This is a genomic window from Sulfitobacter alexandrii (assembly GCF_001886735.1).
GTDB classification, from domain to species: Bacteria; Pseudomonadota; Alphaproteobacteria; order Rhodobacterales; family Rhodobacteraceae; genus Sulfitobacter; species Sulfitobacter alexandrii.
The window spans coordinates 3723975-3781645 of the sequence record NZ_CP018076.1; the positions used below are offsets into that span (position 1 = coordinate 3723975).

Consider the following 57671-nt stretch of genomic DNA (forward strand, 5'->3'; position numbering starts at 1 on the left):
CCGACAACCCGGCGGTTCCGATCACGGTTTCGGAACAGATCGAAAGTACGCAGGAAGCCTATGAGGCTGGTGCGACAATCGCGCACTGCCACGTGCGCAACGAGGACGAAACACCAACCAGCGACCCGGACCGTTTTGCAGCCCTGAAAGGAGGGATTGAGAAACACTGCCCCGGCATGATCGTGCAACTCTCGACCGGGGGGCGCTCAGGCGCAGGACGGGCTCGGGGCGGGATGCTGCCATTGCAGCCCGACATGGCGTCCCTGTCCGTGGGATCGAACAACTTTCCCACCCGTGTCTACGAGAACCCGCCGGACCTGGTCGACTGGTTGGCGGCCGAAATGGTCGCTCATGACGTCAAGCCGGAGATCGAAGCCTTTGACCTCAGCCACATCTTTCGTGCGGCCGAGATGCACCAAAACGGTAAGATCAAGGACAGACCTTATGTTCAGTTCGTGATGGGTGTGAAGAACGCGATGCCTGCGGACCGGGCTGTGTTCGATTTCTACGTCCACACCGTCAAGCGACTGTTCGGCGAAGATGCGCCTTGGTGCGCTGCCGGAATCGGCGCGAACCAGATCGTCCTGAACGACTGGGCCATCTCGAACGGCGGCCATGCCCGCACCGGGCTGGAAGACAATGTGCGGCTGGACAGAAACACCTTGGCCCCCTCGAACGCCGCTTTGGTCCGGCGCACGGCGCAGATCTGTGACAAGTATGAGCGACCTGTTGCGACATGGCAGGAAGCCCGCCGGATCCTCGGGTTGCGACACGTTTCGTGACCGCACGGCCGAAGCCGCTTCGCAGGAGACCAATCACCGGATCGGCACCGTCGCCCCTTTAGCGCCCTTAGGCTAGATGCCGTTGAAGAAACGTTGCATCCGGTCCATCGCCTCTTCAAGACGTTCCAGTTCGGCACAGCCGAAACAGACGCGCAGGTGCCCCTGGCCTGCCTCGCCGTAGAAACTGCCGGCTTCGACCACCACCCCGACTTCGGCCAACAGCCGGTCCGCGCACTCCTGCGCGGCCAGACCAGTGCCGATAATGTCCGGAAAGGCATAGATCGTTCCTTCGACCGCGGCACATGTCACACCGGGCATCTGGTTCAGCCTGCGCACCACGAGGTCGCGCCTTGCCCGGTCCCGGTCCACCATCCCCGCGAGAATCTTGGGATCTCCCGTTAGCGCCGCGATGGCACCATGCTGCACGAAGGTGTTCACATGGGTCACTTCGTTGGTGTGGACCTTCATCAAGGGTGCGATCAGCGATTCATCGGCAGCGATGTAGCCCAGCCGCCACCCGTCCATCGCGTAGGCCTTGGTAAAGGCGCCCATGGTGATGGTCCGCTCCTTCATCCCCGGAAGGCCGGCTATCGAAATGTGACGATGCCCGTCATAGGTGATCTCGGCATAAACCTCGTCGGACAGAACCAGAAGATCGTGTGCGACCGCGAGGTCAGCGAGACCACGCAGTTCGTCACGGGTATAGACCCGGCCTGTCGGATTGCAGGGATTTATCAGCGCGATGGCGCGGGTTCGTGCGGTGATATGCGGCTCTATCAAGGCGGGATTCAGCGAAAACCCATTCCGATTATCAAGCGGCGCGATAACCACCTTGGCGCCGGCCAGCTCGGCCTTTCCGATATGTTGAGGGTAGTAGGGTGCCAGCAGGATCACCTCGTCACCTGCATCGAGATAGGCCATGAACGCGGCAAAGGATGCCTGGGTAAGACCGTTTGTCACGATCACTTCGTCCGCATTGTAGGTGGGCCCATCATGCGCGCCCAGCCGGTCCGCGATGGCGCGGCGCAACTCCGGCAGGCCCTGCAGATCGGAATAATGTACATCACCCGCTTGCAGCGCCGCGATGGTGGCGTCCTTGATATGCTGCGGTGTATCTTCGGCCGGCATCCCCAGTTCGAGATGAATCAGATCACCTTCCATGCCCACTGCCTTGGCGAACATGCCGAAGTTCTTGGGGCTGCTGTCGGTGATCCGGCGGGCGGGTCGAACAGGCATGGCTCATCCTTGCATTGACCTGATGCGTGCGTTTACATCCACCTCTGAGTAACGCGGGACCGGCGAAAGCGCCAGTTCCGAGAGGAGGGCACATGGACAAGATTGCAGTCGTCACGGGCGCCGCGGGAGGGATGGGGCGCGCCATCGTCGCGCAATTGATGAAAGACGGGTTTCTGGTGGTGGGGCTGGATCTTGATGCCGAGAGCCTGAAGGAAATGGAGGCCGACGGATTTCAGGGGATCAAAACGGACCTTACCGACTACGGGTCGATCACGGATGCCTTTGCGGCGATAGCGGACCGGCACGGAGGTGTTGACGCGTTGGTGAACAATGCCGGCACCTGCTTCATGTCCGAGTTTCCGGACATCCCCGAAGCGGAGTTCGAAAAGCAGATGGCCCTGAATTTTTCCGGCGCCTTCCATTGCTGTCAGGCGGCGATCAAGCTGATGCAGGGCCGGCCCGGTGTGCGGAAGATCGTCAATATATCCTCCAATGGGGCCTACAATTTCGATGCTTTCGACCCTCCCCATTATCGCGCGTCCAAAGCCGCGCTCGACACGCTGACCAAGGATCTGGCGCGGCGCTATGCCACCGAGAAAATAGCGGTGAATTCCATCGCGCCCGCCATGACGGAAACGCCGCTGTTCAATGTCGTGAGCGAAGAGGTGCTGGCCAAGGCGATCGCGCAGATGCCGCATGGCCGCGCGATGCAGCCTTCGGAGATCGCGGCATGGGTCGGATTCCTCGTTTCTCCCGCCGGCGATGTTTCCAGCGGAAACGTCATCATCCTGAACCAGGGCCGGGACGTTCGTTAGACCCTACTCGAACCAGTCGGGCGCCTTGCGAAGGTCGGGCCACTGTTCCGGGCTGTGACCGTAGATCACCAGCGCGTCCCTTTCCCGCGCCAATGCCATCAGGCGGTCCCCGTGAAAGATCGCCTGATCGTCGTCCCATGAACCCGCAAACTTCTCGTCGATCTCGGACGCCCGGCTGATCGCGTCCGACGTCAGAAGAACCCAGCCTGTCTGCGGCAGATCGACCATGAAGGCCAATTGCCCCGGTGCGTGTCCGGGACAGTGCAGGACCTCGAACCCCGGTCCGAGCATCATGTCCGAATGGACGAGGCGATAATCCCTGTCCGGCCATTCCATGGCCTGTTTTCCCGACCAGTACAGCGGCCTGGGCAAGGCCCGTTCAGCGGCGGAGATCAGGATCGGCGCCTCGGGGTACCCTGCCATGTCACCGACGTGGTCGATGTGCGTATGGCTTTGGATCATCAGGGTGACATCGGATTTGGCCAGCCCCAGGGTTTGCAGCTGCGGACCCGGCATGTTTTCCGCCGTCACCGACAGGACGCGGCCGAAACTGCCAAGGTCATCCTCCGCCGTCGCGGCCTCTGCGTCGTCCGCATACTTCTGCGGGAATCCCGTATCGATGAGCACAACCTCGTCGGCGTCGGTCTGAACAACGAATCCGCAGATGCCGATCGTGCGCGGGCCTGCGTGAACTTCGAAAAGGCCGTAATCAAGAACGGCGAGGCGTTTCGGTTTGCCCTTGAGCGTGAACTGTTTATCCATGGCCGCGATTAGCCCGGGGGAGCACATGAAAGTCAAGATTCACACGTTGTTTCAATATCTGCTCGAGACCACCGATGCGGAACCGGAGGCCATCGTCGGCTTCTCGCTTTCCGGCTCGCCGGTTCTCGGCGACTATCTGGATGCGCTGGACCCCAGCCTGTCGCTGGACTGGAACAACCGGGATTTCCGTGGCCTGCCCGAACTGCGGTCGCATGTCCTGACACAGGCCGGTCTTCAGGACCGGTGCGGTCTGGAAGACGTACTGATCACCGCAGGCGCCGCAGAAGCGAACTACCTTGCCATCATGCAGTTGCTGCAGCCGGGCGACGAGATCGTCATCGAAACCCCGGGCTGGCCGCAGGCCGAGGTTCTGGCCAAGGCGATCGGTGCGAAGATCGTAAAGGTGACACGCCGGGAAAGCGAAGGATGGCATCTGCCGATGGATCGCCTGCGCGATGCCGTCACCGACAAGACCAGGATGATCTTTGTGACCAACCCGAACAACCCGACGGGCGATTTGTTGAGCGCGGCCGAAATCGAGGAAATGGTCGGCATCGCCGCGGGTGTCGGCGCGTGGCTGCTGGTGGATGAGGTCTATGCCGGGCTGGAGTGGGACGGACCCCGCGCGCCATCTGTCGCGGGTCTCTACGAGCGCGGAATCACGACCGGCTCCGTCAGCAAGGCGCTGGGCCTGCAGGGGCTCCGGACAGGCTGGATGATCTGCCGGGACGCGGATCTGCTGATGGATGCCGTGATTCTTCGGGAAAACAGTTCGGAGATCATGAACATCATGGGCGAGGTGATTGCGGAGATCGCCCTCAGGCCCGCGCGCTACGTGCCCGCCATGGAAAAGGCCCGCAGCGACGGGGCCGCGAACCTCGCCGAAATGAACGGTTGGGTCGAATCGCAGAAGGATCTCTCCTGGGTGTCGCCGCGCGCCGGGTTGATCGGATTGGCGCGGTTGCCGGACGGCATCGACAGCGATGCTTTCGCGCGCCGCCTGTTGGAAGACCCCTACCGAACCTTCCTGCTGCCTGGCAGTGCCTATGATCAGCCGAACCACATTCGGTTGGGAGTCGGCGGTGGCGCGGCCGTAAACCTGGGCAAGGGACTGGACCGCGTGAGCGCGGCGTTGAAAAATTGGTCGGATGACGGCGAATAGACTGCCGACACAAAAACTTCACGGGATTCGCTTTTGCGATCCGGGAAGTCTGGGTCTATAAGTCGCGGCTGAGGATGCCTAGCATCCATTCATTGAAGAAATTTGTCCTCGGAGACCGAATTTGAAAGTCTTGCTGATCGGGGGATGTGGTTTTATCGGTTCGCATGTCGCGGACTGCCTGGTTGAACACGGAATCGCGGTTCGCATTTTCGACCGCCGCCTCGAGCCGTTTCGCGATCCGCTGCCGCGGGTCGAGTATGTCATGGGCGATCTCACCGATACCGCCCAGGTGTTCGAAGCCATGAGCGGCGTCGATGCGGTGATCCATCTGGCCAGCACCACGGTGCCCTCCACCTCCAACCTCGACCCGGTGGCGGACATCAAGGGCAACCTGATCTCGGCCGTGCGCCTGCTCGAGATGATGCGCGCCACCGACATCCGCAAGATCGTCTACCTGTCGTCGGGCGGGACCGTCTACGGCATCCCCACCACCGATCCCGTGGCCGAGGCGCATCCGCTCAACCCGATCAGCTCCTACGGGATCGTGAAGGTGGCGATCGAGAACTACATGCAGATGGAGAACCACCTGCACGGGTTGCAGCCGATCGTGCTGCGCGCCTCCAATCCCTACGGTCCGCGGCAGGGGCACGGGGGGATTCAGGGCATCATCGGCACCCACCTGTGGCGCACCGCCCGCGGTGAAGGGGTGGAGATCTGGGGCGACGGCAGCATCGTGCGCGATTTCATCTACGTGCGCGACCTTGCCGATCTCTGCGTTGCGGCGCTGACCACCGATACGTCGGGATGCTACAACGCGGGCTCCGGCGCGGGCGCGTCGATCAACGACATCGTCGACCGGATCAGGGCCGTGACGGCGGATGAGCCGGGGATCAATTTCGATCCCGTCTACAAACCCGGGCGCAGTTTCGACGTGCCGCGGGTCGTGCTCGACATTTCGAAGGCGCGGCGCGATTTCCGCTGGGCGCCCAAGGTGGATCTGAAGGAGGGGATCGAACGGACCTGGGAATGGGTCAAGCAAACCTCACGTGCGGACTGATTTGCCGTATTCTTAGGCTTTGTCCCGCCGACATTCATTTTTTGGATCGAGCGCCATGGATTCCCCTGGTCCGGTCACCTAAAGAGTAAACGTAACCGAGTTATAAGTTTAACATAAATTTCACCTATATTATAAACACTTGCGAGGAATCTGCAGTGGCCTCAAATGACATGGACAGGGCAACGCTGGAAAGCTCGGGGCTGTTTGATGCCGACTGGTACTTGCGCCAGTATCCCGACGTCAAAATGCTTGGCATGGACCCGCTGGAACACTTCCTGTGGCTGGGGGGTCGCCTGCTGCGCAACCCCGGCCCCAAGTTCAACTCCGAGTATTACGTCAAGACGCACCGCGACGTGGCCCGCAAGAACTACAACCCCGTCTTGCATTACATACGTTTCGGGAGGGCGGAAGGCCGCCGTATTGCCGAGGTCGCGCAGCCGCGGCTGCACAAGGCGGAAGACATCGTGCGGGACGGGGTCAAGCGCGTGGCCGGAGGCCTCGAAGCGCGACCGGGCAGACCGACAGTCCTGTTGTGCAGTCACGTCGCCGGGAAGAACCTGTTCGGCGGCGAACGCAGTTTCATCGACATGTTGGATGGCCTCAACGCGCTGGACTACAACGTTGTCGTGACGGTGCCGGGGCATGGCAACACCGACTATTTCCGCACCTTGCGCCAGAAATCGTTTGCCACCTACGTCTTTCGCTATGGCTGGTGGCGCGACGGCGAGCCGCTGAACGATCACGCGGTCACGGACTTTGCCCAGATCATTCAGGACGAGGGAATCGATATCGTGCACACGAATACCATCGTGTTGCGCGAACCACTGGTCGCAGCCCGGAGGATGGGCGTCAAAAGCATCATCCACGTGCGCGAGCTTATCCGGCATGACGAGGCGCTCCTGAAACTTATCGGGGAAAGTGCGGATGATATCGTCGACTGGATCTGGGAAAACTGTGACCACGTGATCGCCAACTCCAAGGCGACGCTTGAGGGCTTCAGTCTCAAGGGTCATTCCCCCTCTCTCGTCTACAACACCGCCGATTTTGCCGATCTCGTGAAACTGCCGCCGCCATCGTCCAGCGGTCCGTTGCGGGTGGCCCTGATCAGTTCCAATATCCCGAAGAAGGGCATCGCGGATTTCGCCGAAATCGCGCGGGACATCGCGACAACACATCCGGACGTCCTGTTTCACCTGATCGGCCCTGAAACAGAGCATACCCACGAGCTGATGAACAAGGTCGCAGATGGCAGCCTTCCGCAGACGTTGGTGATGCTTGGCTATCGCGATACGCCGGCCCAGGCGATCGCCGAGGCGGACGTGATATTGAACCTGTCGCATTTCCAGGAAAGCTTCGGACGTACCGTGCTCGAAGGGATGGCAGCGGCGCGACCTGCAATCGTCTATGATTACGGCGCCCCACCCGAGTTCGTCCAGGAAGGCGAGACCGGCTTCATCGTGCCCTTGGGTGATACCAAAGCGGTCGCAGCGCACCTGCGCCGACTGGCGGATGACCGGACCCTCTTGGGGCGTATCGGCAAACAGGCGAAGGCTGACGTGCAGAAGCGGTTCGACCGGGATGTCTATGCCGACCAGATGCGCAGTGCCTACGATGCGCTGAACGCCAAGCAGCTTGCGCCGGTCAAGCAGAAGCTGCTGCCCCGCCGCGATCTGACCCCGACCCCAAGGGATCAGATGAAGATCGCGTATTTCAGCTGGCATTTCCCCGTCCCGTCGGAAACGTTCGTGCTGAACGAGTTACGCCTGCTGGTCGAGCAGGGGTACGACGTCAAAGTCTATTGCAAACAGTCACCCTACCCGGATTTCAAGCCGGACTTCGACATCGAATGGGAGAGGGTGCGCGATCACGATCACCTTGCGGAACGGCTGACCGAAACCGGGCGGAACATGGTGCACTCGCACTTTGTATATCCCACGGTGACCGACATGGTCTGGCCTGCCTGCGAAAAGGCGAATGTTCGCTTCACCTTCATCGCCCACGCGCAGGATATCTTCCGATACAGCAACGACATCAGGAACCGGATCGACGAGGTTGGCCAGTCGCCCCTGTGCGCCAAGGTTTTCGTGCCGTCGCGCTTTCATCGGTCCTATCTCGCCGAACGCGGCGTGCCGGACCACAAGATGATGATCAATGCGAACGGCTGCGATGTGCGTCTCTACGCCGACGGCTGGTCCGAGGGGCGCGAGAAACGACCCTACCGCAGGATCGTCGCGATCCACCGATTTACCGAGAAGAAGGGTCTGATTCACCTGATCCGGGCGGGAAAGCTGCTGGAAAAGGAAAATATCCGGATCGAACTCTACGGATACGGCGATCTCGAGGACAGTTACCGCGAGACGATCAAGACGGAGGAGATCGGCAACGTGCACCTTTGCGGACCGGTAAAGGGCCGCGACGCGATGCTGAAACTATACCGGGAGAGCGATCTCTTTGCCTGTCCCAGCGTTCGGGCTCAGGACGGCGACATGGATGGCATCCCGACCGTGCTCATGGAAGCGATGGCGGCGGGTCTGCCGGTCCTGACAACCGATCTTTCGGGAATTCCGGATCTGGTGGAGGACAACGTGACGGGCTTCGTCTGCGAACCGACGCCGCAGGCCATCGCGGCGCGGATCCGGGCCTTTTACAAGCTGCCCGATGTCGCCGTCGAAACGGTCATCCGCAATGCCTACCAGCGCATCGAACAGGACTACAACACCGGTCACCTGGTGGAAAACCTGCTGCGTGTCTGGACGGGAGAGACAGTGGATTTGCTGATCGTGAGCTGGAACAACATCGCGGAGATCACCGAGGTCACCCGTCGTCTGTTCAAGAACACGTCGCTGCCTTTCCACCTTATCATCTGCGACAATGGCAGCGGGCCCGAGACCCTGACCTACCTCATGCGGCTGCATGCCCAGCATGACAATGTCACGGTCATCCTGAACCGCGAGAATGCTTTCGTCGGCCCCGGAACGAACATCTGCCTGGCGAACGGCACTTCCGAATACGCGATCTACGTGTGCGGCAAGGAAGGCATGACCGTCCGCTACGGCTGGGAAAAGCCCTTTGTCAGCTACATGAACGGCCATCCGGACATCGGGCTGGCGGGAACACTGTGCTATTCGCCGACCTATCTCTACGGGCGTGACTATCCCGTTGCGCAGGCCCTGTTCGACAAATTCCGCAACCCACAGTTCGCGCACGACAATCCGGACCGGCTGTTCTGCCATGTTCAGGGCGGCTTCTTTGTCATGCGGCGATCCATGATCGACGCGATCGGCGGGTTTTCCGATGACGTCCCCCATAACTCCACGGACGTGGAATTTTCCTACTACGTCGAAAGCTGTGGCTGGGAGTTGGGCGAGGTGCCCGGACTGATGGCACTCTACAACAAGACGCGGCCAGGGCTGTTCCACCGGGTAGATGAAACCATGGGCGCGCTGCATCCGCCGATGCTGGAGGATCTCCGCGCACTCGACGCCATCGCCGGAGGCGAGGTTTGTCATTGCAATGCCTGCGGAAAGCAAAGCTCGGCGTTCGAGGATCTGGACGGCGCAGCGCGTTGCCCACACTGCGGCGCATCGCGACGGGGCCGCAGCCTGCATCGCGCATTGGCGGAATCCACCCTGCTTTACAGGCGCCTTCCCGCGCTGGGCGTCAACGTACCGCAGGCGATATCGGGCTTCTGGACCCAGCAGTTCCAGGGCCGCCAGATCGAGGCAGCTCCGCTTCTCGAGATTCTGAAAGGCACCGGACGAACGGATTTCGCGGATGGCCGATTGAGTTTCGTCATGCTGAACGATGCCCTGGGCAGCGATCCAAAGGCGGACGAGCTGCTGCTGAGGGAGGCATCGCGGCTGTTGAAACCGGGCGGGTCACTGGCCATCGCCGGCGCACGTGAAAGCGAAGAATTGACCGCACGTCTGTCCGCGCTGCACTTCGAGAAAGCGCAAGTGCGCAGATACGCCAGCAAGGTCAGTCAATATGATTGGTATCCGATCCAGTTCTTCACGAGACGAAACTTTTCGGCGGCATGAGGCGTGGCTCGGCTACACCGATCGGGTCTAATTATGCAGCAACCTATGGGCCAAGAGCTTTGCGAATGATAATACCCGGATTTATCGGCGTTGCGGGCAATTGCCCGATGCGTCGGCCCGAGAGCGCCCTTTTTGTAACTTGGATATTGATAGGCAGTACATGGCGGCGAGAGTGACCACCAAGACCGGCAAGACCGCGACCCGCAAGAAAACGGCCCGCAAGCCGGCAGAGAATGCCTCGGCCTCCCGGAAAAAGCCGGCAGCAAAGCGGACCGCCGTCGTGGTCCTGGGGATGCACCGCTCGGGCACATCCGCCACGGCGGGGGTGCTGAACCTGCTGGGATGCGACACGCCCGCAAACCAGATGAAGCCGACCAAGGACAACGAAAAGGGCTACTTCGAGTCCGAAAGCGTCTACAAGCTGCACAACGATCTGCTGTCCTCCGCGGGTTCAAGTTGGGATGACTGGCTGCCGATCAATCCGGGGTGGTTCAAGAGCAGCCGGGTCGAGGAATTCCACGATCGTGCCCTCGAACTGGTGAAGAACGAGTTCGGCGACTCCCGGCTGTTCGTGCTGAAGGATCCCCGTATCTGCCGTCTTGTCCCGTTCTGGGAGGACGTGCTGAAGGAAAGCGGTGCGGCGACCCGCTATGTGCTGACGCATCGCAATCCCCTGGAAGTCGCCGCGTCATTGGAACGTCGCGATAACATGAACACCGGCAACGCGATGCTGATCTGGTTGCGCCACGTTCTGGATGCCGAAGCATCTACTCGGGGCAAGAGCCGCTGCTTCATGAATTTCACCAGCCTGCTGCAGAACTGGGCAGGCGCGATGACCAAGGTACAGCAGACGCTTGACCTGTCGCTGCCGCGTTTCTCTGTCGGGGTCTATGCCGAGGTCGAAAGTTTCCTCGACAGGAATCTCAAGCATCATGACCAGCCTCCCGAGGCGACTCTGGACAATCCGATGCTGTCGGAATGGGTCCGCGACACCTATGCCATTCTGGAAAAATGGGCCGCGACGGGCGAGGTCAGGACCGATCACAAGAAGCTTGATGCGACCCGTGCCGCGCTGACCAGCGCGGCCACGACATTTGCCCCGGTCATTCAGGACAGCCGCAAGACGGCCCAGACCCTGAAGGCGCGCGAAACCGACGTGAATGCCCTGCAGGAAGAGCGATCCAAGTTGGAAAGCCGGCTCAAGGACGCAATCACGGCGCGGGATAACCTGGCCGAAAACCGTGACGCCATCCGTTCCGAGCGTGACGCCCTGAGAAACGATCTGACCAGTGTCGAGGCGGAGCGGGACAGCGTGCGCCAGACACTGACCAAGACCATGTCCGAGAAGGCGAGCCTCGATGGCTCCCTCACGGCCGTCGAGGCCGAGCGCAACAAGCTCAAGGAAAGCCTTTCGAACGAGGTTCGGACACTCCAGCAGGAACGCGCGGACTTCGAAAAACGGTATGCCGACCTTGCGGCGGAACGGGATGAACATGCCCGCAAACGCGAGTCTCTCGTGGCGGAGAACGCGTCGCTTCGTGAATCCCGGAATGAAACAGCTGCCGCCCGCGATGCATTGCGGGCGCAGGTCGCGGACGCAAAGGCGAGGCTCGAAGCGGTCGAGGAAGCAAAGCGCAGTCTTGAACAGGAACGAGACGCGCATGCCGAAGAACGTGCGTCTTTCCAGCAGGAAAAGGAGAGCCTGCAGAAGAAGCTGTCGAGACTGCAAACCGCTTTCGACCAATCCGTGAAGGAGCAGGACCGGGTGTCGTCGCAACTGGTGACCCTGACGGACACGCACGACCGCGTCTTGCGGAAACGCGATGAATTGGCCGCAGAGCGCAACCGGCTGATGAAGGACCGCGACGATCTCTCCGGACAGCGGGACAGGTTGGCGGAAGAACGGGATGTGGTCGTATCGGAGCGCGACTCACTCAAGAAATCGGCCGACGACCTCTCTCGCGAAAAGCGCGAGATTCAGACCCGTCTTGAGACCTTGGCGGCCGAACAGGAGGTCGATCGTGCGACCCTCAGGACTGTTCAGGACGAACTTGCCCAGGCACGAAGCGCGCTGGCGCAGCGGACCCACGAGGCTGAACAGACACACCGCGAACTTCAGGCTCTCAAGGCGGAGCAACCCGACAGGGACCGCCGCTTTGTCGAGATGAAGACGGCATTGTCGCGCAAGGAGACCGCACTGGAGCAGGAAGCCGCCAGGATCAGCCAGCTGCAGCGGAGCGTAAGCGACAAGAGCAACCAGATCGCGATCCTGGAAACCTCGGTCAAGACGCAGCAGCGCGAGATTACCGAACTGACCCGCATCCTGATGGAGAACGAACAGTCCACCAAGGCCGAAATCGCAGAACTGCGAAGCCGCGGCGCCTATGCCGAGGCGGCGTGGGAATCGATGAGGGAAAGCACTTCATGGCGCATCACGGCGCCACTGCGCTGGGTCGTCCGCAGGATCAGGAACTGACCGGTCAGGCGTCTCGGGCGATCCAGCACAGGCGTCTGCCATCGCTTTGCAAGACCTTGGACACTTGCTGATGCATCCCCCCGCGCAGGTTCATGGTGGTGTGAACCAGCGCCGCCGGCTCGGCGCCGGATCCTTCTGGCCAGACCATGAGGCCCCCCGGCGCAAGACGGGCAAGCAGCCGCTTTGCCAATTCGTGATCGGGCCCGCTGCCAAGACATATCAGCGTGAAAAGGTCTGATTGGGGCAGGTCCTGCCACGTGGTCGCAGAGACTTCGAACATCCGCGCGGCCATTGCATCGACGAGCGAGGCGACGCAATCGACCAACAAGGCCTTTCCGCCCCGGTGTGCACGCCAGTCGTGGGCAAGGTACTGGTAGAGCTTGCGATCCATGCGGGAACTTCGGCAGTGCCGGCAGCGCCCGTCATGCGCGATGCATTCCCATCCCTGGCACAGGTTGCAGCGCGTCGATCCCGCGACATGCATCCTGTCCAACTGCACCGCCTCGTTCAGCGTGACGGGATGCGCCACGCACGTCGTCTCGTCCAGAACGGCTTCGAGGCGCGGAAGCGTCTTGACCGTCACCGAGGCGACTTGGGGGATCTTCCCGATTTCGAGCCCCCGGCTTTCGAGGAAATAGCTGAACTCCACATCGGTGTTCGCCTGTGGCAGGGTGTCGGAGAAGCAGGTTTGCGGGTTCACGACATCGCGCCGGAGGATAAAGATCCCTCCCTGAACGTGTCGAAAGGGCCGTTCGGGATGAGCGGTCGCGAATGCCGGATTGCGGAAAGCGGGGAAGGCGGGATGTTTCGCCAATTCCGCCCCCAAGGTGTGGCGCGGCAGATGACTGAGGTGGCCGCCCATTGCGAGGTGAGGACGACGGCGCATGTGGTCGATCAGCGGCCGTTCCCAGCCGTGCCGTGCGACGAAACCTTCCTTCGAGCACACATAGATCGTGAAAACGGCATCGGACCCGGCGAGGGCGATGTTCGTCGCAGGCCCGACAAAGCGGTTCCGCTCCAACAGGTGCAGCCGCATGTCCGGCATGCCGGCGGCAAGCCTTTCGAGGCCGGCGCGAAATTCTGCGTCGGATCCGTTGTCGATCACGACCAGCCGGTAGGGAGTGATCGTGTGCGTCCTGATCCGGCGGATGATCTCGAAGGTTTCCTCGGCATCGTCGTGGCCGGGAGCGTTGTAGGTGACCAGCACGATATCGACCGGCGCATGGTACCAGGTATCGCAGTAGGTCTCCATTGTCCGGTCCGTCCCGGTCGTGCTCTGCAGGAACGTCGTGGCATTGCGCAGCATCGCCATCCTGTGCGTTTCCGGCAATCTCATGAGACTTCTGACGGACCCAGCCAGCGATTGCGGGTCCCGCGGCGTGGCGACGAGCCCATGGACCTGATCGATCAGGTGGTCCCCGATGGCCGAGACCGAGGTGGTGACGACAGGTCGTCGCGCGGCCATCGCCTCCATGATCACGGTAGGAAATCCTTCGGTGTCGCCGGTGTCTGCCACGATCGAGGGCACGATGCAGAATTCGGCGTTTCGGAGGACATCTCGGACCGCATGCCGATCATCCAGCGGCCCGTGGAAGGTGATATTGTCGACACCCAGAGCCTCCGCCCGGTCATGGACGATCCCCCAGAGCGGACCGTAGCCGTAGATGTCGAAATGGACCGCTTCGTCACGCAGCAGCGCGGCCGCCTCGATCAGCGTTTCGATGCCCTTCTTTTCCGTGAACCTTCCGATGAACACGCCCCGCCACGTCGCGCCATTCTCTGGCGCGGGCCGGTCCGGGATGCCGCGAAAGAGGTCAAGGTCGGCGCACTGGAACGCATAGGCCAGTTTCTCGATCGGTATGCCCTGCGCCTCGAGGTGCTTGCGATGGAATTCGCCATGCACGAACAGTTTCAGGCAAAGCGGATCGTTCATCACCTCGTCGATGCGGTTCACCGCGATGTTGTTGTGCAGGAATATATCGACAGCGTGGCCGAAGAACGTGAAAGGCACGCTGGCAAGCCGACACGCGGGCCATGCCAACAGTGTCATCGCGGGATAGGCGAAATGACAGTGGACCAGCGTCCGGTCGCGCTGCCGCAGCAGCTTGGCCAGCGCCTCCGGTGTCGTCACCTGATGCTGGGGAATGTCGAAGGCAACTTCAGCCGACCTGTCGGGCGCGATCTTGTAGAAGACCTCCACGTCGAACCCGCGCGAAACCAGCCACCGCAGTTCCGCCATCACGAAGCTCTGGCTGAGTGCGGGCCAGTCCCACAGGACGTAGGCGATCCGGGGCGCTTCAAGGCCGTGCCGCCATCGATCCTGTCGGTGGCGGACGATCATGTCCTGCCCGCCTTCACGATCAAGGGTTTGCGACGGTTCACGCATCACGTCGGCACCCACGAATGCGAGATAGCCCGGCGCGTAAACGCCGGTGTGGCGCAGAATGAGGTTCCAGGCCGCGTTGTCCCCGGCAGCATCGTCGAAGCCGCCAAGCTGTTCGAACACGACGCGGCGGTGCATGAAGACACTCAGGTCTATCAGCGGTTCGGTCAACAGCCCAGCGCGGTCGTACGGCGCACCCCAGATCCGCGATTGACCGGGTCGTGCCGTTGCCTGCCGCCATCCGGCAAACCCGGTGCAGAGATCGTCGTTCTGACAGAACCACGCTGTCATCAGCCTGAGGTAGTCCGGTCTCCAGGCGCTCCATCCGTCGAGATAGGCGACAAGATCGCCGCGGGCGGCATCCAGCCCGGTGTTCAGAGCCTGTGTCGTGCCTGTGCCGTGGCTCTGGACGATCCGCAGCATGCCCGAACGGATCTTTTCAGTGTAGCCACGCCTGATCTGAGACAAGGTCTCGTCGTCGGATGGCCCGTGGATCAGGATGATTTCCATCGGCGGCGTGGATTGATCCAGCGCGGAATCCAGTGCCCGAAAGAACCCACGGCCAACCAGCGGCAGGATGACGGATACCGTCGGGGCGCGCGCGCCCTGCGCGAGAATGGCAGCGGCCAGGGCGCGGGCTTGCGACGGGGGATGCTCGACAGGATCGGGTCCGCTCAGGATACTCTGCAATGGACACTGCCGCAGTGCGTCAGCCCAAGGCGCAGGGCCAAGTATCTCCTGCGCGGGCCTGTTGTGCGGAAGGGGCGGCGAAACATCGTCCGCACGCGCGCGGCGGCCCTCGGCATGTCCGTGCCGCAGGTAGTGCACCAGCGGGTTCATCTTGGCCTCTGCCACCTCGGGATTACGTTCGAGATAGTAGCGGCCATCGAAATAGGGCGACGGGTCGCGACCCATGAGCGCCCCGACCCACAGGTAATGTTCCGCTGGGGACAGCCCGCAATCGACGGCATCCGGGTACTGGTTCTGGTACCAGGAGGCGTCGAAATAGGGCGAGCTTTCCAGAAACGCGGTGTCGCCCAACAGCGGACGGCTGGCAGTCAGCTTCGGTCCATCCAACGATGCAAGCTGTCGCGTGTTATCTTCCAAAGACCCGCCCCAGTCTTCGGATCGGAGCCATCAGGCGCCATGAAGTGCTGGCCCGGATCGAGGCGAGGTCGGCAAGGTTGTAGTCCACGATGCCCTGCGCATGTGCCAACGCTTGCCGCGCTTCTTCAAGTTGCGCTTCCAGCGCCTTGATCTGTCGGGTCTGCGCTTCCAGTTCGGCTTCCTTGTCGACAAGAGCGGCGGTGATGTGTGCCAGCTCTCTGTGACGGACCATCAGTGATGCTTCGGCATCCGCAAGACGCAGTTCGTGCGTTCTTGTTCCGGGGCGGGGGGAAGTCATCTACTGGTGTCACTCGTTCGTCGGTCCGGGGCGCACAACCGTTATCAATCCTGGCCCTCCTGGTCCAGAGGGCCAGGCCTTTCCGTCATGCGAAGCTGCGAACGGTCTGGATGGCCCCTTCCAGTGCCTTGCCTTCGGCGTCCTGCAAAGCGGCTTCGCGTATCCGGTTCATCCATTCCGCCGCGTCCTCGCGGCCCCGCAGCAGCTTGGCGGCATTCATCACGGTCGCGAACTTGGTCAGTCCTCGGGCGTGGGTATCGGAATACCCCTTGATGAGCCGCCTGTTCTTGAGCAATTCGACACTGAGCGCGTAATCTTCGGACAGGGGTTCGAGACTGTCCTTCAGCCATTGTTCGAGATGTGCCATCTCGACCTCGTGCCTGCGCGTCTTCACACGGTACCCTTTCAGGCCGCCGAGGAAATGCAGCAGGAGGAACGACCGCAGCGAATGTGTCCGCAGGCGACGGCCCTTGTTGAACCACCTGTCGATCTGCGCCATGCGTCTGGGGTTGGCTTCCCAGCGCGCGCCCAAACGGGCAGGGAGCAGGCTGACGATCTCTTCGCTCCTCGGATGAAAGAACTCGGTAAGCTCCATCAATTGCCCTTCTTTCGCGCCCATCTCGGTCTGGATCCGGGCCATGCGCGGCGCCCGGGTCTTGAGGTCGGCCACGCGGATGATGTCGTCGTAGGCCATTGCATTCGCGATATATTTCGCGGCCGTGGCCGCCAAGAGCCAGTCCCTCTCCGCCGTGTCCTTTTCGACAATTTCCTCCACGCGGTCGAGGTAGGCTTCACCGTAGGTGCAATCCTGAAAGTCGACGACTTTCATCAGACCCGGCACGGCGATCTCCCGCACAGGGTCGGGCAGCGCTTCGGCCCGTCCCAAGAGCTCGGTCCAGCGGTCCATTTCCCGGTCGGGGCCTGTCAACGCGGGGGCGCGTTCGGTTTCCTCGGGGGCGGTCAGGCCACCGGCTTTCGGTTGGGGGCCGCTCAGCTCCGGCGCCTTGCCTTCTTCCGGCCCGTCGCCTGTATCCACACCAAGCTGCGCGGCATCGTACCCCGCGGCGAATGCCCGCAGCGAGGCTTCGACGCCCTTGCCGCTCGCGCGGATCGCGTCTTCGAACGCCGAGCGCGGGAACGGCAGCGCGCCCGAGCCGGCAAGCGCACCGAACAGGCTGGACGAAATGACGGAGCCCTGAGCAACCGCCAGCCCATCCATGTCAGCGAGGACAAGCTTCTGCGACGCGACCTCTGCCGCGGCGCGTACCTCGTCCGCATCCGCGATCCCGTCGCCGGGTGTCATCTTCTCCGAGACCGCCAACGCGCGGTGGGTCGAACCGATCAAGGTGGTCCGGTCGGGGGTCACGAACCCTCTCATGATCGCGCGGCCGACCTCAATCATTTCCGCAGCGATCAGGACGTCAACGTCGCCACCCGCGGGCGCGAGCGCAAAAACAGGCTCTAGATCGGCCTTTTTCGCCATTTCGATATAGTAGATCGTGGCGCCGGTCCTCTGGGCGACACCGGCGACGGAGGTGGCCTGGCACACGTAACCCTGCGATCTTGCCAGCGCTTCGATCCAGTTGGTCAACACGCCGCCGCCCTGGCCGCCCACCGCCATCACGGCCAGCTTGATGATCTCGCCTATCTTTGCATCGGGTGTCTTCTGTTGAAGAGGCATGTTCATGTGGGCGCTCCTGTCAGGCGCAGCCGCTTGGAATCGCGCCGTGTCTGGAGCCACGAGATGACCCTGTTCCGCATGTTGGCCCGCCACCGTTCGAAACCGCCGGGATTGTGCACGACATCCGCACGGTAGAAGGACGGGCAAAGCACCGCCGCATCCGCCACTTCGCCGCAGTTTCCGCAGCCCACGCAGGTCTGGTCGATATGCGCGATCGGGTCGTCCCGCAGCGGGTCATCCAGCCGCTTGAGCGACAGGGAGGGGCATCCGGAAAGCCGAATGCAGGCGTGATCGCCAGTACAGATGTCACTGTCCACGCCGAACCGCGGTATGTCCACCCTCCGACCTTCCTTGATCGCCTTGTTGCGCAGCGGCTTCTCTCGCCGTTGCTTGTTCAGCATGCATTCCGATGAGGCCACGATCACCTTGGGCCCCTTGAAGTCGGTGGTCAGCGCCTCGCGGACCGTGTCGCGCACCTTGCCCACGTCGTAGGTGTGGTCGATCTGCCTGATCCACTCGACGCCGACGCCCTTGAGCGCAGCGGAAATCGGGTTGTTCGTCGATTTCGTATCGTTCTGCGCGCGCGAGGACAGAACATCCTGACCGCCCGTGGCGGCGGAATAGTAGTTGTCCACGATCACGACGACGTTGTCGGACTTGTTGAACACCATGTTGCCGATGGAAGACGACAGGCCATTGTGCCAGAACCCGCCGTCGCCCAGCATCGAGATCGCCCTGCGTTCCCCGCCGCCGTCGAAGGCGGCATTTGACGCGGGGCCAAGCCCGTATCCCATCGTTGCGCCGCCGATTTCAAAGGGGGGCAGAGACCCGAACAGGTGGCATCCGATGTCGCCGGTGATCTGGTGCTTGCCCAGCTCCTGCTCGACCAGCTTCATCCCCGCAAAGATCGGACGCTCGGGGCAACCGGTGCAGAAGCCCGGCGGGCGGATCGGCACGGTCTTGCTCAGGTCCGGGATCTTGGGTTCTTCCGCATTCGGCGCACGGACCTGGCCGGGGAGCATATCCGGGGCGGCGGATTTCAGGAATGCGGTGATCCCGTCCAGCATCACCTGACCGGTATATTCCCCCGCCATCGGCAGCACGTCCTTGCCATAGAGCTTCAGACGGCGGCCGGCCTTGTAGAGAAATGAGCCAAGATGCTGCTCAATATGTTCCGGTTGACCTTCCTCGACCACCAGAACGTGATCCTTGCCTTCGCAGAACGCGTCGAATTCGTCTCTGACAAGGGGGTAGGTCACGTTCAGACAGTAGATCGGGATCTCCGTCCTTCCAAACAGATCGGCGAGACCGAGCCGTTGCAGCGCCCTTATCAGGCCATTGTACATGCCACCTTGCACGACGATGCCGATCTTTGCGTCCTTGGGGCCGAACTGTTCGTTCAACCCGTTCTCCATGATGAACTTTTCCGCCGCGGGCCAACGTTTCTTGATCTTGTCCTGTTCGTGCAGGTAGCTCATGGGTGGCAGAACCACGCGGTTGAAATCCGATTGGGGGTTCGCGATGGCCTCCTTCACCGTCAGGGGAGGCGGGACATTGTCCTTTGTCGCGAAGCTGCCGGTGACGTGGCAGGAGCGGATGCGCACCATCAGCATCACCGGCGTATTGGACGCCTCGCTCAATTCGAAACCGTCTTTCACCGCCTTGGTGATGGATGGCAGGTTGGGCCGCGGATCGAGCATCCAGAACTGGGACTTCATCGCGAAGGCATGGGACCGTTCCTGCATGATGGACGACCCTTCGCCGTAATCCTCGCCAACGATGACAAGGGCGCCGCCGTTCACGCCGGATGAACACAGGTTGGCCAGGGCGTCGGACGCCACGTTGACGCCGACAGGCCCCTTGAACGTCACGGCCCCGCGGATCGGGTAATGGACGGAAGCGGCGAGCATGGCAGCCGCCGCCGCTTCCGAGGCGTTGGCCTCGAACCTCACGCCCAGTTCGGCCATCAATTCTTCGGCGTCGGCCAGCACATCCATCAGGTGAGAGATCGGTGCACCCTGGTAGCCACCGACGTACCCGACGCCATTTTCCAGAAGCGCCTTGGTGATCGCGAGAATCCCTTCGCCGGTGAACACGTCACCGTCCCCCTTGCGCAGATGTTCGACCTCTGCCTTGAACGACCGTTCAGCCATCGAATTACCCTTCTCAGAAATCGTGTTTTCGGATGTTGCGCAGCATGGTCTGCAACGTCGCGACAAAGTTTCGTTGTTCGGTCGCGTTGATGCCTTTGAACATCGCCTCGTAGGAGGCCGACATATGAGGCCAGAGCCGATCGTAGGCTTCGCGACCGGCGTCGGTCAGGAACACCCGTGTCGCACGGCTGTCCTTTTCATCGGTTTCCCGCCGGACCAGACCTGCGACCGCCAGCGCGTCGAGCGCGCGGCTGAGCGTGGACTGCTGGACGACGGCATAGACCGCAAGTTCGCGGATCAGGATTCCGTCGATGACCGAAAGGACAGCCAATGACCGCATCTGCGGCGTGGTCAGCCCCAGCTCCGCCATCTCGGAGGACAGCGAAGCGTTGTAACGGCCCATGATGCGATTCATCAGGTAAGGCGCGAAGTTTTCGAGCCCCATTTCGCCCAGTCTCAGAGCATCCTGCTGCGACTCCTCCTGCTTCATGCGCCAAGCCCCTTTGCGATATTGAATCCCGATCCGCCCCCGAGGCCGGGGCCGGGGTGCGTCGACGCGCCGATGTGGTACAAACCCTTGATGGCCGTGTCGTTGTTGTTCTGCCCTGCGTAGGGACGCCAGACAAAGAACTGGTCGAGCGTACAGGCGCCGCCGTAAGGGTCGCCGCCGACGAGGTTGATGTTCATGGATTCGAGGTCGGCCGGAGAATAGGCCTTACGTTCGAGCCTGATGTCGTCCCAGTTTCGGATATGGGCCTTCAGTATGGCTTCGATCCTGTCCGCATAGGCTTCGCGCATCGCATCGGTCCACTCCGGCGTGGTTTCGATCTCGCCCGCCGCGTCCCCCTTGATCACGCGGGGCGCATCCGGGATCTGCAACCACAGGATCGCCTTGCCGTCAGGGCAGCGGGAGGGATCCAGCCGGTGCGGCTGGCCGACACAGATGGTCGGCGTGGCGGGCAGCATGCCGCGTTCGGCTTCGTTGCAGGACTTCGAGACTGAATCGACACTCTCGGCCAAGTGGATCAGTGCAACATCTTCCAGCCCGTCGCTTTTCCACTCCACGGGGCCGTCGAGGGCGTAATGCAGTTGAAAGTTGCCCCTTCCGTGCCGGAATTTTCGGGTCGGCTCGGGCGTGCGTTCGGTCTTGAGCAGCGTGTCATAAAGCTGCCCCGGTGCGGTGCTGGCGATGATGTTGCGGGCCAACAACTTTTCGCCTGCTGCTGTCCTCACCCCGATGGTCTTGCCCCCCTCGGTCAGGATGCGTGCTGCTTCGACGCCGGTCCGGATCTGGCCACCATTTGCCTTGATCAGGGACGCAAACGCAGCCGCGGCCTGTCCTGCGCCGCCCTTGACCACCGGTGCCCCGGCGGCCTCCAGCGCAAAGGCGATGACACGGGTCATCTGGCCGCTGTAACTGGATTCCGGCGTCAGGCCCACATGCAGCACCCAAGGCGCCCAGAGGGCCTGTACCTCGGCGCTTTGGTAGCGTGTTTCAAGCCAGCCACGGGTCGGTTCGAGCGCTTCGCCGAACCATGCCTTCAGCGGGCCCAAGCCACGCTTCCACGCCTGTTTCGCCAGCAACAGTGCCGTTTTCCGCGACCAAAGCGGCTGTCCGAGCAGTGAGAAAAGGAAATCCGCATCCTGTTCGACGCTTCCGACATCCCGTGCGTGCTGGTCACCGTCGCCGGAACCGAGTTCATTGAATGTCGCGATGTTGCGGTTGCGATCCATCGCAAAGGTCAGACAGCTGCCATCCGGCCTGAGGACGGCGGTCGGATGCGCGGAATGGCAAAACTCCAGCCCGTGACTCTCCAGGTCCTTGCCCAGCGCCTCGTACGCAGGGCCGGTGAGAAACAGGACAAAGGTCGCCGCCATCACGTCGTGGTGGTACCCCGGCAGGGTGACCTGATCGGAGGTGAACATGCAGCCCCCGATCCTGTCTTCGCGTTCGATCACGAGCACGCTGTCGCCCTTGCGCGACAGCATTGCCGCCGCGACAAGGGCGTTGATGCCCGACCCGATGATCAGGTGATCGACCGCGGCCACCGGTCAGCCCTTCGGTACGAGCGCGAGCGCTCGGATGGGGCTGCCTGTCCCGTTTTCGATCTTGAGCGGCGCTGCGATCAGCACGGCGCCCTTCGGGGGAAGTTTCGACAGGTTCGCCAGAGAGGCGAGACCAAAGCAATTGTCACGGTGCAGCAGGTTGTGGGCGGGGAAGGGCGGTTCCATCCCGCCGGCCTGACCGGCATCGGTACCGATGCATTGGGTGCCCCACCCGACGATCTTCTTGCCAAGCAGGTATTCGATCGCCTCGGGGGTCGGCCCGGGGCTGTGGGGACCGTTCTCGTCGGCGTTCAGGAAACGCGATTCATCCGACGCGCGCGCATCCCAGTCGGTGCGCATCACGACCCACTCGCCTTCCTTGATCTCGCCGTGTTCCTTTTCCCATTCCTTGATGTGGTCCGCGGTCAGCAGGAAATCCTCGTTCTCGGCCGCTTCCTTGGAACAGTCGATCACGTTGACCGGGGCGATCAGGCGCTGCACGTCAAGCTTGTCGGTATAGCCATCGGCGTGATCCTTGCCGGTGATCCAGTGGTGGGGCGCGTCGAAATGAGTGCCGCTGTGTTCGCCCAGCACCATCCAGTTCCAGGCAAAGAACGGGCCGTCGTTGTCGTATTCCGAAATCTTGTGAATCTCGATTTTCGGCGTGTTCTTGGCGAAATCAGGGGGCAACTGCAGGATCGGGGTGTTCGGACCCAGAACCCCGGTGCAATCGACCACCTCGACCCCGCCGGAGGCCAGCATCGCCCCCAGATTGCTTACAACATCCGTCGCGTTCATTTCTTCAACTCCCTAGGTCTGCGTGGCTGGCTGCACGCTTTGATAGATGAATCAATGCTAGACAAAATTACATGCGTTTGCAATTATCTTGTGCAAGGAGTCCGTAGAACATGGCACAGAATCCCGATGCGATCTTCATAGGTTCAGGCCACAACAGCCTGGCCTGCGCGTGTCACCTCGCGGCGCGCGGATGGAAGGTCGCGATCTTTGAACAGAACGCCGAACCCGGCGGGGCGGTCAAGACCGGGGAATACACGCTGCCGGGCTATCGGCACGACTGGGGGGCGATGAACCTGTCGCTGTTTGCGGGATCGCAGTTTCATCAGCTGCATGCGGCGGAACTGGCGCGACACGGGCTTGCCTTCGCGCCGACAGCGAATCCGTTTGCGAGCGTTTTTCCCGATGGCCGGTGGCTGGGTATTTCCAGTGACGTCGCGCTGACAACCGCCCGGATTCGCGGATTCTCGGAAGCGGACGCCGAGGCCTGGACGGGCCTGACCGAAAGCTTTCCTTCCGATGCAGAGTCTATTCTCGGCGTGCTTGGCAGCCCGATGAACACGCGGGCGCTGGGCGCCGTCATGGGCAAGACAATGTGGAAGCGGGGCACCTCAGGCGCGCTCGACCTTGCGCGATTCCTGATGACGTCGCCACGTGCCTGGCTTGACCAGACATTCCAGGATGACCGGGTCAAGGCAACCTTCGCGGCCTGGGGGATGCATCTGGATTTTGCCCCGGATATCGCGGGCGGAGCTGTTTTCCCTTATCTGGAGGCGATGGCGGGGCAGGCATTCGGCATGGTCCTGGGCCAGGGCGGCGCCCGCACGATCACCGATGCGATGATCGGGATGATAGAAGCCCGGGGCGGCACGGTTACCTGCAATGCAAAGGTCACCAACATTGAACAGGCCGGCGGCCGCGCGATCGGCGTGGTCCTGGCGGATGGCAGCGTCGTGCGTGCCGAGAAGGCAGTGATCGCCAATGTCTCTCCCTCCGGCTTGCTGAAGCTCACCGGCGGTACCGGAGACGCGCGCCACGAACGCGCGATGCAGACGTTCCAGCACGCGCCGGGCACCGTGATGATCCACCTCGCAATGGACCAGTTGCCCGAATGGCCGGCAGCGGAGCTGAAACGCTTTGCCTATGTCCACATGGCCCCGTCGATGGATCAGATGGCCCGCACCTATGCCCAGGCAAAGGCCGGGTTGTTGCCGGACGAACCGGTGATCGTCTGCGGCCAGCCCACGGTCGTCGACCCGTCGCGCGCGCCTGCGAGCAAGCACGTGCTGTGGCTTCAGGTCCGGATGGCGCCGGGCCAGATCAGGGGCGACGCGGCAGGTGGCATCACCGCCAGAAACTGGCAGGACGCCGCGGAACCCTTTGCCGACCGCGCGCTGGACATACTTGAGCGTTACGCGCCAGGTACCCGCGACCGTATACTGGGCAAACACGTGGTGACGCCGGACATGTTCGAGGCAGACAATCCGAACCTTGTCGGGGGCGATCAGGTCTGCGGCAGTCACCACCTGCATCAGCATTTCATCAACCGTCCCGCGCTGGGTTACGCCGACGGGACGACACCGATCCGCAATCTCTATCACACCGGTGCTGCAGTCTGGCCCGGTGGCGGCACAGGGGCAGGGCCCGGCACCCTCCTGGCCAGAAAACTTGTCGGAAACTAACTGGAAAAAACCAGATCAACAGGGGAATTAGAAATGTCACTTTCAAGAAGAAGCCTGCTCAAGTCTTCGGCGGCGGCTGCCGCTTTCGCCACCATCAGCCTGCCCAGCTTTGCTCAGGAGATCGAGGAACTGGTGATCGCCTACAACGTCAACCTGCCGAGCTGGGATCCCACCGTTGGGCCCTCTGCGGTCAACCCTACGATCCAGGGCCTGTACCAGTCGGTCTACGACCTCTTCATCCATCAGGAGCCCGACCTGTCCTTTGCGCCGGGTCTCATCACCGACTGGGGCTGGAACGAGGACAACACCAAGCTGTGGATGGACGTTCGTGAGGGCGTGACATGGCACAACGGTGATCCCTTCACCGCCGAGGACGTGGCATGGTCGCTTCAGCGGGCGGCGAACCCGGACACGGGCAATCCCATCCAGTTCATCTGGGGGAAAGTCGAGAACATCACCGCAGAGGGCAACCGGGTCACCGCGGACGTCAAGGAATACGAACCCACGTTCTTCAAGTGGATGAGTTTCCTGACCGGCTATGTCCTGCCCAAGAAATACTACGAGGAAGTGGGCGCGGAAGGCTTTGAGGCAGCGCCGATCGGTACTGGCCCGTACATGGTGGACCGGTTCGAACGGAATGCCTTTGTCAGGCTCAAGGCGAACGAGAACTACTGGGGCGGCGCGCCCGAGTTCAAGACCGTGACGATCAAGTTCGTGACCGACGCCGCCAGCCGCGTGGCGGAGATCGAATCCGGAAATTCGCATGTCACCCTCGAAGTCCCCTACGAGGAGTTCGACCGGTTGAAAGCCAAGGACGGCATTACCGGCGTGGCCGAGCCGATCTCGGATATCGGGATGATCTTCCTGAACGACATCGACGTCATGACCGATCCAAACGTCCGCAAGGCGGCGGCCCATGCCATTGACAAGCCGCTCATCATCGAACGGCTGCTGTCGGGATACGGGATCCCGATCGATACCCTGCAGACACCGGATTACGTTGCCTATGACGAGACGATCAAGGTGCCCTACGACCCCGAGCTGTCCAAGCAGCTTCTGGCCGAAAGCGGCTACGGACCCGACAACCCGGTGAAGTTCAAGATCCAGACCACACGCGGCTTCAAGCCGAAGGACTACGAGATGGTTCAGGCCATCGTCGGTCTCTGGCGGCGGGTCGGTATCGAAGCCGAGATCGAAGTCTACGAGATCGCCAAGCACTACGAACTTCGCGCTGCGGATACGCTGGCTCCTGCCGCGTTCTACAACTGGGGCAATTCGGTCGGCGACCCGACCACGTCGACCGGGTTCGCCATGTTCGGCCCCTCTCCGCATTCGGTCTGGGACGGGCAGGAAACCTTCGACGCGATTCTTCCGCTCTGGGCTGAATCGGACGAGGAAAAGCGCATCGAAGGATGGAAGGCCGTGGATCGCCTTGTCGCCGAGAATGCCGAGGTGATCCCGCTGCTGCAGTATGTCCAGCCGATCCTGTCGGTGTCGGAGGTCAAGGTGACACCGCACCGGTCCGGCGCGCTGCTGCCGCACCTGATGACCCGGGCCTGAAGACTCTCCCTGACTGGTGGGGTCGCATCTGCGGCCTCACCGCTTTTTTCGGGTTCAAATGACTCTGCTGCGCACCATCGTCATGCGGTTGCTGACCACCGCCATCACGCTCTTTGGCGTGGCCGTGATCGTGTTTGTCGTGATCCGCGTGGTACCGGGCAATCCCATCGCGATGATGCTGCCCCCCGGCGCCACGGACGCGGACATCGCCCGGCTCGAGGCGCAGTACGGTTTCGACAAGTCCATCTTCGATCAGTTCGTCATCTGGTTCGGGGGCGTTCTGCAGGGCGATTTCGGCACCTCGATCTCGCTTCGGCAACCGGTGTCGTCACTGGTTCTCAACAGGCTGCCCGCCACATTGGAACTGTCCTTCGTTGCATTGGTTCTGGCCGTCATGATGGGCGGCGCGCTGGCGCTGGTCGGCACGCGCTTCAGGGATGGCAAGACCGAAGGCGCGGTCGACGTCACGGCGGGCATGGCGCTGTCCATTCCCGATTTTCTTTGGGGGCTGGTGCTGATCCTGCTGTTCGGTGTTCTCTGGCCAGTGTTTCACATATCGGGGCGCGTCTCCCCGTCTCTCGACATCGATTTCCACACCAATTTCTACCTCTTCGAAGCGATTGCGCGGATGCGTTTCGACGTGATCGGCGATCTGGCAGCGCATATGTTCATGCCCGCGCTGGCGCTGGCGATTCCGTTGGCGGCGATCATCTCGCAGTTGCTCAAGCAGTCCCTGAAAGAGACCATGCACCTCGATTATGTGACCTTGGCGCGGACGAAGGGGTATGGCGAAAACCACGTCATCCTGCGCGAAGCGCTGCCAAATGCCATCCTGCCGACCCTGACCCTGGTCGGGGTGCAGTGCACCTTTCTGATCGGCGGCACCGTCATCATCGAGAGACTGTTCAGCTACGAGGGTCTGGGCAACATGGCGATCGATGCGGTGATCAACCGCGACCTGCCTCTGATACAGGGGATCGTGATCCTTTTCGCCCTTCTGTTCACCCTCGTGAACCTTGCCGTCGACATGCTTTACGTCGTTCTGAACCCGAGGCTGCGCCATGCGTGATGCCCGCGCTGAAGTGGCACGCCCGGTCGGGGCGAGGCTGTGGCTGTCAGGCAGCTGGCTGACGCTGCTTGTCCTTGCCGCCGTCCTCGCCCCCTGGATCGCCCCCAAGGATCCGCTGATGCAGGACCTGTTCCTGGGCCGGATGCCGCCCTTCTGGCAGACAGGGGCAGAACCGGGATACTGGCTGGGCACCGACTCACTGGGGCGCGATGTGCTGTCCCGGATGCTGTACGGCGCGCGCCTTGCGCTGATCGTCGCGCTGATCGCCGGTACTCTGACCTGCGTCATAGGGGCGACGCTGGGGTTGATCGCAGGATACTACCGCGGCTGGCCCGACCGGATCATCAGCCGTTTCGTGGACATCTGGATGGCCTTTCCGCCGGTGCTGTTCGCCATCCTGCTCATTGCCGTTCTCGGGCCGGGTCTGTGGTCGATCATCATCGCCATCGTCGTGATCGACTGGACCCGTTTTGCCCGCGTGATCCGGGCCGAGGCCATGAGCCAGGGCGCGATGGACTACGTGGCCTCCGCACAGGTTGCCGGGCGGCGGCGGCTGGGTACCATGCTCACCGAGATCCTGCCGAATGTCCTTCCGACCATCGTCGCGCTGTTGACCCTTGAAATGGGGATTGCCGTCATTGTCGAGGCGATCCTGTCCTTCGTGAACCTGTCGATTTCGACCGACAGCCCGACGTGGGGGGGCATGATTGCCGAGGGCCGCACATCGGTGCACCAGGCGTGGTGGGTGCTGGTCTTTCCGCTGATCGCGCTGTTCCTCACGGTCCTCAGCTTTTCCCAGTTGGGCGAAGGGTTGAAAGACCGCTTCGATCCGGTGCTGCGATGACCGGCTTTCTTTCCATCCGCAATCTGACTGTCCGCCTCAAGAATGGCGCATCCATCCTGCGCTCTGTCTCGCTCGAGGTTTCCGCAGGCCAGGTACATGGGCTGGTCGGTGAATCCGGTGCGGGCAAATCCATGATCGGCAAGGCGGTGCTCGGCACGTTGCCCCGTGCGCTGGAAGTCACCGGGGGTGAAATTTGGCTGGACGGCACGAACCTGATGGCCCTGTCCGCCACCGAACGGCGCAGGCGCATCGGCGCGACGGCCGCGCTGATCCCGCAGGATCCGCTCACCGCCCTGAATCCGTCCAAGCGGATCGGACCGCAGATCACCCGGCGGCTGGTGGATATCCTGGGCTGGAGCAGGAAAGACGCCGAAGCCCGCGCGCTCGAATTGCTGGCGGAAGTACATATTCCCGATCCTGCACGGGTCATGCGCAACTACCCGCACGAGCTCTCCGGCGGGATGAGGCAGCGTATTCTGATCGCATCGGCCTTTGCCGCGGAACCGAAACTCATCATTGCTGATGAACCGACAACAGCGCTGGATGTCACGGTCCAGCGGCAGATCATTCGCCTGATCGCGGACATGCAGGCACGCCATGGCACCGCGTTGCTTTTCGTGACCCATGATCTCGGCGTCGTATCAAAGGTCTGCGACACGTTGAGTGTTCTCTATGCCGGGAAGGTGGTCGAGGACGCGCGCATGCACCGGTTCTTCATGCGACCGATCCATCCCTATTCCGCGGCGCTTCTGGCGGCGACACCGACCTACACCGATCCGACGGGAAGCCTTTCGCCGGTATCGTCCGAGGTCATCGCAGCCGTCGAGGCCGAAGTGGCTCAACATGATGCGAGGCGCGCGCGATGATCTATCAGGTGCGGGATCTGCGCCTGTCCTTGCCGGACATGACGCGCAAGCCATTTCTGGGGGCCGCGCCGCGCATCGAGATCCTCAAGGGGATGACCTTCGACATTCCGAAAGGGGCGGTCGTCGGGATCGTCGGCGGGTCCGGTTCGGGCAAATCGACACTGGGACGCGCGATGCTGCGCCTGCTTGAGCCCACGGGTGGGGAGATCCTTTTCGATGGGCGGAACATCACACATCTTGGCGAAAGCGCCCTGCGCCCCATGCGCCGACGGTTCCAGATGATTTTCCAGGATCCCATGTCGTCCCTCAACCCGCGACGGCGCGTAGCGGGGATCATTGCCGGCCCGCTCAAGCTGCACGGTTTGGACGGGGTGCAGCGACGTGTGGACGAAGCGCTCGACATGGTGGGTCTGCCAAGATCCTTTGCCCGGCGCTATCCGCATGAACTTTCGGGCGGGCAACGTCAGCGGGTCGGGATCGCCCGGGCCATTGCGCTGCGGCCCGAATTCATCCTCGCGGACGAGATCGTCTCCGGACTGGACGTATCTTCGCAGGCCCAGGTGCTGAACCTGTTGGAGGAGCTGGTGCGGGAGCTGGGCTTGACCCTGGCCTTCATCAGCCATGACCTTTCGGTGATCCGACGACTGTGCAACCGGGTGATCGTTCTGCATCAGGGCGTGATTGTCGAAGAAGCCGAGACGGCAACACTGTTCGACGCACCAAAGGCGCGTTATACGCAAGAACTGTTGGAAGCCATTCCGCTGCCAGACCCGTTCCAGAACTGGCTCTGATATCGGACAACTCCCCAACCCGCCTTATCAGAGACTGAAATGACCACGGATCCCGCCTACTTTCTTTACCATTCCATCGGCCAGTATCCCGGCAAGGCTGAAGAGATGGCCGCCGCTCTCTCGGCTTTTTCGGAAGACTGGGGGCGTCGGGACGACGCGCAATGGCCGCGGGTGCTGACGGCGCGAGCCGAGTTCCTGAGCCTGTGGCGCACCCTGATCGACGCGCCGGAGGATACCTTGACCTCGGCCGAAAACGTGACGACGGCGCTGTTCTCTATCCTTGGCGGTCTCCCACCGGAGCGTCTGCGCGGCAGAAAGGTCCTCGTTGGGGCGGACTGCTTCCCATCGCTTCATTTTCTGCTGAACGGCATGGCGGAGCGTTTGGGCTACACTCTGGAAACAGTGCCGGTTCGGCAGGGCGATTTCTGGGTCCGTGACGAAGACATGATCGCCGCATGGGGCCCGGACGTGGGACTGGCGCTGCTCACTTTCGTGACGTCCACCGCTTCTCACCGGTGCGACATAGATGCGTTGCGGGACCACGGCACGCGCATGGGCTCGATCGTCGGGCTTGATCTGACGCAGGGTGTCGGCATCCTGCCCTTTTCCGTTGCCCGAACGCCGGTGGATTTCGTCGTATCGACGTCGCTCAAGTGGCTGTGCGGTACACCGGGGGCGGGTATCATCCAGATGCGCAAGGCGCTGATCGAACGATGCAAGCCGGAACTTCGCGGCTGGTTCTCGCAGGAGAACCCCTTCTCATGGGATCTGGACGGGTTCGAGTACGCGCCTGATGCGCGTCGGTTCGAACATGGCACGCCATCCGTCTTGGCCTGCCTCGGTTCGATCCCGGCACTGAAATGGCATGCCGCGCAATCCGGTTTGCTCGATCACAACCGCACCCTGACACGGCAGGTGATCGAGCGGGCGCGTGAAATGAACCTGCCGCTGGCGAGCCCCGAGGCCGAGGACCGTAGGGGCGGGTCTGTCATGCTGGAATTGCCCGGCGATTGCGACCCTGCCAAGGTCGTTGACGGCCTGCGCGGCAGGTCGGTGCATGTGGATGCAAGAGGACGCATCCTGCGCATTTCACCGGGAACGGTAACGGATGATACCCACGTCGCACGTCTGTTCGACGGACTTGCGGCGCTGATCTGACACAGGAGCCACACCATGCGCATCGCGATGTGGTCCGGACCACGCAATCTCAGCACGGCCATGATGTACAGCTTTGGCGCGCGCGCCGATTTCACGGTCATGGACGAGCCCTTCTATGCTGTCTATCTCGAACGGACAGGGCTGGATCATCCGATGCGGGACGAGATCATCGCCCACCATGAGCGGGATCCGCAGAAGGTGGCGCAGGCTTGTACGCGCCAAGGTTCGCCGCACCTCTACATGAAGCACATGACGCAGCACATGTTGCCGGGTGTCCCGATGGACTGGGCAGAGGGATGCGTACATGTGCACCTGTTGCGCCATCCCGCCCGCGTCATCGCCAGCTATGCGGCCAAGCGCGGTGCGCTGACACTGGAAGATATCGGATATGTGCAGCAGGCCCGCCTGTTCGACCAGTTCGGCGGTGTCGTGATCGACAGCCATGATGTCCGGGCCGATCCGGAAAAGTCCCTGCGCGGCCTATGCGCGGCCATTGACCTGCCGTTCGACACGGCGATGCTGAAATGGCCGGCCGGCCCCCGGGCCGAGGATGGCATCTGGGCCAGCCACTGGTACGCCGCTGTCCATCAGAGCACGGGTTTCTCCGGTGCCGAAGGTCCGCTGCCCGAACTTGATCGCGACCAAGCGGCGTTGGCCGAAAAGGCCATGCCGCATTACGAAAAACTCTGGGCTCGTCGGCTTGGAAAATAATTTTCGAATGTCGTGAAACTTCTTCCTCTGCCCTTTCGTGGATGCTGCATACACAACGAGGGAGTTTTCAATGAAGTACGTAACGAGTTCTATTGCCGCACTTGCCATGACCGCAGGCGTCGCATTTGCCGCCGCCCACGCCACCCCCATGGTCGAAGCGTCCGACCAGGATGTATCGAACGGCGTTGTCAGTGCCGACAAAGTCGTCGCCGGTGAAAATGGTTGGCTGGTCGTCCACCGCACCGATGCCGACATGAAGCCGGGCCCCGTGGTCGGCTACGCTCCGCTCCGCGCCGGTGAGAATATGGATGTGGCCGCGATCCTCCAGGAAGAGGTCGCATCCGGCGACATGCTGATGCTGATGGTCCATTCCGAAGCGGGCGGCACCCAGACCGGCGTTTTCGAATATACGCTCGGCGCGACCGAAGACGGTCCGATCAAGCCGGAAGGCAACCTGGTGATGAAAGTCGTCACCGCCGAGTGATCCCGATCGCGTAACGAGTTTTCGGTTTTTTGTACGTTAACGAGTAGCCAAACGAGTACAGGGCCCGGATCGTGTGATCCGGGCCCTTTTTCATGTTCAGGACTTTGAGCCGCGCGGCTTTCTGCGGTCCGAAGGATCAGCCCTTCATCCGCTTGTTTCGGGCCGCCAGCAGCTTGAGCCGCAGTGCGTTGAGCTGAATGAAGCCTGCCGCGTCTTTCTGATCGTAGGCGCCCGCATCGTCTTCGAACGTGACGTGTGCCTCGGAGTAGAGACTGTTCTCTGACCAGCGTGCCACGGTACGTGCCGATCCCTTGTAGAGCTTCACGCGCACCGTGCCGCTCACATGCTCTTGGCTTTTGTCGATAGCGGCCTGCAGCATCTCGCGCTCGGGCGAGAACCAGAACCCGTTGTAGATGAGTTCGGCATAGCGCGGCATCAGGCTGTCCTTGAGGTGGCCAGCGCCTGAATCGAGGGTGATCTGCTCGATCCCGCGGTGCGCTTCCAGCAGGACGGTGCCGCCGGGCGTTTCGTAGATGCCGCGGGATTTCATGCCGACAAAACGGTTCTCGACCAGATCGAGGATACCGACGCCATGCTTGCCGCCCAGTTCGTTCAGGCGGGTCAGGATCGCTGCAGGGCTCATCGCCTCGCCGTTGATCGCCACGGCGTCACCCTTCTCGAAGGTGATCTCGACCATCTCTGGCGTGTCGGGCGCCTCTTCGGGACGCGTGATGCGTTGCAGCACGTAATCGGGCGCCTCTTCGCCGGGGTTTTCCAGCACCTTGCCCTCGGAGGACGTATGCAGAAGGTTCGCATCGACGGAGAAGGGCGCTTCGCCCCGTTTGTCCTTGGCGATCGGGATCTGGTTCGCCTCGGCGAATTCCAGCAGGCGGGTCCGGCTGGTCAGGTCCCATTCGCGCCAGGGGGCGATCACCTTGATCGCGGGGTTCAGGGCGTAGGCGGACAGTTCGAACCGAACTTGGTCGTTGCCTTTGCCGGTTGCGCCATGGGCCACGGCGTCGGCCCCGGTTTCGGCCGCGATCTCCACCAGCCTCTTGGAGATCAGGGGCCGGGCGATGGAGGTGCCGAGAAGATAGAGACCTTCGTAGAGCGCGTTGGCACGGAACATGGGAAAGACGAAATCGCGGACGAATTCCTCGCGCACATCCTCGATGAAGATGTTCTCGGGCTTGATCCCCAGAAGCTCGGCTTTCTTGCGGGCCGGCTCCAGCTCTTCGCCTTGACCGAGATCGGCGGTGAAGGTCACGACCTCGCAGCCGTATTCGGTCTGAAGCCATTTGAGGATGATCGAGGTATCAAGGCCGCCGGAATAGGCAAGCACGACTTTCGTTGGCGCGGACATGGATGGTTCCTTTCTGACTTGATGGCGAGGTACCGGGTTTTCCCGTCGCGGGCAAGATAGGCCTGCCGCGTTGACCTGTGCCGCCTGCGCGCATATCGAACTGGAACGCAGGCCGGGGAGTGATGGCATGACAGAGAATTTCCAGGCGATGGCGACGCTGGCCACCGCGAAAATGCGACAGGTGTTCCCCGCCACACCGCTTTTGCGGAACGAACTGCTGTCGGCCCGGTTCGGCGCGGACATCTGGCTCAAGCGCGAGGACCTTAGCCCGGTGCGATCCTACAAGCTGCGCGGGGCCTTCAACGCGATGCGCAAGGCGATCCCGGAGCATCGGCTGTTCGTCTGTGCCTCGGCCGGGAACCACGCGCAGGGCGTCGCCTTCATGTGTCGGCATTTCGACGTGAGGGGCGTGATCTTCATGCCCGTGACCACGCCCGAACAGAAGATCCTGAAGACGCGGATGTTCGGGGGCGACAGTGTCGAGGTGCGGCTTGTGGGCGACTATTTCGACAAGACACTGACCGCCGCGCAGGCGTTTTGCGCGCAGGAGGGCGGCCATTTCCTGTCTCCCTTCGACGACGAGGACGTGATCGAAGGGCAGGCCTCGGTCGCCGTTGAAATCGAACAGGAACTCGGCCGCGCGCCGGATCACGTCATCCTTCCGGTTGGCGGCGGTGGACTGTCCGCCGGCACTGTCAGCTACTTCGGGTCCGAATGTGCCTATACCTTCGTTGAACCGTCCGGTGCCAAGAGCCTCGCCGCCGCGCTGGCCGAAGGAAAGCCGGTGGATGTGTCTCCGATCAATTCGTTCGTGGATGGGGCTGCCGTGGCCCGGATCGGCGCTCGGACCTTCGCGCGCCTTGCGAACGTGTTGCCGGACGATGTCATCGACCTTGCCGAGGACCGGATCTGCCAGACGATCGTCGAAATGCTGAACGTCGAGGGCATCGTTCTTGAACCGGCAGGTGCCATGGCGATCGAAGCGCTCGCGGATGTGGCCGGCCGGATCAGGGGCAAGACGGTGGTCTGTATCGCATCCGGCGGGAACTTCGATTTCGAAAGGCTGCCCGAGGTGAAGGAACGCGCGCAACGCTATGCCGGGTTGAAAAAGTATTTCATCCTGCGCCTGCCGCAACGTCCCGGAGCGCTGCGCGATTTCCTTGATCGGCTGGGGCCGGCAGACAACATCACCCGGTTCGAATACATGAAGAAGTCGGCGCGCAATTTCGGCTCCGTTCTCATTGGAATAGAGACGGACCGGCCCGAGAATTTTCCCGCCATGTTCCAGCGCATAGACGAGGCCGGGTTCAATTACACCGACATCACCAATGACGAGACGCTGGCGCAATTCGTGATCTGAGGAGAAAGCTGATGAAGTTCGACGGACGTTCAGTCGTGATTACCGGTGCCGGAAGTGGCATTGGCGCGGCGATCGCGCGGGAAGCGGCCGCGAAGGGCGCGCGCGTCTGCGTGTCCGACATCGACGGTGACAAGGCCGCCGTGGTCGCCAAGGAGATTTCCGGCATCGCGGTAGCCTGTGACGTGACCGACGAAGCGGCGGTAGGGCGGCTGATCGCCGAAGCGCAGGAAGCTCACGGTCCGGTCGACATATATGTCTCTAATGCGGGGCTTGGACGCGGTGACCCGGGTCATGCGGCCTCTCAGTCGAATGCGGACTGGCTGCTGAACTGGAACGTCCACGTCATGGCACATGTCTATGCGGCACGGGTTCTTCTGCCGGACATGATCGCGCGGGGCAGCGGATACCTTGTCAATGTTGCTTCGGCTGCGGGGCTGTTGAACCAGATCGGCGACGCAGCATATTCCGCGACCAAGCATGCTGCAGTCAGCTTTGCGGAGTCGTTGGCCATCACCCATGGCGCCGACGGCATCGGCGTGTCTGTCGTCTGTCCCCAGTATGTCGCCACGCCACTGCTGGGAATGCAGGATACGGATGCGAATGCCGGGGCATCGCTACTGACTGCTCATGACGTGGCGCAGGCCGTCATCGATGGCGTGGAAGCGGAGCGGTTTCTCATCCTGTCGCATCCGGCTGTGCATGACTATGCCCTGCACAGGGCCAAGGACCACGACCGCTGGATCAAGGGTATGCAGATGCTTCGGGCAAAGGCGCTGGATACGTTTGGCGAGATCCGGCTGCAGGAGTTCTATAAACTGGTGTAGGGTATCCAGCCTGGGCGAGCCGCTCGAGAAACATCTGGAGGGAGGTATGATAACAGCACAGGATACCTTCCAGCATTTCGGCACTGCAGGTGCCGCGCGCGGCGCTGGCTTCGCCCCGTTGGCACAGGGCCGACAACGCCGAGAAGCCCAGATTAAGCGCGCTCCCCTTGAGGGAATGCAGATCCTGCTCGACTGCCTGACAGCAACCCGCTTGGCGGAGCCTGACAATCAGTGCCTCGACCTCTTCGACGAAGAGGGTGACGATCTCGATGAAATCGTCCTCTCCGACCTCGTCCCGCAGGCCTCTTACCTGTTGCCAATCGATCATGCAGGGTCTCCTTCGAGGTTCATGATCGCCGGCAAAGTTTAATATTAGCCGTTGGTACATGGGCTGTTCGAGGTGAATTCTATCTTTCAGGGCGTATTAACCTGCGGAGCGATAGTCACCCGTGTTCGAGACCGAAATGACGGCGGATCATGCGAAATTTCATACCGGCCAAAAGTGTTCAGGCGCGCCGCACCCTGCCCGAGACGAGCACGCGTATACTTGTCGTCGATGACAGCCGTCTGCAAAGGCGGCTTCTGGCCGGGTCTCTGAAAAGATGGGGTTACGAGGTGACCGAAGCCGGATCGGCCGAGGAAGCGCTGCAACTCTGTAGGTCAGAGCCGCCCGACCTGGTACTGAGCGACTGGATGATGCCGGGCATGAACGGCATAGAATTCTGCCGGGCCTTCCGTGACCTCAGCGCGGACCGGTTCGCCTACTTCATCCTCCTGACATCCAAGCGCGAGAAGGCAGAGGTGGTCGCCGGGCTGCATTCTGGTGCGGACGACTTCCTGTCAAAGCCGGTAGACGGGGATGAATTGCGCGCGCGCATCACGGCGGGGGAGCGGATCATCGGCATCCAGAAGGAGCTCTCGCGCAGCAACAGGCTGATCCGGGAAACGCTTTCGGAACTCCAGACGCTCTACGATTCACTGGACAAGGATTTGCTGGAAGCGAAAAAGCTTCAACAGTCCCTGCTGCCGGAACGGCACCGGGTGTTTCGCGGTGGAACCCTTTCGCTGATGCTGCGGTCCAGCGGCCACGTGGGCGGTGATCTGGTCGGTTTCTTCGAGGCCGGTCCGCGAAAGCTTTGCCTGTACGGCATCGACGTGTCGGGACACGGCATCAGTTCCGCGCTGATGACCGCACGCCTGGCCGGTTACCTATCATCCTCCGCACCGGGTCAGAATCTGGCTCTGACGCGGGACGATCGTGGAAATCCGGTGCCGCGGCCCCCCGCGCAGGCCATCCAGGCCATCAACGAACTTGTCCTGAACGAGATGGACACGGAACATTATTTCACCTTGCTGCTCGCCAACGTCGATCTGGACACCGGCCTCGTGCAGGTCGCCCAAGCCGGGCATCCCCATCCCGTGATCCGGCGGCGGGACGGCAAGATCGAGCAGTTCGGCACGGGGGGATTCCCCGTCGGTCTGCTGAGCGGTGTTTCGTACCGGCAGTTCGATATCCAGTTGCAGCCCGGCGACCGGTTGCTGATCCTTTCCGACGGGTTCACGGAATGCCCGGATCCTCTTGGTCGGATGCTGGGTGAGGATGGATTGGCCCGGATCGTCGCCAGCCTCGGCGACATGCATGATGAAGCATTCCTGTCGGGTCTCTTGTGGAAACTTTCCGAGTTCTCAGGGGCGTCGGATTTTCCCGACGACCTGTCAGGCCTCATGTTCCAGAGGAACGATCCGACCCTCGGTCAGGAATAGTTTCGCGACCCCAGGTAGCGAAGGAACATCATCCGGTCCCCGTCATTGCCCAGGCTTTGGGCGCATTCGGTCGCTGACAACACCATCGTGACATGGTCCGGCTCGACCGGGTCGGCAATCTGTCTGACGGGACGGGCGACGTAGATGGAACACATCTTTTCCGCCCATAGGTCATATTCCGGCATGTAGACGAATCGCCGGAACGCCCCCAGTCGACGCGGGGACGCGATGCGCCAGCCCACTTCCTCGAGCACTTCGCGGTGAAGTGCCTGAAGCGGAGATTCACCCGGATCTATTCCGCCCCCGGGCAATTGCACGTCGACCTGGGGTGTCAGCTGCGCCGTCACCAGGAACCGACCCTTCAGGGGAAGGATGGCATAGGCGCCCGGCCGAAGGCGGTAGTCCACTCCCCTTTGCGGTGGCTTGCCCATTCGCCTGATCATGGTCGTCCCCTTTATCAACGGCTTGTCGCGACTATATAGACGCGGTATGCCAAGCGACCCGCGACAAGGAAACCCCATGACTTCTACCGCCCAGCCAGGAAACAAGATTGCCTGGGACGACAGCGTATTGCCGTTTCAGCTTGATCACTCGAATATCCGTGGCCGCGTTGCGCGACTGGACGGGGTGTTGGACGGCGTGCTGAGCCAGCACAACTATCCGCCGCAGGTCGAGGCACTGGTAGCGGAAATGGCGCTGCTGACGGCGTTGATCGGTCAGACGATCAAGCTGCGCTGGAAACTGTCGCTGCAGGTCCAGTCTAAAGGTGCCGTGCGAATGATCGCCACGGACTATTACGCGCCGGACGCGGACGGCAAATCCGCCCGTATCAGAGCCTATGCAAGTTTCGACAAGGACCGGCTGACCGATGCTGCGCCTTTCGAGCAGGTAGGCGAAGGGTATTTCGCGATCATGATCGACCAAGGCAAGGGGATGACACCCTATCAGGGGATCACACCTCTGACGGGTGGCTCCCTTGCCGCTTGTGCGCAGGCCTACTTCGCCCAGTCTGAACAATTGCCGACGCGTTTTTCCCTCAGTTTCGGCAGGTCGTCCGGTCCGGCCGAGGCCGAGCATTGGCGCGCGGGCGGTGTCATGCTCCAGCATATGCCCAAGGCATCCCCGTTCGCCGCCAAGGGCGAGGGATCGGGCGAGGTGCTTCAGGCTCGGGATCTCGTGCATGGCGAGGACGAGGAGAACTGGAACCGGGTCAACATCCTGCTCGACACAGTCGAGGACCTGGAATTGATAGGGCCAAGCGTGCCGCCCACGGATCTCCTGCTGCGTCTGTTCCACGAAGAGCAGCCGCGGGTGTTCGATGCGCAGGCGGTCCGTTTCGGATGCAGCTGTTCGGAAGATAAGGTGCGGCAAAGCCTGTCGATATACTCTGCCCGCGACATCGAGAAGATGACGACCGAAGACGGTCTGGTCACGGCCGACTGCCAGTTCTGCGGTGCGCATTACGAGCTTGATCCGTCCACCGTCGGTTTCGAAGCGGAAGAGCGCGGTGAAGGCTGACCAGATCGACCGTATCCGGGATGCGCTGCGCGATCCCGGAACGGTCACCTCCGATTTCGATCTGAACCCGGGGGTGACCCTGCCTCAGGGGCGTGTGTCGCGGCCCGCGGGTGTACTGGCGCCCATACAGGTCGTGAACGGACGGCTTGAGCTTTTGCTGACCAAGCGTTCCTCGGCCCTCAAGCATCATCCGGGGCAGATATCGTTCCCCGGTGGCAAGCAGGAGCCCGGAGACGCCGACAGCATCGAGGCGGCCTTGCGTGAGGCGCACGAGGAGATCGGCCTTCATCCCGCCAACGTCGAGGTGCTGGGCACCCTGCCGATGCATGACACGGTCACAAGCTTTGCCGTGACGCCGGTGGTCGGTCTCGTGCGGGACAGGTTCGACATCGTTCCCGAACTGGGAGAGGTCGCGGAGGTCTTTTCGGTGCCGCTGTCGCATGTGCTCGATCCGGCGAACTACCTCGTGCAATCGCGGCGCTGGCGGGGGTCCCTGCGCCACTACTTCACTGTGCCTTACGGGCCCTATTACATTTGGGGGGCAACCGCGCGTATGCTCCGCGAATGGACAGAGCGGATGAAAACCTGATTCCGGCCGGGACTCCCTGGTTGGCGGACCCGGCCGCGCAGTCTGTCTGCGCAGCGATCGAGGACGCCGGGTTCGCGGTCTTTTTTGTCGGTGGATGCGTGCGAAATGCCTTGCTGAAAGCCCCGGCAAGCGATGTCGACATGGCGACCGATGCCACCCCGGAGCAAACCATCAAGGCCGCCGAGGCAGCCGGGATGCGGGTCGTTCCCACGGGGATCGAGCACGGAACAGTGACGGTTGTTCAGGACGGGCGGCCCTTCGAGGTGACGACGTTTCGACGGGACGTCGAGACCGACGGGCGGCGGGCGGTCGTCGCTTTTTCCGGCGATATCTCGGAAGATGCGCGGCGGCGCGACTTCACGATGAATGCGCTCTATGCAACGCCGCGGGGTGTCGTGGTTGACCCGCTGGGCGGGCTGCCTGATCTGTTGGCACGGCGCGTCCGCTTCATCGAGGATCCGGGCGCCCGCATCCGGGAAGATTATCTCAGGATCCTGCGATACTTCAGGTTCTGGGCGATTTACGCAGATCAAGACGCCGGATTCGACCCCGAAACTCTGGCGCACATTTCGGAGAACCTCGAGGGGCTCAGTACCCTCTCGGCCGAACGGGTAGGGCAGGAGATGGTCAAGCTTCTGGCCGCAGCCGACCCGTCGGCAGCCGTGGCCACGATGCGGACGATCGGCGTGATGGGCGCGGTGCTGCCCGGCAGCGACGACAGGTTCCTCGCGCCCTATGTGCATCTCGAGACAGCATGTCAGGTTGCACCCGATTGGCGGGCGCGCCTTGCCGTGCTGGGCGGCGAGGATCCGGCAGCGCGTCTGCGACTGGGCAAGGCGGATGCGCGGCATCTGGCCCTTCTGTCAGAAATCGGATGGGCAGGACCGCCCGTGGCGGAACTGGCGTATCGGCATGGGCGGGCAGTGGCCGAACAGGCGCTGCTCATGCGCTGTGCCCTGAACGACACTTTGCCCGAAACCGGATGGCCGGAAAAGATCGCGGCGGGTGTGAACGCGACGTTTCCGGTGTCAGCTCGGGATCTGATGCCGGAGTACGAGGGCAGGGCGCTGGGCGCGCGGCTCGCCTCGCTTGAGCGGGTGTGGATCGAGTCCGGCTTTACGCTGGGACGAGATGAATTGCTTGGTACATTTTGAGGTCTCGACAGACGCGGCTCTTTCCAATACGTGTAAATGCATAAACTTGGAGGATACGAAATGTACCGCGGGATCTGGTTCAGCTGACGCTGAGAAAACCGATTTCTGACTGGCTTGCCTTGCACGCCGGTACATTTTGCCGTCTCTAAATCCAAGGCTCCCTGCCATGTTCCGTTTTTTTGAAAACCTCGTCGATCCCTATGTCGATTACGAGGAAACCGATGCGCCGCCACGCAAGCTGTGGCCCTTCCTCGGCGATTACGCGGTGCCGTTCAGGCGCATCTTCATCCTGACTGCTTTCATGTCCGTCGTGGTCGCCGCAATCGAGATCGGATTGATCTACTACATGGGGCGCATCGTCGACCTGCTGGACAACGATCCGGCTCGGATGTGGGCCGATCACGGTGCCGAGTTGATCGCGGTTGCCGTCTTTGTCCTTGTGCTGCGGCCGATCCTGCAGGGCTTTGACGTGGCCCTTCTCAACAACACGATCCTGCCGAACTTCGGCACGCTGATCCGGTGGCGCGCGCATCGTCACGTCCTGCGCCAGTCGGTCGGCTGGTTCGAAAACGATTTCGCCGGACGGATCGCCAACCGGATCATGCAGACGCCGCCGGCCGCGGGCGAAGTCGTTTTTCAGGCATTCGATGCCATGTCCTACGCGCTGGCCTACATGATCGGCGCGGCGATCCTGCTGTCGACCTCCGATTGGCGGCTGCTGCTGCCGCTGCTGTTGTGGTTCGTGCTTTACGCCGCGTTGGTCAAATGGACGGTGACGCGCATCGGGCCGGCGTCCAAGGCCGCATCAGATGCGCGATCGATGGTGACAGGCCGGGTGGTGGATGCATACACCAACATCCATTCGGTCAAGATGTTCGCGCACCACGATCTCGAAGTCGGCTTCGCGAAGGAAGCGATCGAGACGTCGCGCCGCACCTTCCAGAAGGAAATGCGGATATTTACCATCATGGATGTCGTGTTGGTCACCCTCAACGGTCTGTTGATCGTGGGCGTCGTCGGTTGGGCGATGGCCCTCTGGATGGCGGGCGAGGCAAGCGTGGGCGTCGTGGCCGCCGCTGCCGCGCTGACCCTCAGGCTGAATTCGATGACCGCGTGGATCATGTGGGCGCTGTCGTCGTTCTTCCGCGAACTTGGCGTGGTCGCGGAGGGAATGGAAACCATAGCTCAACCGGTGACGCTGACGGATCGCAGGGACGCCGAACCGCTCGCGCTGACCGATGGGAGGATCGAAATCAGGAATCTCTCTCATCACTATGGCCGCAGTTCGGGTGGGCTCAACGACATTTCCCTGACGATCCGCCCGGGCGAACGGATCGGCCTGGTGGGGCGCTCGGGGGCCGGAAAATCGACCCTGGTCAAGCTGCTCCTGCGGTTCTACGACCCGGAGAAGGGGCAGATCCTGATCGACGGGCAGGACATCACCAAGGTGAGGCAAGACAGCCTGCGTCGGCAGATCGGCATGGTCCAGCAGGACAGTTCGCTGCTTCACCGGTCGGTCCGGGACAACATCAAGTACGGTAATCCCGGTGCGTCGGACGATCAGATGATTGCCGCGTCCATGCAGGCGCAGGCACATGATTTCATTCTCGATCTCAGCGACCCCGAAGGCCGGCGCGGGTACGATTCGCGCGTGGGCGAGCGCGGCGTGAAGCTGTCCGGCGGGCAGCGGCAAAGGATCACGCTGGCGCGCGTGATCCTGAAGGATGCGCCGATTCTGCTTCTGGACGAGGCAACCAGCGCGCTCGACAGCGAAGTCGAGGCAGCGATACAGGAAACGCTATACGGCATGATGGCCGGAAAGACCGTCATCGCCATCGCGCACCGGTTGTCCACGATCGCGCAACTGGACCGGATTATCGTTATGGATCAGGGGACTATCGTCGAAGATGGTACTCATGACGCGCTTTTGGCGCAGGGCGGACTATATGCAGATTTCTGGAACCGCCAGTCTGGCGGATTCCTTGCGATGGATATGGAAGAGACCCCCGCGTGAAACTTGCCGATTGGATAGACCCCTTCTCCAGAAGCGATAGCCCCCCGCCCCAGCACCTGCTGGCATTCTTTCGCTGGACGCTGAAGGGCTCAGGCCCTGCTCTTGCCACTGCAGGTGTCCTGTCCGTTCTCGCCGGGGTGGTCGAGGTCATGGCGGCGCTGATCCTTGGCAAGGTGGTGGATGCGGCGCTTGCCTCCGACGCGGGGTCGGTGTTTCAGGACCAGACCGGGGTTCTGCTGCTTTCGCTGGCGTTCTTCGTCATCCTGCGACCGGCAATCTTCGGCGCGAGTTCCTTCATGCAGTCGATCGTGATCGGGCCCAACGTCTTCAATCTGGTGCTGTCACGGCTGCACCGCTACACGCTGGGACAGGCGGTATCGTTCTTCGACAACGATTTCGCCGGTCGTATTTCGCAAAAGGAAATGCAGACGGGTCGCGCCCTGACCGATGTGGTGATCGAGATGATCCACACGGTCCTGTTCGCCCTGGCGTCCTTTGTCGGAGCGGTCCTGCTGCTGGGAACAGTCGACTGGCGGATCGCGCTGGGCCTCGTGGTCTGGATGGTCGGCTATGTCTATCTCATCCGCCGGTACATGCCGCGCGTTCGGTCCCGGTCCAAGGCGCGGGCGGCCGCGCGCGCCATGGTGACGGGTCAGGTTGTCGATACGATCACCAACATCAAGACGGTCAAGCTCTTTGCTCACGCGGATCATGAAGACCGCGCCGCGCTCGGTTCCATGAGCCGTTTCCGCGAAACCGGCATCGCTTTCGGCAAGGTGAGCGTGTCGTTCCGGTTCTGGCTGATGACCATCGCCGGACTCTTGCCGGTTTTGCTGGTGGGCGGGGCGCTGTGGTACTGGTCGCTTGGTCTGGTGACGGCGGGCGACATCGCCGCCACGGGGGCCGTCTCGCTGCGGTTGGCGCAGATGACCGGATGGGTCAGCTTCACGTTGATGAACCTTTACGCCAACGTCGGCGAGGTCGAGGACGGGATGCGCACGTTGACGCCGGCGCAGACCCTTCTGGACGATCCAGATGCGACCGAACTGCAGGTCCCCAAGGGCGGCATCGTGTTCGACAACGTGCGTTACACCTACGGTCGGGGTGAGGGCGGCGTGGAACACATGGATCTGACCATCCACCCGGGCGAGAAACTGGGCGTTGTCGGTGCCTCGGGCGCGGGGAAGTCGAGCCTCGTATCTCTGCTCCTGCGGCTCTATACGCTGGAAAAAGGGCACATCCTGATTGACGGACAGGACATTTCCCGCGTCACGCAGGAAAGCCTGCGCCGGAAGATCGGCATGGTCACCCAGGAAACGGCCATGTTCAATCGTTCCGCGCTGGACAATATCCGCTACGGCAAGCCTGACGCAACGTTCGAAGAGGTGGTCGCGGCGGCGCGCAAAGCCGAGGCGCATGATTTCATCGAGAACATGAAGGACCACAAGGGACGCGAAGGCTATGACGCCCACCTTGGCGAGAGGGGGGTCAAGCTTTCGGGCGGGCAACGCCAGCGGATCGCTCTGGCGCGTGCCATTCTCAAGGATGCGCCGATCCTGATCCTTGATGAGGCGACGAGTGCCCTGGACAGCGAGGTCGAAGCATCCATTCAGGCGGCGCTCGGCCGGGTCATGGAAGGAAAGACGGTGTTGGCCGTGGCGCATCGCCTGTCCACCCTGACCGATATGGACCGCATCATCGTCATGGACGCCGGACGCGTGGTGGAACAGGGAACCCACGAAAGCCTGCTGGCGGCGGATGGTCTTTATGCGCGGTACTGGCACCGGCAGTCGGGTGGTTTTCTCGACCTTCAAGCGGCGGAATAGGCTCTTTTTCAGACAGCGCTTATTGGGTATGCCGCCGGCATGACAGAACATCGCATCATCCGGCTGGGGCATCATGGCGACGGCATCGCCAGCGGACCGATCTATGCCGCCAAGACTTTGCCCGGCGAATTGGTGACCGGTACGGTACAGGACGACGCGTTGACGGATGTCCGCATCGTCGAACCATCGGAGCAGCGCGTGGCGCCGCCCTGCCGTCATTTCAGATCATGTGGCGGGTGCCAGTTGCAACATGCCTCGGACCCGTTCGTCGCGGACTGGAAGCAGGACTTCGTCCGCACGTCGCTGAAGGCGCATGGGCTGGAAGCGCCGTTGAGGCCGATTGTGACTTCACCCGCTCAATCGCGGCGCCGGGCCACCTTTGCCGCGCGGCGAACGAAGAAGGGCGCGATGGCCGGTTTCCACGCTCAGGCATCCGACGTCATCATCGAAATACCGGATTGCAAGCTGCTGCACCCGGACCTGATGGCGGGTCTCGAAGTCGCGGAGAAGCTGGCAGTCATCGGTGCCAGCCGCAAGGGCCCGCTGGCCGTGACCGTGACCCGGAGCGACGCGGGGCTGGATGTGAGCGTGTCGAAGGGAAAACCCCTCGACGGACCGCTTCGCCAGACACTCGCGCAGGCGACAGAGACATTGGGTCTGGCGCGGCTGAGCTGGGAAGACGAGACGATCGCGATGCGGCTGCCTCCGGTTCAACGGTTCGGAGCGGCAGATGTCCTGCCGCCCCCCGGCGCCTTTCTGCAGGCGACCGACCATGGCGAAGCGGCCCTGTGCAGGGGCGTCAGGGAGGCGGTCGGCTCTTCCGCGCGGCTCGCGGACCTGTTTGCGGGATGCGGCACCTTCACTTTGCCGCTGGCGGAAACGGCGAGCGTTCACGCCGTCGAGGGGATCGCGGAGATGCTGCATGCCTTGGACCACGGATGGCGCATGGCGGAAGGGTTGAAACCCGTCACGACCGAGACACGAGACCTGTACCGACGCCCGATGTTGCCGGACGAGCTTTCGCGCTTCGACGCCGTCGTGCTGGACCCGCCACGCGCGGGCGCCGAACGGCAGGTCGCCCAGATCGCGCTGACGGACGTACCGAGGGTCGCCTATGTTTCATGCAATCCGGTCACCTTTGCCCGGGATGCGGCAACGCTGTGTGACGCGGGGTATACGCTGGACTGGGTTCAGGTCGTGGACCAGTTCCGCTGGTCGCCCCATACCGAACTTGTCGCCTGCTTTGCCAAGGCGGTGTGAAGGCGCCGAGGGGAACGGCAATATGCGAGTCACCACTTTTTGATCGGTCCGTTTTGCGGTATATGATACCGCGAAGGCAAAGATACATTTGACCCGTCAGGCAGGACAGACTCGGATGAAACGCAGAACACTTATTCTGGGAGGCACCGCGCTTGTCGCGCTGGGTGCCTGCAGCAGCAGCAAATTCAAGCGCTACAACGGTCCGGAAGTGACCTATGTCGTGGTGAACAAGCAGGACCGCAAGATGTGGCTGCTGCATCACGACAGGGTGCTCGAGGAATACAAGATCCAGCTTGGCTTTGCCCCGATTGGACACAAGGAGATCGAAGGCGACGGCAAGACGCCCGAAGGCACCTATGTCATCGACCGCCGTAATCCGAACAGCCGGTTCCACCTGTCACTCGGCATTTCCTACCCGAATGAATTCGATCGCAAGCGTGCGGAAGACTTGGGTCAGAAGCCGGGCGGCGACATCTTCATCCACGGCCAGAAGGATCCGTCAAAGAAGGACAAGACGGACTGGACCTGGGGCTGCATCGCGGTCCGTAACAAGGATATCGAGAATATTTACGCGATGGTACGCGACGGCACGCCCATCCTGCTTAACCCGTGAGGGGCAGGGGAACTGAAGATCAGTTCCCCATCACCAGCGTCCACCACAACTTACCACCGGCCTCCTGGAACCAGGAAAAGCCCATCTTGCGGGCTTCCGGGGCCATGATGACGCGCCGCGTGTCGGGCTGCTCCATCCAGGCGGCGAGAGTTTCCAACTCGGTCTCGTAGGTTTCGGAGATCGTTTCGCCCACGAGACCACCCTGGTAGCCGACCCGGTTGATGCGGTCGATCGGGGAAGAACCGTCAGACCCGAAGTGCCACGGGCGATTCTGGATCGACATGTCGCGCGAGTGCGTCGCCGCGGCCGCGTTGAGCTGCGGGTCGAGCTGTACGGGCGGCTGGCCTGCTGCGCTGCGCAGGGCATTGACCGAATCGAGCATCCTGAACTGGATCTTGCCGGTTTCGCTGTCGCGGATCCGGTAGGCTTTGGGCAAGGGCTGGCCATCGCTGCCCAGTTGAGGTGCGGCAGGCGCACAGGCGGACAGGGCAAGGCAGAACGCCATCAGGACGGACAGAATACGGATCACGGCACAGCTCCACGCGATTGTGTTTGGCCTCTCCTACAGCGGACGGCGTTGCAGTTCAAACCCACATCGGCGTTACCTTGCCTGATGACGGGTCTTTGATTTGAAACCGGCGCACCGCGGTCATATACCACCAGCAATTCCCTGAATGCTTTTTGATGGAGACATGAACATGTCCGACAAGCGCAACAAGTTCAGCAGCCGCCGTGCGTTTCTGGCCGGGTCCGCCGCGTTGATCGCGTCGCCCGCGCTGGCGCAGTCCACTGCCGCCGTGAACTCCCCGGCGACCACCCAGACCGAACGTGACCTCAACGAGTCGGTACGCCGCAATATCTCCAGCTTCCGCATGCTCGACTGGCGGCCGTATTTCGACAACACCCGCAACGGCGCGATCCTGGTCGATATCGACAGCCGCGCGGTGCACTTCTGGTCCGAGGACCAGAGCGTTTACAAGCTCTACCCCTCCTCCGTACCCCTGACGGAAGACCTGACGCGGCGCGGTCGCACACGTGTCGTGCTGAAGGATCCGGAGCCGGATTGGCGCCCGACACCCTCCATGAAGGAGCGTAACCCGGAATGGCCCGACTACGTTGGCCCCGGGCCGGACAATCCGCTCGGTACGCGTGCCCTTCACCTCAGCTGGACGTACTACCGGATCCACGGCACCCATGACACGCGCAAGATTGGCCGCCGGTCGTCGAACGGGTGCATCGGGCTTTACAACCAGCACATCGAAGAGCTGTACGAGATGGCCAAGGTCGGCACGCAAGTGTTGCTTATTTGACGACATTTCGCGGCTTCGGAAACGTCGGAGCGGAATCCGGGTTTGCAATCCCTCGTTTATGCTGTTTACAAAGTTTTACGAGGTAAGTCTTGGGTGCGTGCTTGCACAACTGTGCCGCACGCCATTTCTGGAGGTTATACTATGAAAAAACTCGTTCTCGCCGCTGCTCTGACAGCTGCTGCATCGACTGCATATGCCGGTTCGCTGGCAGAGCCGATCGTGGAAGCACCGGTCATCGTTGAAGAAGCATCTTCGTCTTCTTCCGGTGTTCTGGTTCCGCTGATCCTGCTGGCCGTTGTGGCTGCTGCAGTTGCTGCTGACTAATCAGCGCGACGATCAAAATGAAAAAGGCGGTGCAGTGCACCGCCTTTTTTGTTGTCTGACTTCCGTGGTTTTCCCTTCGACGAGAATATCTCGATGGGTTAGTCCAGCCAGCCCTTGAGGTTTTCCTTTACGGCGTTCGACAGTGCCTCGATGTGGGCGTCGTCGTCGTTGAGGCAGGGGATGTAGGTAAACCTTTCCCCCCCGGCTTCCTCGAAGCTCTCCTTGATTTCCTCGTTGATCTCTTCCAGCGTTTCGATGCAGTCCGCCGAGAACGCTGGCGCGCACACCGCGATGTTCTTATTACCGGCTTCCGCCTGGCGCGCGACTTCCTCGACAGTGTAAGGCTGCAGCCATTCCTCGGGCCCGAACTTGGACTGGAAGGTCGTCATGATCTGGGTGTCATCCCAGCCCAGTCGCTCTTTCAGCAGGCGCGTCGTCTTCTGGCACTGACAGTGATAGGGATCGCCTTCCATCAGGTAGCGGATCGGCACGCCATGATAGGAGCAGATCAGGATGTCGGGTCGCTTGTCGGCGGCGGCATAGGCCCGTTCGATGGACTGGGCCAGCGCCTCGATATAGTCGGGACGGTCGAAATAGGGCTCAACCACCCGGGCGATCGGCTGCCACTTTTCCTTGCCCAACGCGGCAAAAAAGGCATCGCAGGCGGTGGCCGAGGTCGCCCCGGCGTAGTGGGGGTAAAGCGGGAAGAACAGGATCTTGGTGCAGCCCGCCTTGGTCATCGCCGCCACCTTGGATTGCGTCGACGGATTGCCGTAGCGCATGCAGTAATCCACCATCACGTCGTCGCCGTACCGCGCCTTGAGCGCCGTTTCCATCTTGGCGGTCTGCGCCTTGGTGATCGTCATCAGCGGGCTTTCCCCCGCGTCTTCGTTCCATATGCTCTTGTAGGCGGCGCCGCTGGTAAAGGGGCGCTTGCTGAGGATGATGAGTTGCAGCAGCGGCTGCCAGAGCCAGGGTGAGTAGTCGATCACGCGGCGATCCGACAGGAACTCGCTCAGGTAGCGGCGCATCGACCAGTAGTCGTAGTTGTCCGGCGTACCGAGATTTGCCAGCAGGACACCGACGCGCTCTTTTGGGACAGCAGGGTGGTCGGCGTTGGCGTGTGGCGGGCGCGCGGCTTGCATGATCTGTCCTCGGTCCAAAGTTCCGTGTTGAAATAACGGGTTTGGCCGTGGGGTCAATTGCGCAACTTTGTCTCATCCGTGTTCAGCGCATCCGCAAGCCGCTGTTGTGCGGATCCGGGGCGCAGGGGCTTTTGCTGGCTGTCATCCGGGGCCCAGCCCGTCAGGAAAATCAGTTCGAATGTGGCCAGCACCCGACCGGCGCCGTCGTTGAAATGGTCTTGGTACAGTTGGGCGGCCAAGTCCAGAACCGCGCGGCTGGTCGGTTTGCGCAGCCGGGCTTCCAGTGCGTTCGCTTCGCCCATCGCCCGCAGCTCGCGCATCAGCGCCCAGGCGTCCCGGTAGGAAACGGTAAGCGGTACCGCGTCCGCGACCGGAAGCGCGAAGCCCGCCCGTTGCAGCAGGCCACCCATGTCGCGCAGTTCGCCCATGGGGGCCACGCGGGGAGACATGCCGCCCGTCACCTCGGCTTCGGCCTGTCCAAGGCAGGCGCGCAGTTCCTGCAGGGTCTGACCGCCGAATGCGGCGGATATGAACAGCCCGTCGGGTCGGAGTGCGCGGCGACATTGGACCAGCTGGCCGACCGGATCGTTGGCCCAATGCAGCGTCATGCCGTGCACCACCAGATCGTGCGCCTGAACGTCCAGGCCAAGTGTGTCGCTTGCCGGAACGACCTTTGCATCGGGAAGCAGACCGGCCCATGTCCGGGGAAAATCAGTCACCACCGCCGGATCGGTAAAGGTCTTGTTAACCATCCCCAGACGATCCTCGATCTCCTGAATGGCCTGCTCGTGCAGGAACAGCGCCTCCGGCTGTGCGCGTGCGCGGCGGAACGTCAATGCGATCCGATCGGTCAGGGGGGGCGGCGTGGTCATGGGGTTTCAATATGCCGTTGCGGGAAAGACTGCAAACCGCGTTGAATGCCATCTACCCCGCCCGCTGTCTGGCCTGCGGGGACGTCGTGGACACGGACTTCGGTCTCTGCGGACCCTGCTGGACCGAAACCGCCTTTATCGGAGGAACGGTGTGCGATTCGTGCGGCATACCGCTGCCCGGGATCGCTGCGGGCGACACGCTTGCCTGCGATGCATGTCTTCAGACCCCGCGCCCTTGGGAAAGGGGGCGGGCAGCGGTGCTCTATACCGCCACGGGGCGCAAGCTGGTGCTCGCGCTGAAACACGGGGACCGGCAGGAGATCGCGCGCCCGGCGGGGCGCTGGATGGCGCAGGCCACCAGATCGCTTCTGGATGACGACGCCCTGATCGCCCCGATCCCCCTGCACTGGCGCCGCATGTTGCGCCGCCGCTACAACCAATCCGCGCTGTTGGCCCGCGTCGTGGCGCGGGAAACGGGTCGGCGCTGGTGCGCTGACCTCTTGCAGCGGTACCGCGCGACCCCATCGCTTGACGGCATGGGCCGTGAAGAACGGTTTCGCACGCTGAAGGATGCCATTCGGCTCAATCCTCGACACGCGGTGACGGTACGAGACCGGCCGGTGCTTCTGGTTGACGATGTCATGACATCGGGAGCGACCTTTGCCGCTGCGGCGGAGGCCTGCCGCGCCGCGGGATCGGGACCGGTTTGCGTGGTAGCACTGGCGCGCGTGGCCAAAGACACCTAAATCTGACCCAACCGTTCATAGCTGAGAGGAGACAGGGCATGAAACCCGTCGAAATCTACACATCGCCGCTTTGCGGCTTCTGTCACGCGGCCAAACGTCTGCTGACACAGAAAGGCGTCAATTTTTCCGAGGTGGACGTTCTGGCAAACCCGGATCGCAAGCCCGAGATGATCGAACGGGCAAACGGTGGCCGGACCGTGCCGCAGATCTTCATAGGGGGCAGCCACGTCGGCGGGTGCGACGAGCTTTACGCGCTGGAGCGCGAGGGCAAGCTGGACAGCCTGCTGGCCGCGTGATGAAGGGCGCGATCCTGCAACTGAACGTTTCGGACGACCCCGAGGCGAATCTCGGCGAAACATTGGCGATGTTTCATGAGGCGGTGGGCGCCGGGGCGGAATTCGTGTTCACCCCGGAGGTGACGAATTGCGTTTCCACCAGCCGGGAGCATCAGCAGGATGTGCTGCAGCACGAGCAGGATGACATCACCCTCGACGCGTTGCGCAAGGGGGCATCGGCGTCTGGTGTCTGGCTTCTGATCGGGTCGCTGGGGCTCAAGACCGGCGAGGCCGACGGGCGGTTTGCCAACCGGTCCTTTCTCATCGATCCTGAGGGTGGGGTCGTGGCGCGCTACGACAAGATCCACATGTTCGACGTGCAGATCAACGAGACGGAGACCTACCGCGAATCCGCGGGATACCGGCCCGGTACGCAGGCGGTGGTGGCTGACACGTCTTTTGGCCGGGTGGGGATGAGCGTCTGCTATGACGTGAGGTTTCCCCTGCTGTACAACGCGCTAGCCAAGGCCGGGGCGGGAATCATCACCGTTCCCGCGGCCTTTTCCCCGGTGACGGGGGCGGCGCACTGGCACGCCCTGCTGCGGGCTAGGGCCATCGAAACCGGATGTTTCGTGATCGCGCCCGCGCAGACCGGCACGCACCGCAGCGCCGCGCACCGGACGCGCGATTGCTTCGGCCATTCGTTGGTGGTGTCACCGTGGGGAGAGGTGATTCTCGACGCGGGAGAGGCGCCCGGCGTTTACAACTTCCTTCTGGACATGGATGATATCGCCAAGGCACGGGGCAAGGTCCCCAGCCTTGCGAACGCGCGCGACTTCGACGCGCCGCAAGTGGAGTCTTGACCGGGTCAGTGGATGAGTGATGACAGCCAGACAGTTGCGATCATGCTGTTCAGCGAACTTCTTGCGGCGGATCATGCCGTGCGGAGCCGGCTGACACGCGTTCTGCCCAAGGGGATGGAGATTTCCCATTTCTCGGTTCTCAATCACCTGGCCTGGCAGGGGGATGAGAGCAGTCCGGCCCGCTTGGCCGAACGATTCGGCGTGACGCGCGGGGCCATGACAAACACGCTGACAAAACTGGAATGGTCCGGCTATGTCCACATCCGGCCGGACTGGGACGACGCCCGCCGCAAGATGGTCGCGATCAGCCCCGCCGGCCGCCAGGCACGCAATGATGCGGTGGCAGCCATCGCGCCCATGATCAACGAGGTCGTGGAAAGCCTGGGCGAGGAGCAGACCCGCGCAGCCCTGCCGATCCTGCGCGAGATCCGGATCAAGCTCGCCTGACGCTGGCGGTCACGTAGTTGACGCTCAGATCCCTGTCGGACAACCGCCATGACCACGCCACGGGATTGAATACGAAACCCTTGCGGTCCACCGGTTCCAACCCTGCCTGCCGCAGCAGATCAAACAGTTCGTCCGGCGTGATGAACTTGGACCATTCATGGGTTCCCTTCGGCAGCCAGCGCATGATGTGCTCGGCGCCGACAATGGCCATGACATAGGATTTCGGATTGCGGTTGAGGGTCGAGCAGATGTGCAGACCGCCCGGCTTGAGCAGGTCGTGGCAGGCGGTCAGGTAGTCGATCGGCGATGCGACGTGTTCGACCACCTCCATGTTCAGGACGACGTCGAACACCTCGCCGGCGGCAGCCATCGCCTCGGCCGTGGTGTGGCGGTAATCGATCGTGAGGCCGGATTGCTCGGCGTGAACCTGCGCCACGGGGATGTTACGCTCTGCGGCGTCGGCGCCGACGACATCCGCCCCAAGCCGGGCCATCGGCTCCGCCAGCAGTCCTCCGCCGCAGCCGATGTCGAGAATGCGCAGCCCCTCGAAAGGGGCGTCCGACTTCAGATCGCGATCGAATTCACCGGCGATCTGCGTTGTGATGTAATCCAGCCGGCATGGGTTGAGCATGTGCAACGGCTTGAACTTGCCGTTAGGGTCCCACCATTCCGCCGCCATCGCCTCGAACTTCGAGATTTCCGATGGATCGACGGTTGTTCGAGACGTTTGCATTTTCCGCTCCCTATGTTCTTGTGGCGCTGACCCCTATATAGGTCTCTCATGGACAAGTTTCCCGATCAAAAGCGCGCGACGCAGTATCTTTATCCCCCGATCGACCCGTTCGATCAGGGCATGATGTCCGTTGGGCAGGGCCATCGGGTGTATTACGAGCAGTGCGGCAACCCGGACGGCATTCCCGTCGTGGTGCTGCATGGCGGGCCGGGCGGCGGTTGCAGCCCGTCGATGCGCCGGTACTTCGATCCCTCTGTTTACCGCGTCATCCTGTTCGACCAGCGCGGCTGCGGGCGGTCGCGGCCCCATGCGAGCGTCACGGACAACACCACCTGGCACCTCGTCGCCGATATCGAGATGATTCGCACCGCGCTGAAGATCGACAGCTGGATCGTCTTCGGCGGTTCCTGGGGTGCGACACTTGCGCTGGTCTATGCCCAGACCCACCCCGACGCGGTGCGCCATCTCGTGCTGCGGGGCGTATTCCTCATGACGCAGGCCGAACTGGACTGGTTCTATGGCGGGGGCGCGGGGAAATTCTGGCCGGAGGTCTGGGACCGTTTCGTTTCACTTATCCCCAAGGATGAACAGGACGACCTGATCGCTGCATATCACAGGCGGCTCTTTTCGGGCGATCTGCCCATGGAACAGCGGTTCGGACGGGCTTGGGCCGCCTGGGAGAACGCGCTCGCCTCGATCCATTCTTCCGGGGCTTCGCACGAGGGGCCGTCCGACTATGCCCGCGCGTTTGCCAGGCTCGAGAACCATTATTTCACCAATGCCGGGTTTCTCGAGTTCGACGGGCAGATCATCGAGCACATGCCGCGCATCGCGCATATTCCCGGCACCATCGTGCAGGGCAGGTACGACATGATCTGTCCGCCCATCAGCGCGCACCGGATCGCTGCCCGCTGGCCCGGATGCGAGCTGAGCATGGTGCGCAATGCCGGGCACGCGCTGTCCGAGCCGGGCATTAGCGCGGAACTGGTCCGCACCATGGACCGGATCGCCAAGTCATGAGCCGGCGGTCGCCTTTCCTTGACCGCCGTGCGGTCTTTTCCAGCGCGGCAGCCGCGGTGCTGCTAGCGGCCACGGGCGTGGGCGCATCCGGTATCCCGGCGCGCGGCGGACGGCTGCGGATGGCACTGTCCGGCGGGGCGCGCAGCGATTCCTGGGTGCAGGGCAACGGGCTGTTCATGCAGGTGGCCCGACAGGGATTGATCTACGATACGCTGACCGAGGTTGCGGCGGACGGTACGTTGCGGGCCGAGCTTGCGCTGGGCTGGCAGGCTTCGCCGGATGCGCGGACATGGGACTTCGATTTGCGCTGCGGCGTGCACTTTCACGACGGAACCGGTTTTTCCGCCGCCGATGCAGTGGCCAGCCTGCGCGACCTCATCGGCGGAGAGGTTTCCGCACCGCGTTCCGACCGGTTGAGAATCAGTCTGGCCGAGCCGGACCCCGGCTTGCCGCTGCTGCTCGCGGGCCCCGATTTCGTGATCCGGCCCGCTCATGCACCCGCGGCAGGGATCGGCACGGGCCTATACCGTTTGCGCCGGTTCCGACCCGGCCAGCAGCTGCTCGCCACGCGGGTTGCCAGCCACTTCCGCGACGGATCGGCAGGCTGGTTCGACGAGGTCGAATTGACGTCGATCCCATCCGAGGCCGTGCGGGGCCAGGCATTGGGTGAGTACCTGGTCGATGCGGTCGATATCCGGGAGGCGGGCGCATTGGCCGGGGTGCCGGATGTGCACCTCATGCCCGACTCCCGCCATCCGGCTCAGGCCGTCAGCAACGCCGTCGCCCAGCCCGCCCAGGTCGGTCGCCTGCACCCGCTGGACAACCTGCGGGCGGCGGAGCGCTGGTGGTTCGCCTGAAAAAGGCAGGGGCCTTGCGATCTGGCGCGAGCAGGCGTATATGACCCTCAACAGCGGCGCGTTCGGGTCCAAACCAGACGCTCCACCGATCTTGAACACGGGCCGCGCGCCCGTTTTTTTGTGCCCAAGGACAACATGACCAAGGACCAGACATACTCCAATTCGCTGATCGCAAAGGCCGCCATCGACCGCCGGCTGGCCGAGATCATCAGCCCGGTGATCGAGGACATGGGATTCGAACTGGTGCGGGTGCGTCTGATGTCCGGCAAGAACACGACGCTCCAGATCATGGCCGACAAGCCCGAAGGCGGGATCGAGGTGGATGATCTGGCGCTGATCAACCAGGCGGTCGGCACCGTTCTGGACGTCGAGGATCCCATTCTGGACGAGTATACGCTTGAGGTCTCCAGCCCCGGTATCGACCGTCCGCTGACCCGGCTCAAGGATTTCGACATGTTCGAAGGCTACGAGGCCAAGCTGGAGACGGAAGAACTGATCGACGGACGCCGCCGCTTCAAGGGCGAACTGGCGGGTGTCGAGGGGAACGAGGTGCTCATCAATGTCGAGGAGGGGACCATCGGTCTCGACTTCGGCTGGCTGTCGGACGCCAAACTGGTCCTGACCGACGAGCTGATCAAGGAAATGCTGCGCCAGCGCAAGGCGGCGGGCGCGCTGAATGAACAAGATTTCGATGAAGTCCAGACCGAAGACGGTTCTGCTGAGGGAGAAGACTAATGGCCATTACATCTGCCAACCAGCTCGAGCTGCTGCAAACCGCCGAAGCGGTGGCGCGTGAAAAGATGATCGACCCCGGGCTCGTGGTCGAAGCGATGGAAGAATCGCTCGCCCGTGCGGCAAAGTCCCGCTATGGCGCGGAAATGGACATTCGCGTGTCCATCGACCGCAAGACCGGCCGCGCGACCTTTACCCGTGTGCGGACCGTGGTCGAGGATGAAGAGCTCGAGAACTATCAGGCCGAGTTCACCGTGGAACAGGCCCGGCAGTATATGGACGACCCCAAGGTCGGTGATACCCTCGTCGAGGAAGTGCCGCCCGTGGAAATGGGTCGCATCGCGGCACAATCGGCCAAGCAGGTCATCCTGCAGAAGGTCCGCGAAGCGGAGCGGGACCGCCAGTACGAGGAATTCAAGGACCGCGCCGGCACCATCATCAACGGGCTGGTCAAGCGGGAGGAATACGGCAACGTCATCGTCGACGTGGGCGCGGGCGAAGCGATCCTGCGCCGCAACGAGAAGATCGGCCGCGAATCCTATCGTCCGAACGACCGCATCCGGGTCTACATCAAGGACGTTCGCCGCGAGCAGCGCGGCCCGCAGATCTTCCTGTCGCGCACCGCGCCGGAGTTCATGGCCGAGCTGTTCAAGATGGAGGTGCCCGAAATCTATGACGGCATCATCGAGATCAAGGCGGTCGCCCGTGATCCGGGTTCGCGCGCGAAGATTGCCGTGATCTCCTATGACAACTCGATCGACCCCGTCGGGGCCTGCGTCGGCATGCGCGGCAGCCGCGTGCAGGCCGTGGTGAACGAGCTTCAGGGCGAGAAGATCGACATCATTCCGTGGAACGAGGATCAGCCGACCTTCCTGGTGAACGCGCTGCAGCCCGCCGAAGTGTCGAAGGTCGTTCTCGACGAGGAGGCCGGCAAGATCGAAGTCGTCGTGCCGGAGGAGCAGCTGTCGCTCGCCATTGGCCGCCGTGGCCAGAACGTGCGCCTGGCGTCCCAGCTGACGGGTCTCGACATCGATATCATGACCGAAGAGCAGGAAAGCCAGCGCCGTCAGGCCGAGTTCGAACTGCGGACCAAGCTGTTCATGGACAATCTCGATCTGGATGAGTTCTTTGCACAGTTGCTGGTTGCGGAAGGGTTTACCAACCTCGAGGAAGTTGCCTATGTCGAGGTTGACGAGCTGCTGGTCATCGACGGGGTGGACGAGGACACCGCGAACGAACTGCAGGCGCGTGCCCGCGACGTGATCGAAGCGCAGAACAAGGCGGCCCTGGAAGCGGCCCGCGCACTGGGCGTCGAAGACAGCCTGGTTGAATTCGAGGGGCTGACACCCCAGATGATAGAGGCGCTGGCGAAGGATGACGTCAAGACGCTGGAAGACTTCGCCACCTGTGCCGACTGGGAACTCGCCGGCGGCTGGACCACCGTCAACGGAGAGCGCGTGAAGGACGAAGGCACGCTGGAGCCCTTCGACATCACGCTGGAAGAGGCGCAGGACATGATCATGACCGCGCGGGTCATGCTGGGCTGGGTCGATCCCGAAGACCTGGAAGCGAACGAAGAAGACGACGACGAAACCGTAGAGGAGGCCGAGGCCTGATCCCAGGCCTCGGAGACACCTGATGGGGCGCGGTGGTGCATCCAAGGACCGGTCCGAAGGTCCAGAACGCAAGTGCATTTCGACGGGAGAGGTGCAACCAAAGTTCGGGCTTGTGCGTTTCGTGGTTGGCCCGGATCAGGAGGTCGTTCCCGACATACTGGGCAAGCTGCCGGGTCGCGGGATGTACGTTTCGGCGGATCGGTCGGCGCTGGAGCTGGCGGTAAAGAAGAAGCTTTTCTCTCGCGCCGCCAAGCAGCAGGTCGTCGTACCCGACGGGCTGGTCGACGAAGTGGAACGGCAACTGGCGCGCAGGGTCGTCGATCTGATTTCCCTGCAACGAAAGGGTGGTCGTGCCGTTGCGGGATACGAAAAGGTAAAGGGCTGGCTTCAGGCAGAAGAAGCGGAAGTCCTGATACAGGCGTCCGACGGATCGGGCCGCGGCAAGAGCAAACTGAGTACGCCGCACTTTGGTCATTACATCGGTTGGC

Annotated in this window: 52 protein-coding genes (2 of these 52 cut by a window edge); 36 read left to right on the top strand and 16 right to left on the bottom strand. The window is 62.3% G+C overall.

Annotated elements, in window-relative coordinates; all coding sequences use genetic code 11:
* Positions 1 to 782 carry the 3' portion of a 3-oxoadipate:acetyl-CoA acetyltransferase gene (locus tag BOO69_RS18185; RefSeq protein ID WP_071973458.1) on the top strand. The gene continues 55 nt to the left of window position 1, outside the view, so only the last 782 of its 837 coding nucleotides appear in the window; its start codon lies off the left edge, out of view; it ends in the stop codon at positions 780 to 782.
* A gap of 72 nt (positions 783 to 854) precedes the next feature.
* Here the strand turns inward: BOO69_RS18185 and BOO69_RS18190 are convergent, their stop codons facing one another.
* Positions 855 to 2018, bottom strand: a complete 1164-nt coding sequence (locus tag BOO69_RS18190; RefSeq protein WP_071973459.1) for a pyridoxal phosphate-dependent aminotransferase — start codon at positions 2016 to 2018, stop codon at positions 855 to 857.
* 92 nt (positions 2019 to 2110) lie between these two features.
* Here BOO69_RS18190 and BOO69_RS18195 point away from each other — a divergent pair, with 92 nt between their 5' ends.
* Positions 2111 to 2833 carry an SDR family NAD(P)-dependent oxidoreductase gene (locus BOO69_RS18195; RefSeq protein ID WP_071973460.1) on the top strand — a complete coding sequence of 241 codons (723 nt, stop codon included), beginning with the start codon at positions 2111 to 2113 and terminating at the stop codon, positions 2831 to 2833.
* Between the two features lie 3 nt (positions 2834 to 2836).
* Here BOO69_RS18195 and BOO69_RS18200 read toward each other — a convergent pair whose 3' ends face one another.
* Positions 2837 to 3595 (bottom strand): MBL fold metallo-hydrolase, encoded by a 759-nt coding sequence (locus tag BOO69_RS18200; protein ID WP_071973461.1) that lies wholly within the window; start codon positions 3593 to 3595, stop codon positions 2837 to 2839.
* Positions 3596 to 3620: 25 nt separating this feature from the next.
* Between BOO69_RS18200 and BOO69_RS18205 the strand changes: the two genes are divergently transcribed.
* From BOO69_RS18205 to BOO69_RS18220, 4 genes are all read left to right on the top strand, one after another.
* A complete protein-coding gene (locus tag BOO69_RS18205; protein ID WP_071973462.1) occupies positions 3621 to 4757 on the top strand; it encodes an aminotransferase class I/II-fold pyridoxal phosphate-dependent enzyme in 1137 nt (378 codons plus the stop codon).
* A gap of 121 nt (positions 4758 to 4878) precedes the next feature.
* Positions 4879 to 5814: an NAD-dependent epimerase/dehydratase family protein gene (locus tag BOO69_RS18210; protein WP_071973463.1), complete on the top strand. Its 936-nt coding sequence runs from the start codon at positions 4879 to 4881 to the stop codon at positions 5812 to 5814.
* 155 nt (positions 5815 to 5969) lie between these two features.
* Positions 5970 to 9854: a glycosyltransferase gene (locus BOO69_RS18215; RefSeq protein ID WP_237267521.1), complete on the top strand. Its 3885-nt coding sequence runs from the start codon at positions 5970 to 5972 to the stop codon at positions 9852 to 9854.
* Between the two features lie 160 nt (positions 9855 to 10014).
* On the top strand, positions 10015 to 12330 hold the full coding sequence (locus BOO69_RS18220; RefSeq protein ID WP_216636993.1) for a hypothetical protein: 2316 nt from the start codon (positions 10015 to 10017) through the stop codon (positions 12328 to 12330).
* 4 nt (positions 12331 to 12334) lie between these two features.
* Here BOO69_RS18220 and BOO69_RS18225 read toward each other — a convergent pair whose 3' ends face one another.
* The 7 genes from BOO69_RS18225 to BOO69_RS18255 form a co-directional block, all read right to left on the bottom strand.
* Positions 12335 to 15754, bottom strand: a complete 3420-nt coding sequence (locus BOO69_RS18225; protein ID WP_216636994.1) for a glycosyltransferase — start codon at positions 15752 to 15754, stop codon at positions 12335 to 12337.
* Between the two features lie 55 nt (positions 15755 to 15809).
* On the bottom strand, positions 15810 to 16052 hold the full coding sequence (locus tag BOO69_RS18230; RefSeq protein WP_071973467.1) for a hypothetical protein: 243 nt from the start codon (positions 16050 to 16052) through the stop codon (positions 15810 to 15812).
* 151 nt (positions 16053 to 16203) lie between these two features.
* Positions 16204 to 17805, bottom strand: a complete 1602-nt coding sequence (locus BOO69_RS18235; protein ID WP_071973468.1) for an indolepyruvate oxidoreductase subunit beta family protein — start codon at positions 17803 to 17805, stop codon at positions 16204 to 16206.
* On the bottom strand, positions 17802 to 19952 hold the full coding sequence (locus BOO69_RS18240) for a thiamine pyrophosphate-dependent enzyme (RefSeq protein WP_071973469.1): 2151 nt from the start codon (positions 19950 to 19952) through the stop codon (positions 17802 to 17804). The genes BOO69_RS18235 and BOO69_RS18240 overlap by 4 nt, the downstream gene beginning before the upstream one ends.
* A 13-nt stretch (positions 19953 to 19965) precedes the next feature.
* A complete protein-coding gene (locus BOO69_RS18245) occupies positions 19966 to 20442 on the bottom strand; it encodes a MarR family winged helix-turn-helix transcriptional regulator (RefSeq protein WP_071973470.1) in 477 nt (158 codons plus the stop codon).
* The gene (locus BOO69_RS18250; RefSeq protein ID WP_071973471.1) at positions 20439 to 22001 is read right to left on the bottom strand and encodes a phytoene desaturase family protein; all 1563 of its coding nucleotides are present in this window, start codon (positions 21999 to 22001) and stop codon (positions 20439 to 20441) included. The genes BOO69_RS18245 and BOO69_RS18250 overlap by 4 nt, the downstream gene beginning before the upstream one ends.
* A gap of 3 nt (positions 22002 to 22004) precedes the next feature.
* Positions 22005 to 22796: a cyclase family protein gene (locus BOO69_RS18255; protein ID WP_071973472.1), complete on the bottom strand. Its 792-nt coding sequence runs from the start codon at positions 22794 to 22796 to the stop codon at positions 22005 to 22007.
* Between the two features lie 110 nt (positions 22797 to 22906).
* Between BOO69_RS18255 and BOO69_RS18260 the strand changes: the two genes are divergently transcribed.
* From BOO69_RS18260 to BOO69_RS18300, 9 genes are all read left to right on the top strand, one after another.
* Complete coding sequence (locus BOO69_RS18260) at positions 22907 to 24475, top strand: phytoene desaturase family protein (RefSeq protein WP_071973473.1); 1569 nt, start codon at positions 22907 to 22909, stop codon at positions 24473 to 24475.
* Positions 24476 to 24508: 33 nt separating this feature from the next.
* Positions 24509 to 26035 carry an ABC transporter substrate-binding protein gene (locus BOO69_RS18265; protein WP_071973474.1) on the top strand — a complete coding sequence of 509 codons (1527 nt, stop codon included), beginning with the start codon at positions 24509 to 24511 and terminating at the stop codon, positions 26033 to 26035.
* Positions 26036 to 26093: 58 nt separating this feature from the next.
* A complete protein-coding gene (locus BOO69_RS18270; RefSeq protein WP_071973475.1) occupies positions 26094 to 27104 on the top strand; it encodes an ABC transporter permease in 1011 nt (336 codons plus the stop codon).
* Entirely contained in the window at positions 27097 to 27948 is an 852-nt protein-coding gene (locus BOO69_RS18275) for an ABC transporter permease (RefSeq protein WP_071973476.1), read from the top strand. The genes BOO69_RS18270 and BOO69_RS18275 overlap by 8 nt, the downstream gene beginning before the upstream one ends.
* Positions 27945 to 28814 (top strand): ABC transporter ATP-binding protein, encoded by an 870-nt coding sequence (locus BOO69_RS18280; RefSeq protein WP_071973477.1) that lies wholly within the window; start codon positions 27945 to 27947, stop codon positions 28812 to 28814. The genes BOO69_RS18275 and BOO69_RS18280 overlap by 4 nt, the downstream gene beginning before the upstream one ends.
* Positions 28811 to 29605, top strand: coding sequence for an ATP-binding cassette domain-containing protein (locus BOO69_RS18285; protein ID WP_071973478.1), 795 nt, complete (start codon positions 28811 to 28813; stop codon positions 29603 to 29605). The genes BOO69_RS18280 and BOO69_RS18285 overlap by 4 nt, the downstream gene beginning before the upstream one ends.
* A 39-nt stretch (positions 29606 to 29644) precedes the next feature.
* Positions 29645 to 30763, top strand: coding sequence for an aminotransferase class V-fold PLP-dependent enzyme (locus tag BOO69_RS18290; protein WP_071973479.1), 1119 nt, complete (start codon positions 29645 to 29647; stop codon positions 30761 to 30763).
* A gap of 15 nt (positions 30764 to 30778) precedes the next feature.
* Complete coding sequence (locus BOO69_RS18295; RefSeq protein ID WP_071973480.1) at positions 30779 to 31474, top strand: sulfotransferase-like domain-containing protein; 696 nt, start codon at positions 30779 to 30781, stop codon at positions 31472 to 31474.
* Positions 31475 to 31544: 70 nt separating this feature from the next.
* Complete coding sequence (locus tag BOO69_RS18300) at positions 31545 to 31958, top strand: DUF7282 domain-containing protein (RefSeq protein ID WP_071973481.1); 414 nt, start codon at positions 31545 to 31547, stop codon at positions 31956 to 31958.
* Positions 31959 to 32094: 136 nt separating this feature from the next.
* Here BOO69_RS18300 and BOO69_RS18305 read toward each other — a convergent pair whose 3' ends face one another.
* The gene (locus BOO69_RS18305; RefSeq protein ID WP_071973482.1) at positions 32095 to 33321 is read right to left on the bottom strand and encodes an argininosuccinate synthase; all 1227 of its coding nucleotides are present in this window, start codon (positions 33319 to 33321) and stop codon (positions 32095 to 32097) included.
* A 127-nt stretch (positions 33322 to 33448) separates the two neighbouring features.
* On the opposite strand from BOO69_RS18305, the gene ilvA reads away from it, so the two are divergent.
* Together ilvA and BOO69_RS18315 are read left to right on the top strand one after the other, a co-directional pair.
* Positions 33449 to 34681 (top strand): threonine ammonia-lyase IlvA, encoded by a 1233-nt coding sequence (gene ilvA, locus BOO69_RS18310; protein ID WP_071973914.1) that lies wholly within the window; start codon positions 33449 to 33451, stop codon positions 34679 to 34681.
* An 11-nt stretch (positions 34682 to 34692) separates the two neighbouring features.
* On the top strand, positions 34693 to 35505 hold the full coding sequence (locus BOO69_RS18315; protein ID WP_071973483.1) for an SDR family NAD(P)-dependent oxidoreductase: 813 nt from the start codon (positions 34693 to 34695) through the stop codon (positions 35503 to 35505).
* Here BOO69_RS18315 and BOO69_RS18320 read toward each other — a convergent pair.
* Positions 35423 to 35893 (bottom strand): Hpt domain-containing protein, encoded by a 471-nt coding sequence (locus BOO69_RS18320; RefSeq protein ID WP_335743927.1) that lies wholly within the window; start codon positions 35891 to 35893, stop codon positions 35423 to 35425. The two genes, BOO69_RS18315 and BOO69_RS18320, sit on opposite strands and share 83 nt — an antisense overlap.
* A gap of 89 nt (positions 35894 to 35982) precedes the next feature.
* Between BOO69_RS18320 and BOO69_RS18325 the strand changes: the two genes are divergently transcribed.
* Complete coding sequence (locus BOO69_RS18325) at positions 35983 to 37269, top strand: PP2C family protein-serine/threonine phosphatase (protein WP_083545595.1); 1287 nt, start codon at positions 35983 to 35985, stop codon at positions 37267 to 37269.
* Here the strand turns inward: BOO69_RS18325 and BOO69_RS18330 are convergent.
* A complete protein-coding gene (locus BOO69_RS18330) occupies positions 37260 to 37712 on the bottom strand; it encodes an NUDIX domain-containing protein (RefSeq protein ID WP_071973485.1) in 453 nt (150 codons plus the stop codon). The two genes, BOO69_RS18325 and BOO69_RS18330, sit on opposite strands and share 10 nt — an antisense overlap.
* Positions 37713 to 37788: 76 nt before the next feature.
* Between BOO69_RS18330 and hslO the strand changes: the two genes are divergently transcribed.
* The 7 genes from hslO (at position 37789) to BOO69_RS18365 (ending at position 46243) form a co-directional block, all read left to right on the top strand.
* A complete protein-coding gene (gene hslO, locus BOO69_RS18335) occupies positions 37789 to 38787 on the top strand; it encodes an Hsp33 family molecular chaperone HslO (RefSeq protein WP_071973486.1) in 999 nt (332 codons plus the stop codon).
* The gene (locus BOO69_RS18340) at positions 38777 to 39376 is read left to right on the top strand and encodes a CoA pyrophosphatase (protein ID WP_071973916.1); all 600 of its coding nucleotides are present in this window, start codon (positions 38777 to 38779) and stop codon (positions 39374 to 39376) included. The genes hslO and BOO69_RS18340 overlap by 11 nt, the downstream gene beginning before the upstream one ends.
* A complete protein-coding gene (locus tag BOO69_RS18345; protein ID WP_071973487.1) occupies positions 39352 to 40530 on the top strand; it encodes a CCA tRNA nucleotidyltransferase in 1179 nt (392 codons plus the stop codon). The genes BOO69_RS18340 and BOO69_RS18345 overlap by 25 nt, the downstream gene beginning before the upstream one ends.
* A gap of 166 nt (positions 40531 to 40696) precedes the next feature.
* Complete coding sequence (locus BOO69_RS18350; protein ID WP_071973488.1) at positions 40697 to 42544, top strand: ABC transporter ATP-binding protein; 1848 nt, start codon at positions 40697 to 40699, stop codon at positions 42542 to 42544.
* Positions 42541 to 44370: an ABC transporter ATP-binding protein gene (locus tag BOO69_RS18355; protein ID WP_071973489.1), complete on the top strand. Its 1830-nt coding sequence runs from the start codon at positions 42541 to 42543 to the stop codon at positions 44368 to 44370. Before BOO69_RS18350 ends, BOO69_RS18355 begins: the two co-directional genes overlap by 4 nt.
* 39 nt (positions 44371 to 44409) lie before the next feature.
* The gene (locus BOO69_RS18360; protein ID WP_071973490.1) at positions 44410 to 45630 is read left to right on the top strand and encodes a class I SAM-dependent RNA methyltransferase; all 1221 of its coding nucleotides are present in this window, start codon (positions 44410 to 44412) and stop codon (positions 45628 to 45630) included.
* A 115-nt stretch (positions 45631 to 45745) separates the two neighbouring features.
* A complete protein-coding gene (locus BOO69_RS18365; protein ID WP_071973491.1) occupies positions 45746 to 46243 on the top strand; it encodes a L,D-transpeptidase family protein in 498 nt (165 codons plus the stop codon).
* Positions 46244 to 46262: 19 nt separating this feature from the next.
* Here BOO69_RS18365 and dalA read toward each other — a convergent pair whose 3' ends face one another.
* The gene (gene dalA, locus BOO69_RS18370; RefSeq protein ID WP_071973492.1) at positions 46263 to 46772 is read right to left on the bottom strand and encodes a divisome-associated lipoprotein DalA; all 510 of its coding nucleotides are present in this window, start codon (positions 46770 to 46772) and stop codon (positions 46263 to 46265) included.
* A gap of 169 nt (positions 46773 to 46941) precedes the next feature.
* Here dalA and BOO69_RS18375 point away from each other — a divergent pair, with 169 nt between their 5' ends.
* Positions 46942 to 47553: a L,D-transpeptidase gene (locus BOO69_RS18375; protein ID WP_071973917.1), complete on the top strand. Its 612-nt coding sequence runs from the start codon at positions 46942 to 46944 to the stop codon at positions 47551 to 47553.
* Between the two features lie 141 nt (positions 47554 to 47694).
* Entirely contained in the window at positions 47695 to 47877 is a 183-nt protein-coding gene (locus BOO69_RS18380; protein ID WP_071973493.1) for a hypothetical protein, read from the top strand.
* Between the two features lie 98 nt (positions 47878 to 47975).
* On the opposite strand, the gene hemH is transcribed toward BOO69_RS18380, so the two are convergent.
* Both hemH and BOO69_RS18390 read right to left on the bottom strand, forming a co-directional pair.
* Positions 47976 to 49022: a ferrochelatase gene (hemH, locus tag BOO69_RS18385; protein ID WP_071973494.1), complete on the bottom strand. Its 1047-nt coding sequence runs from the start codon at positions 49020 to 49022 to the stop codon at positions 47976 to 47978.
* A gap of 53 nt (positions 49023 to 49075) precedes the next feature.
* Positions 49076 to 49894 carry a methyltransferase domain-containing protein gene (locus tag BOO69_RS18390; RefSeq protein ID WP_071973495.1) on the bottom strand — a complete coding sequence of 273 codons (819 nt, stop codon included), beginning with the start codon at positions 49892 to 49894 and terminating at the stop codon, positions 49076 to 49078.
* Between the two features lie 11 nt (positions 49895 to 49905).
* On the opposite strand from BOO69_RS18390, the gene BOO69_RS18395 reads away from it, so the two are divergent.
* From BOO69_RS18395 to BOO69_RS18410, 4 genes are read left to right on the top strand one after another with little or no spacing between them, the layout of a single operon-like run.
* Positions 49906 to 50640 carry a ComF family protein gene (locus BOO69_RS18395; RefSeq protein WP_071973496.1) on the top strand — a complete coding sequence of 245 codons (735 nt, stop codon included), beginning with the start codon at positions 49906 to 49908 and terminating at the stop codon, positions 50638 to 50640.
* A 38-nt stretch (positions 50641 to 50678) separates the two neighbouring features.
* Positions 50679 to 50936, top strand: a complete 258-nt coding sequence (grxC, locus tag BOO69_RS18400) for a glutaredoxin 3 (RefSeq protein WP_071973497.1) — start codon at positions 50679 to 50681, stop codon at positions 50934 to 50936.
* Positions 50936 to 51778 carry a carbon-nitrogen hydrolase family protein gene (locus tag BOO69_RS18405; protein ID WP_071973498.1) on the top strand — a complete coding sequence of 281 codons (843 nt, stop codon included), beginning with the start codon at positions 50936 to 50938 and terminating at the stop codon, positions 51776 to 51778. The genes grxC and BOO69_RS18405 overlap by 1 nt, the downstream gene beginning before the upstream one ends.
* Positions 51779 to 51790: 12 nt before the next feature.
* Positions 51791 to 52225 (top strand): MarR family winged helix-turn-helix transcriptional regulator, encoded by a 435-nt coding sequence (locus BOO69_RS18410; protein WP_071973499.1) that lies wholly within the window; start codon positions 51791 to 51793, stop codon positions 52223 to 52225.
* On the opposite strand, the gene ubiG is transcribed toward BOO69_RS18410, so the two are convergent.
* Positions 52212 to 52958 (bottom strand): bifunctional 2-polyprenyl-6-hydroxyphenol methylase/3-demethylubiquinol 3-O-methyltransferase UbiG, encoded by a 747-nt coding sequence (ubiG, locus tag BOO69_RS18415; protein ID WP_071973500.1) that lies wholly within the window; start codon positions 52956 to 52958, stop codon positions 52212 to 52214. The genes BOO69_RS18410 and ubiG overlap by 14 nt on opposite strands.
* Before the next feature lie 48 nt (positions 52959 to 53006).
* Between ubiG and pip the strand changes: the two genes are divergently transcribed.
* The 5 genes from pip to BOO69_RS18440 form a co-directional block, all read left to right on the top strand.
* Positions 53007 to 53978, top strand: a complete 972-nt coding sequence (gene pip / locus BOO69_RS18420; RefSeq protein ID WP_071973501.1) for a prolyl aminopeptidase — start codon at positions 53007 to 53009, stop codon at positions 53976 to 53978.
* Positions 53975 to 54835 carry an ABC transporter substrate-binding protein gene (locus tag BOO69_RS18425; RefSeq protein ID WP_071973502.1) on the top strand — a complete coding sequence of 287 codons (861 nt, stop codon included), beginning with the start codon at positions 53975 to 53977 and terminating at the stop codon, positions 54833 to 54835. Before pip ends, BOO69_RS18425 begins: the two co-directional genes overlap by 4 nt.
* A gap of 135 nt (positions 54836 to 54970) precedes the next feature.
* Positions 54971 to 55570, top strand: coding sequence for a ribosome maturation factor RimP (gene rimP, locus BOO69_RS18430; protein WP_071973503.1), 600 nt, complete (start codon positions 54971 to 54973; stop codon positions 55568 to 55570).
* Entirely contained in the window at positions 55570 to 57183 is a 1614-nt protein-coding gene (nusA, locus tag BOO69_RS18435; protein ID WP_071973504.1) for a transcription termination factor NusA, read from the top strand. Before rimP ends, nusA begins: the two co-directional genes overlap by 1 nt.
* 22 nt (positions 57184 to 57205) lie before the next feature.
* Positions 57206 to 57671, top strand: the 5' portion of a protein-coding gene (locus BOO69_RS18440) for an RNA-binding protein (protein ID WP_071973505.1). The gene runs 155 nt beyond the window's last position; 466 of the gene's 621 nt are visible here — the first part of the coding sequence; it begins with the start codon at positions 57206 to 57208; its stop codon lies off the right edge, out of view.

Coding starts and splice junctions, on each gene's coding strand:
- BOO69_RS18190 (WP_071973459.1), bottom strand. CDS start 2,018: ATGCCTGTTCGACCCGCCCGCCGGATCACCGACAGCAGCCCCAAGAAC.
- BOO69_RS18195 (WP_071973460.1), top strand. CDS start 2,111: ATGGACAAGATTGCAGTCGTCACGGGCGCCGCGGGAGGGATGGGGCGC.
- BOO69_RS18200 (WP_071973461.1), bottom strand. CDS start 3,595: ATGGATAAACAGTTCACGCTCAAGGGCAAACCGAAACGCCTCGCCGTT.
- BOO69_RS18205 (WP_071973462.1), top strand. CDS start 3,621: ATGAAAGTCAAGATTCACACGTTGTTTCAATATCTGCTCGAGACCACC.
- BOO69_RS18220 (WP_216636993.1), top strand. CDS start 10,015: ATGGCGGCGAGAGTGACCACCAAGACCGGCAAGACCGCGACCCGCAAG.
- BOO69_RS18230 (WP_071973467.1), bottom strand. CDS start 16,052: ATGGTCCGTCACAGAGAGCTGGCACACATCACCGCCGCTCTTGTCGAC.
- BOO69_RS18235 (WP_071973468.1), bottom strand. CDS start 17,805: ATGAACATGCCTCTTCAACAGAAGACACCCGATGCAAAGATAGGCGAG.
- BOO69_RS18240 (WP_071973469.1), bottom strand. CDS start 19,952: ATGGCTGAACGGTCGTTCAAGGCAGAGGTCGAACATCTGCGCAAGGGG.
- BOO69_RS18245 (WP_071973470.1), bottom strand. CDS start 20,442: ATGAAGCAGGAGGAGTCGCAGCAGGATGCTCTGAGACTGGGCGAAATG.
- BOO69_RS18255 (WP_071973472.1), bottom strand. CDS start 22,796: ATGAACGCGACGGATGTTGTAAGCAATCTGGGGGCGATGCTGGCCTCC.
- BOO69_RS18260 (WP_071973473.1), top strand. CDS start 22,907: ATGGCACAGAATCCCGATGCGATCTTCATAGGTTCAGGCCACAACAGC.
- BOO69_RS18265 (WP_071973474.1), top strand. CDS start 24,509: ATGTCACTTTCAAGAAGAAGCCTGCTCAAGTCTTCGGCGGCGGCTGCC.
- BOO69_RS18270 (WP_071973475.1), top strand. CDS start 26,094: ATGACTCTGCTGCGCACCATCGTCATGCGGTTGCTGACCACCGCCATC.
- BOO69_RS18275 (WP_071973476.1), top strand. CDS start 27,097: ATGCGTGATGCCCGCGCTGAAGTGGCACGCCCGGTCGGGGCGAGGCTG.
- BOO69_RS18280 (WP_071973477.1), top strand. CDS start 27,945: ATGACCGGCTTTCTTTCCATCCGCAATCTGACTGTCCGCCTCAAGAAT.
- BOO69_RS18285 (WP_071973478.1), top strand. CDS start 28,811: ATGATCTATCAGGTGCGGGATCTGCGCCTGTCCTTGCCGGACATGACG.
- BOO69_RS18290 (WP_071973479.1), top strand. CDS start 29,645: ATGACCACGGATCCCGCCTACTTTCTTTACCATTCCATCGGCCAGTAT.
- BOO69_RS18295 (WP_071973480.1), top strand. CDS start 30,779: ATGCGCATCGCGATGTGGTCCGGACCACGCAATCTCAGCACGGCCATG.
- BOO69_RS18300 (WP_071973481.1), top strand. CDS start 31,545: ATGAAGTACGTAACGAGTTCTATTGCCGCACTTGCCATGACCGCAGGC.
- BOO69_RS18305 (WP_071973482.1), bottom strand. CDS start 33,321: ATGTCCGCGCCAACGAAAGTCGTGCTTGCCTATTCCGGCGGCCTTGAT.
- ilvA (WP_071973914.1), top strand. CDS start 33,449: ATGACAGAGAATTTCCAGGCGATGGCGACGCTGGCCACCGCGAAAATG.
- BOO69_RS18315 (WP_071973483.1), top strand. CDS start 34,693: ATGAAGTTCGACGGACGTTCAGTCGTGATTACCGGTGCCGGAAGTGGC.
- BOO69_RS18320 (WP_335743927.1), bottom strand. CDS start 35,893: ATGTACCAACGGCTAATATTAAACTTTGCCGGCGATCATGAACCTCGA.
- BOO69_RS18325 (WP_083545595.1), top strand. CDS start 35,983: ATGCGAAATTTCATACCGGCCAAAAGTGTTCAGGCGCGCCGCACCCTG.
- BOO69_RS18330 (WP_071973485.1), bottom strand. CDS start 37,712: ATGATCAGGCGAATGGGCAAGCCACCGCAAAGGGGAGTGGACTACCGC.
- hslO (WP_071973486.1), top strand. CDS start 37,789: ATGACTTCTACCGCCCAGCCAGGAAACAAGATTGCCTGGGACGACAGC.
- BOO69_RS18345 (WP_071973487.1), top strand. CDS start 39,352: ATGGACAGAGCGGATGAAAACCTGATTCCGGCCGGGACTCCCTGGTTG.
- BOO69_RS18350 (WP_071973488.1), top strand. CDS start 40,697: ATGTTCCGTTTTTTTGAAAACCTCGTCGATCCCTATGTCGATTACGAG.
- BOO69_RS18360 (WP_071973490.1), top strand. CDS start 44,410: ATGACAGAACATCGCATCATCCGGCTGGGGCATCATGGCGACGGCATC.
- BOO69_RS18365 (WP_071973491.1), top strand. CDS start 45,746: ATGAAACGCAGAACACTTATTCTGGGAGGCACCGCGCTTGTCGCGCTG.
- BOO69_RS18375 (WP_071973917.1), top strand. CDS start 46,942: ATGTCCGACAAGCGCAACAAGTTCAGCAGCCGCCGTGCGTTTCTGGCC.
- BOO69_RS18380 (WP_071973493.1), top strand. CDS start 47,695: ATGAAAAAACTCGTTCTCGCCGCTGCTCTGACAGCTGCTGCATCGACT.
- hemH (WP_071973494.1), bottom strand. CDS start 49,022: ATGCAAGCCGCGCGCCCGCCACACGCCAACGCCGACCACCCTGCTGTC.
- BOO69_RS18390 (WP_071973495.1), bottom strand. CDS start 49,894: ATGACCACGCCGCCCCCCCTGACCGATCGGATCGCATTGACGTTCCGC.
- BOO69_RS18395 (WP_071973496.1), top strand. CDS start 49,906: ATGCCGTTGCGGGAAAGACTGCAAACCGCGTTGAATGCCATCTACCCC.
- grxC (WP_071973497.1), top strand. CDS start 50,679: ATGAAACCCGTCGAAATCTACACATCGCCGCTTTGCGGCTTCTGTCAC.
- BOO69_RS18405 (WP_071973498.1), top strand. CDS start 50,936: ATGAAGGGCGCGATCCTGCAACTGAACGTTTCGGACGACCCCGAGGCG.
- BOO69_RS18410 (WP_071973499.1), top strand. CDS start 51,791: ATGAGTGATGACAGCCAGACAGTTGCGATCATGCTGTTCAGCGAACTT.
- ubiG (WP_071973500.1), bottom strand. CDS start 52,958: ATGCAAACGTCTCGAACAACCGTCGATCCATCGGAAATCTCGAAGTTC.
- pip (WP_071973501.1), top strand. CDS start 53,007: ATGGACAAGTTTCCCGATCAAAAGCGCGCGACGCAGTATCTTTATCCC.
- BOO69_RS18425 (WP_071973502.1), top strand. CDS start 53,975: ATGAGCCGGCGGTCGCCTTTCCTTGACCGCCGTGCGGTCTTTTCCAGC.
- rimP (WP_071973503.1), top strand. CDS start 54,971: ATGACCAAGGACCAGACATACTCCAATTCGCTGATCGCAAAGGCCGCC.
- nusA (WP_071973504.1), top strand. CDS start 55,570: ATGGCCATTACATCTGCCAACCAGCTCGAGCTGCTGCAAACCGCCGAA.